This is a genomic window from Martinezella sp. CNPSo 3957, assembly GCF_057784395.1.
Genome location: NZ_JBXSOU010000001.1, coordinates 514,463 through 571,015, shown reverse-complemented (window position 1 = coordinate 571,015; position 56,553 = coordinate 514,463). Strand labels below are relative to the sequence as shown.

Annotated in this window: 57 protein-coding genes and 1 pseudogene (3 of these 58 cut by a window edge); 28 read left to right on the top strand and 30 right to left on the bottom strand. The window is 59.6% G+C overall.

All coding sequences use genetic code 11. The features are described 5' to 3' along the window. A protein-coding gene (locus tag AC13QE_RS02665; RefSeq protein WP_488482461.1) for a hypothetical protein crosses the window boundary here: on the top strand, positions 1–49 show its end. It extends 428 nt beyond the left edge of the window; the window shows 49 of its 477 coding nt (coding positions 429–477); its start codon lies off the left edge, out of view; it ends in the stop codon at positions 47–49. On the opposite strand, the gene AC13QE_RS02660 is transcribed toward AC13QE_RS02665, so the two are convergent. Beyond that, positions 1–399, bottom strand: the 5' portion of a protein-coding gene (locus AC13QE_RS02660) for a hypothetical protein (RefSeq protein ID WP_488482460.1). Its footprint begins 57 nt before the window's first position; only the first 399 of its 456 coding nucleotides appear in the window; it begins with the start codon at positions 397–399; its stop codon lies off the left edge, out of view. The two genes, AC13QE_RS02665 and AC13QE_RS02660, sit on opposite strands and share 106 nt — an antisense overlap. A 391-nt stretch (positions 400–790) precedes the next feature. On the opposite strand from AC13QE_RS02660, the gene AC13QE_RS02655 reads away from it, so the two are divergent. From AC13QE_RS02655 to AC13QE_RS02580, 16 genes are all read left to right on the top strand, one after another. Then, positions 791–1,009, top strand: a complete 219-nt coding sequence (locus AC13QE_RS02655; protein WP_165915233.1) for a hypothetical protein — start codon at positions 791–793, stop codon at positions 1,007–1,009. 8 nt (positions 1,010–1,017) lie between these two features. Next, positions 1,018–1,605, top strand: a complete 588-nt coding sequence (locus AC13QE_RS02650; protein WP_132717840.1) for an ANTAR domain-containing response regulator — start codon at positions 1,018–1,020, stop codon at positions 1,603–1,605. 32 nt (positions 1,606–1,637) lie between these two features. Next, complete coding sequence (locus AC13QE_RS02645) at positions 1,638–2,909, top strand: CmpA/NrtA family ABC transporter substrate-binding protein (RefSeq protein ID WP_488482459.1); 1,272 nt, start codon at positions 1,638–1,640, stop codon at positions 2,907–2,909. Between the two features lie 350 nt (positions 2,910–3,259). After that, the gene (locus AC13QE_RS02640) at positions 3,260–4,558 is read left to right on the top strand and encodes a CmpA/NrtA family ABC transporter substrate-binding protein (RefSeq protein WP_132717838.1); all 1,299 of its coding nucleotides are present in this window, start codon (positions 3,260–3,262) and stop codon (positions 4,556–4,558) included. Positions 4,559–4,625: 67 nt separating this feature from the next. Next, complete coding sequence (gene ntrB, locus AC13QE_RS02635; RefSeq protein ID WP_488482458.1) at positions 4,626–5,519, top strand: nitrate ABC transporter permease; 894 nt, start codon at positions 4,626–4,628, stop codon at positions 5,517–5,519. A gap of 10 nt (positions 5,520–5,529) precedes the next feature. After that, on the top strand, positions 5,530–6,327 hold the full coding sequence (locus AC13QE_RS02630) for an ABC transporter ATP-binding protein (protein WP_488482457.1): 798 nt from the start codon (positions 5,530–5,532) through the stop codon (positions 6,325–6,327). Positions 6,328–6,333: 6 nt separating this feature from the next. Then, a complete protein-coding gene (gene nirB / locus AC13QE_RS02625; protein ID WP_488482456.1) occupies positions 6,334–8,796 on the top strand; it encodes a nitrite reductase large subunit NirB in 2,463 nt (820 codons plus the stop codon). Positions 8,797–8,800: 4 nt separating this feature from the next. After that, the gene (gene nirD, locus AC13QE_RS02620) at positions 8,801–9,151 is read left to right on the top strand and encodes a nitrite reductase small subunit NirD (protein WP_488482455.1); all 351 of its coding nucleotides are present in this window, start codon (positions 8,801–8,803) and stop codon (positions 9,149–9,151) included. 219 nt (positions 9,152–9,370) lie between these two features. Further along, positions 9,371–12,025, top strand: a complete 2,655-nt coding sequence (locus AC13QE_RS02615) for a nitrate reductase (protein WP_488482454.1) — start codon at positions 9,371–9,373, stop codon at positions 12,023–12,025. A gap of 126 nt (positions 12,026–12,151) precedes the next feature. After that, a complete protein-coding gene (locus AC13QE_RS02610; protein ID WP_488482453.1) occupies positions 12,152–13,171 on the top strand; it encodes a helix-turn-helix domain-containing protein in 1,020 nt (339 codons plus the stop codon). Positions 13,172–13,268: 97 nt separating this feature from the next. Further along, positions 13,269–14,381 (top strand): efflux RND transporter periplasmic adaptor subunit, encoded by a 1,113-nt coding sequence (locus AC13QE_RS02605; protein WP_488482452.1) that lies wholly within the window; start codon positions 13,269–13,271, stop codon positions 14,379–14,381. Then, positions 14,378–15,073, top strand: a complete 696-nt coding sequence (locus AC13QE_RS02600; protein ID WP_488482451.1) for an ABC transporter ATP-binding protein — start codon at positions 14,378–14,380, stop codon at positions 15,071–15,073. Before AC13QE_RS02605 ends, AC13QE_RS02600 begins: the two co-directional genes overlap by 4 nt. Continuing rightward, positions 15,073–16,215, top strand: coding sequence for an ABC transporter permease (locus AC13QE_RS02595; protein ID WP_488482450.1), 1,143 nt, complete (start codon positions 15,073–15,075; stop codon positions 16,213–16,215). The genes AC13QE_RS02600 and AC13QE_RS02595 overlap by 1 nt, the downstream gene beginning before the upstream one ends. A 5-nt stretch (positions 16,216–16,220) precedes the next feature. Beyond that, a complete protein-coding gene (locus tag AC13QE_RS02590; RefSeq protein ID WP_488482449.1) occupies positions 16,221–17,423 on the top strand; it encodes an ABC transporter permease in 1,203 nt (400 codons plus the stop codon). A 153-nt stretch (positions 17,424–17,576) separates the two neighbouring features. Beyond that, entirely contained in the window at positions 17,577–18,398 is an 822-nt protein-coding gene (locus AC13QE_RS02585) for a sterol desaturase family protein (protein WP_488482448.1), read from the top strand. Positions 18,399–18,691: 293 nt separating this feature from the next. Next, the gene (locus tag AC13QE_RS02580; protein WP_488482447.1) at positions 18,692–19,009 is read left to right on the top strand and encodes a chemotaxis protein CheW; all 318 of its coding nucleotides are present in this window, start codon (positions 18,692–18,694) and stop codon (positions 19,007–19,009) included. A 68-nt stretch (positions 19,010–19,077) separates the two neighbouring features. Here the strand turns inward: AC13QE_RS02580 and AC13QE_RS02575 are convergent, their stop codons facing one another. The 5 genes and pseudogenes from AC13QE_RS02575 to AC13QE_RS02555 form a co-directional block, all read right to left on the bottom strand. Next, entirely contained in the window at positions 19,078–19,287 is a 210-nt protein-coding gene (locus AC13QE_RS02575; RefSeq protein ID WP_488482446.1) for a hypothetical protein, read from the bottom strand. A gap of 43 nt (positions 19,288–19,330) precedes the next feature. Further along, a pseudogene (rpsU, locus tag AC13QE_RS02570) lies at positions 19,331–19,435 on the bottom strand (30S ribosomal protein S21); the annotation flags it as partial. A gap of 14 nt (positions 19,436–19,449) precedes the next feature. Continuing rightward, entirely contained in the window at positions 19,450–19,737 is a 288-nt protein-coding gene (locus AC13QE_RS02565; RefSeq protein WP_488482445.1) for a cold-shock protein, read from the bottom strand. A gap of 107 nt (positions 19,738–19,844) precedes the next feature. Continuing rightward, complete coding sequence (locus AC13QE_RS02560; protein ID WP_488482444.1) at positions 19,845–20,054, bottom strand: cold-shock protein; 210 nt, start codon at positions 20,052–20,054, stop codon at positions 19,845–19,847. A gap of 281 nt (positions 20,055–20,335) precedes the next feature. Continuing rightward, the gene (locus AC13QE_RS02555; protein ID WP_488482443.1) at positions 20,336–20,794 is read right to left on the bottom strand and encodes a DUF3237 domain-containing protein; all 459 of its coding nucleotides are present in this window, start codon (positions 20,792–20,794) and stop codon (positions 20,336–20,338) included. A gap of 117 nt (positions 20,795–20,911) precedes the next feature. On the opposite strand from AC13QE_RS02555, the gene AC13QE_RS02550 reads away from it, so the two are divergent. Next, positions 20,912–21,796 carry a LysR substrate-binding domain-containing protein gene (locus AC13QE_RS02550; RefSeq protein ID WP_488482442.1) on the top strand — a complete coding sequence of 295 codons (885 nt, stop codon included), beginning with the start codon at positions 20,912–20,914 and terminating at the stop codon, positions 21,794–21,796. 822 nt (positions 21,797–22,618) lie between these two features. Beyond that, complete coding sequence (locus tag AC13QE_RS02545; protein ID WP_488482441.1) at positions 22,619–23,017, top strand: DUF1236 domain-containing protein; 399 nt, start codon at positions 22,619–22,621, stop codon at positions 23,015–23,017. 386 nt (positions 23,018–23,403) lie between these two features. Here the strand turns inward: AC13QE_RS02545 and AC13QE_RS02540 are convergent, their stop codons facing one another. Further along, a complete protein-coding gene (locus tag AC13QE_RS02540) occupies positions 23,404–24,072 on the bottom strand; it encodes a hypothetical protein (protein ID WP_488482440.1) in 669 nt (222 codons plus the stop codon). Between the two features lie 281 nt (positions 24,073–24,353). Between AC13QE_RS02540 and AC13QE_RS02535 the strand changes: the two genes are divergently transcribed. Continuing rightward, positions 24,354–25,787: a sensor histidine kinase gene (locus AC13QE_RS02535; protein ID WP_488482439.1), complete on the top strand. Its 1,434-nt coding sequence runs from the start codon at positions 24,354–24,356 to the stop codon at positions 25,785–25,787. Further along, positions 25,784–26,428, top strand: coding sequence for a response regulator transcription factor (locus AC13QE_RS02530; RefSeq protein WP_132717818.1), 645 nt, complete (start codon positions 25,784–25,786; stop codon positions 26,426–26,428). Before AC13QE_RS02535 ends, AC13QE_RS02530 begins: the two co-directional genes overlap by 4 nt. Here AC13QE_RS02530 and AC13QE_RS02525 read toward each other — a convergent pair. The 3 genes from AC13QE_RS02525 to AC13QE_RS02515 all read right to left on the bottom strand — a co-directional run bounded on the left by AC13QE_RS02525 (position 26,422) and on the right by AC13QE_RS02515 (position 28,701). Continuing rightward, the gene (locus AC13QE_RS02525; protein WP_488482868.1) at positions 26,422–26,886 is read right to left on the bottom strand and encodes a hypothetical protein; all 465 of its coding nucleotides are present in this window, start codon (positions 26,884–26,886) and stop codon (positions 26,422–26,424) included. The two genes, AC13QE_RS02530 and AC13QE_RS02525, sit on opposite strands and share 7 nt — an antisense overlap. A gap of 955 nt (positions 26,887–27,841) precedes the next feature. Beyond that, complete coding sequence (locus tag AC13QE_RS02520) at positions 27,842–27,988, bottom strand: DUF1127 domain-containing protein (protein ID WP_488482867.1); 147 nt, start codon at positions 27,986–27,988, stop codon at positions 27,842–27,844. Between the two features lie 242 nt (positions 27,989–28,230). Continuing rightward, positions 28,231–28,701, bottom strand: coding sequence for an MEKHLA domain-containing protein (locus AC13QE_RS02515; protein WP_488482438.1), 471 nt, complete (start codon positions 28,699–28,701; stop codon positions 28,231–28,233). 323 nt (positions 28,702–29,024) lie between these two features. On the opposite strand from AC13QE_RS02515, the gene paaG reads away from it, so the two are divergent. The 4 genes from paaG (at position 29,025) to AC13QE_RS02495 (ending at position 32,306) form a co-directional block, all read left to right on the top strand. Continuing rightward, positions 29,025–29,813, top strand: coding sequence for a 2-(1,2-epoxy-1,2-dihydrophenyl)acetyl-CoA isomerase PaaG (gene paaG, locus AC13QE_RS02510; RefSeq protein ID WP_488482437.1), 789 nt, complete (start codon positions 29,025–29,027; stop codon positions 29,811–29,813). After that, on the top strand, positions 29,810–30,253 hold the full coding sequence (gene paaI, locus AC13QE_RS02505) for a hydroxyphenylacetyl-CoA thioesterase PaaI (RefSeq protein WP_488482436.1): 444 nt from the start codon (positions 29,810–29,812) through the stop codon (positions 30,251–30,253). The genes paaG and paaI overlap by 4 nt, the downstream gene beginning before the upstream one ends. A 43-nt stretch (positions 30,254–30,296) precedes the next feature. Continuing rightward, complete coding sequence (gene paaK / locus AC13QE_RS02500) at positions 30,297–31,607, top strand: phenylacetate--CoA ligase PaaK (RefSeq protein ID WP_488482435.1); 1,311 nt, start codon at positions 30,297–30,299, stop codon at positions 31,605–31,607. Positions 31,608–31,709: 102 nt separating this feature from the next. Continuing rightward, positions 31,710–32,306 (top strand): TetR/AcrR family transcriptional regulator, encoded by a 597-nt coding sequence (locus tag AC13QE_RS02495; RefSeq protein ID WP_015342515.1) that lies wholly within the window; start codon positions 31,710–31,712, stop codon positions 32,304–32,306. Positions 32,307–32,326: 20 nt separating this feature from the next. Here the strand turns inward: AC13QE_RS02495 and AC13QE_RS02490 are convergent, their stop codons facing one another. The 11 genes from AC13QE_RS02490 to AC13QE_RS02440 all read right to left on the bottom strand — a co-directional run bounded on the left by AC13QE_RS02490 (position 32,327) and on the right by AC13QE_RS02440 (position 41,865). Beyond that, on the bottom strand, positions 32,327–32,941 hold the full coding sequence (locus AC13QE_RS02490) for an acyltransferase (protein WP_488482434.1): 615 nt from the start codon (positions 32,939–32,941) through the stop codon (positions 32,327–32,329). Further along, the gene (locus AC13QE_RS02485) at positions 32,942–33,460 is read right to left on the bottom strand and encodes an acyl-CoA thioesterase (protein WP_488482433.1); all 519 of its coding nucleotides are present in this window, start codon (positions 33,458–33,460) and stop codon (positions 32,942–32,944) included. Between the two features lie 4 nt (positions 33,461–33,464). Continuing rightward, positions 33,465–35,522: a phenylacetic acid degradation bifunctional protein PaaZ gene (paaZ, locus tag AC13QE_RS02480; RefSeq protein ID WP_488482432.1), complete on the bottom strand. Its 2,058-nt coding sequence runs from the start codon at positions 35,520–35,522 to the stop codon at positions 33,465–33,467. A 67-nt stretch (positions 35,523–35,589) separates the two neighbouring features. Beyond that, entirely contained in the window at positions 35,590–36,345 is a 756-nt protein-coding gene (locus AC13QE_RS02475; RefSeq protein ID WP_488482431.1) for a Phenylacetic acid catabolic protein, read from the bottom strand. A gap of 24 nt (positions 36,346–36,369) precedes the next feature. Continuing rightward, complete coding sequence (gene paaE / locus AC13QE_RS02470) at positions 36,370–37,446, bottom strand: 1,2-phenylacetyl-CoA epoxidase subunit PaaE (RefSeq protein WP_488482430.1); 1,077 nt, start codon at positions 37,444–37,446, stop codon at positions 36,370–36,372. Between the two features lie 19 nt (positions 37,447–37,465). Continuing rightward, positions 37,466–37,990 (bottom strand): 1,2-phenylacetyl-CoA epoxidase subunit PaaD, encoded by a 525-nt coding sequence (gene paaD, locus AC13QE_RS02465; RefSeq protein ID WP_488482429.1) that lies wholly within the window; start codon positions 37,988–37,990, stop codon positions 37,466–37,468. A 10-nt stretch (positions 37,991–38,000) separates the two neighbouring features. After that, a complete protein-coding gene (gene paaC, locus AC13QE_RS02460; RefSeq protein WP_488482428.1) occupies positions 38,001–38,783 on the bottom strand; it encodes a 1,2-phenylacetyl-CoA epoxidase subunit PaaC in 783 nt (260 codons plus the stop codon). Further along, the gene (gene paaB / locus AC13QE_RS02455) at positions 38,783–39,067 is read right to left on the bottom strand and encodes a 1,2-phenylacetyl-CoA epoxidase subunit PaaB (RefSeq protein WP_069061017.1); all 285 of its coding nucleotides are present in this window, start codon (positions 39,065–39,067) and stop codon (positions 38,783–38,785) included. Before paaB ends, paaC begins: the two co-directional genes overlap by 1 nt. A 30-nt stretch (positions 39,068–39,097) precedes the next feature. After that, positions 39,098–40,102, bottom strand: a complete 1,005-nt coding sequence (gene paaA, locus AC13QE_RS02450) for a 1,2-phenylacetyl-CoA epoxidase subunit PaaA (RefSeq protein ID WP_488482427.1) — start codon at positions 40,100–40,102, stop codon at positions 39,098–39,100. A 298-nt stretch (positions 40,103–40,400) separates the two neighbouring features. After that, positions 40,401–41,291: a phenylacetic acid degradation operon negative regulatory protein PaaX gene (gene paaX / locus AC13QE_RS02445; protein WP_488482426.1), complete on the bottom strand. Its 891-nt coding sequence runs from the start codon at positions 41,289–41,291 to the stop codon at positions 40,401–40,403. A 94-nt stretch (positions 41,292–41,385) separates the two neighbouring features. Then, positions 41,386–41,865 (bottom strand): Lrp/AsnC family transcriptional regulator, encoded by a 480-nt coding sequence (locus tag AC13QE_RS02440; protein WP_132717802.1) that lies wholly within the window; start codon positions 41,863–41,865, stop codon positions 41,386–41,388. 118 nt (positions 41,866–41,983) lie between these two features. Here AC13QE_RS02440 and AC13QE_RS02435 point away from each other — a divergent pair, with 118 nt between their 5' ends. The 3 genes from AC13QE_RS02435 to AC13QE_RS02425 are packed head-to-tail and all read left to right on the top strand — an operon-like array spanning position 41,984 to position 46,489. Continuing rightward, on the top strand, positions 41,984–44,062 hold the full coding sequence (locus AC13QE_RS02435) for an alpha-ketoacid dehydrogenase subunit alpha/beta (RefSeq protein WP_488482425.1): 2,079 nt from the start codon (positions 41,984–41,986) through the stop codon (positions 44,060–44,062). Positions 44,063–44,064: 2 nt separating this feature from the next. Further along, a complete protein-coding gene (locus AC13QE_RS02430; protein ID WP_488482424.1) occupies positions 44,065–45,282 on the top strand; it encodes a dihydrolipoamide acetyltransferase family protein in 1,218 nt (405 codons plus the stop codon). A 16-nt stretch (positions 45,283–45,298) separates the two neighbouring features. Continuing rightward, a complete protein-coding gene (locus AC13QE_RS02425) occupies positions 45,299–46,489 on the top strand; it encodes an aromatic amino acid transaminase (RefSeq protein WP_488482423.1) in 1,191 nt (396 codons plus the stop codon). Positions 46,490–46,645: 156 nt separating this feature from the next. On the opposite strand, the gene AC13QE_RS02420 is transcribed toward AC13QE_RS02425, so the two are convergent. The 9 genes from AC13QE_RS02420 to AC13QE_RS02380 form a co-directional block, all read right to left on the bottom strand. After that, a complete protein-coding gene (locus AC13QE_RS02420) occupies positions 46,646–48,382 on the bottom strand; it encodes a pilus assembly protein TadG-related protein (RefSeq protein WP_488482422.1) in 1,737 nt (578 codons plus the stop codon). Then, on the bottom strand, positions 48,382–48,804 hold the full coding sequence (locus AC13QE_RS02415; RefSeq protein ID WP_488482421.1) for a TadE/TadG family type IV pilus assembly protein: 423 nt from the start codon (positions 48,802–48,804) through the stop codon (positions 48,382–48,384). The genes AC13QE_RS02420 and AC13QE_RS02415 overlap by 1 nt, the downstream gene beginning before the upstream one ends. A gap of 321 nt (positions 48,805–49,125) precedes the next feature. Continuing rightward, positions 49,126–49,335 (bottom strand): hypothetical protein, encoded by a 210-nt coding sequence (locus tag AC13QE_RS02410; RefSeq protein WP_132717796.1) that lies wholly within the window; start codon positions 49,333–49,335, stop codon positions 49,126–49,128. Positions 49,336–49,408: 73 nt separating this feature from the next. Continuing rightward, on the bottom strand, positions 49,409–50,209 hold the full coding sequence (locus tag AC13QE_RS02405; protein WP_488482420.1) for an ABC transporter permease: 801 nt from the start codon (positions 50,207–50,209) through the stop codon (positions 49,409–49,411). Beyond that, positions 50,206–51,060 carry an ABC transporter permease gene (locus AC13QE_RS02400; protein ID WP_488482866.1) on the bottom strand — a complete coding sequence of 285 codons (855 nt, stop codon included), beginning with the start codon at positions 51,058–51,060 and terminating at the stop codon, positions 50,206–50,208. Before AC13QE_RS02400 ends, AC13QE_RS02405 begins: the two co-directional genes overlap by 4 nt. Before the next feature lie 93 nt (positions 51,061–51,153). Further along, positions 51,154–52,326, bottom strand: coding sequence for a substrate-binding domain-containing protein (locus AC13QE_RS02395; protein ID WP_132717793.1), 1,173 nt, complete (start codon positions 52,324–52,326; stop codon positions 51,154–51,156). Positions 52,327–52,374: 48 nt separating this feature from the next. Beyond that, positions 52,375–53,472, bottom strand: a complete 1,098-nt coding sequence (locus tag AC13QE_RS02390; protein WP_132717792.1) for an ABC transporter ATP-binding protein — start codon at positions 53,470–53,472, stop codon at positions 52,375–52,377. A gap of 1 nt (position 53,473) precedes the next feature. Further along, positions 53,474–55,537: a hydantoinase/oxoprolinase family protein gene (locus AC13QE_RS02385; RefSeq protein WP_488482419.1), complete on the bottom strand. Its 2,064-nt coding sequence runs from the start codon at positions 55,535–55,537 to the stop codon at positions 53,474–53,476. Continuing rightward, a protein-coding gene (locus AC13QE_RS02380; protein ID WP_488482418.1) for a hydantoinase B/oxoprolinase family protein crosses the window boundary here: on the bottom strand, positions 55,534–56,553 show its 3' portion. The gene runs 675 nt beyond the window's last position; 1,020 of the gene's 1,695 nt are visible here — the last part of the coding sequence; the start codon falls outside the window, past its right edge; the stop codon is at positions 55,534–55,536. Before AC13QE_RS02380 ends, AC13QE_RS02385 begins: the two co-directional genes overlap by 4 nt.

Sequence of the window (56,553 nt, the reverse complement as noted above, 5' to 3'; positions counted from 1 at the left end):
GCCCCGTTTTAAATCGGTTCGGCCGCGAGCAATCTCGATCACGGTGTAAAGCTTGTCATCGCGAAACGCGCTCGCGTTACTGGTGGTCACATCTTCGGCAGGCGCGGCATCGACCTCCATAAAGTCGAGCTCCCTGCCCGTCGCCACGATGCGCGCGTCACCCGAGCTTCTGGCCGCCACGATGATCGTGCCCTGATTGGGAGCATTGTCCCAGCGTGGATCGTCCGGGGCCGCAATGGGTTCCAAGCGATAGATATTCAGTGTCTCTGTGCCGTCGCCTGGTGAGGAGAGCGCCGCCGCATCCCGCAACTGAGCCTTGCTCTCGACGGATCGCCCGAAGGTGGTTCGGCTGGTTGCATTGTTGACATCGTCAGTTCCCGTTCGCGAAACATTCGACATGGTGCTCTCCTTTTTCTTTCCCGCTTCTGTTTTCTAACTGCCTCGCAATCGAATTGGTTCCTGAATCTCCAGGTTCATGGCCATGATGAAGGAGGCCGCGAGAGATCGATGAGGGAATAAAAGTCCGCCAAGCCACGACGCTTGCAGACCTCGCCGTGCGCCGGAGATAGCTGCCGGAGCGCAAATGAATTGGGCGAGTGCTCAAACTTTAGCTTCGTATTCGGCGGAAGGCCTGAAATTGCGGCAATTCGCGAAGTGGCATGATGATTGCTTCGGCTCTTTCATCAAAGAGAGGCACCGCATCATGATATCATTCCTTCTTGTCCTCCTCTGCATCGCAATGGGGTTCAGCTGGAACGGCTGCTTGTCTACATTGAGCTTGGAGCCGCAGATGTCGCGAACGCAGATCGCGCTCGCGACGGCTTCGACCAGTATTTGCGTGTCCGCAATCGGGCTGGCCTTTCTTGACCGACAGCTATTCGTCGGCCTTGCGGTCATTGGAGCCGGCGCCGTTCTCGCATGGGTCGTGGGAAAACGGTTTTCCGGCCAGTGGTCGTTGCTTATTTCGGCGATCGCCTTTGCGATTTACATGCACGGTATCTTCGGCTGAAGGTGACGATGAACTATTCAGACCTGACAATCCTGGTTATCGACGAAAATGCGATACGGGCTTCCATCATAGAGGAGGGGCTGATCGAGGCCGGTCATACCAATGTGACGGTCATTCATGAGGTTCAGGGCGTGGCGCGCACCATCGAAACGCTCAAGCCCGACGTGATCATCATCGATATCGAAAACCCCAATCGCGACATGATGGAACACCTGTTCCAGCTGACACGCAGCGTCAGCCGCCCGATCGCCATGTTCGTGGACCGTTCCGATACCGCACAGATCGAAGCGGCGATCGAGGCCGGCGTATCGGCCTATGTTGTCGACGGCTTGAAGAAGGAACGCGTCAAGTCGATCCTCGATATGACGGTCAGCCGCTTCAACGCTTTCAGCAGGCTGCAACGAGAGCTCGCAGAGGCAAAATCGGCGTTAGAGGAGCGCAAGGTGATCGAGCGGGCCAAGGGAATCCTGATGAAAATGCGCGGCCTGTCGGAGGAGCAGGCATTCACGCTGCTGCGCCAGACCGCCATGAACGAAAAGAAGAAGATGTCCGAAATTGCCCAGAGCGTCGTGACCGCGGCCGGGCTCTTGATGTGACGGGCAAGGGCAGGGAGAAAGCCGGAGTGAACATGATCGGTAAAATCAAGCAGTCGCAGAGCAAGCTCGCCGCGCCGGCTGGTATCGGCACTGCAGGTTCCAAGGTTGTGCGCGCCGGTTTCATTCCACTTCTCGATGCCTCGGTACTGATAGCCGCCGCCGAGTTCGGATTCGCGAAGAAGGAAGGCTTGACGCTTGATCTCGTGAAGGATGTCTCCTGGGCGAACGTCCGCGACCGGCTGGCCTTTCGCCAGTTCGACATTGCCCACATGCTTTCGCCGATGCCGGTCGCATCCATGCTCGGGCTCGGCTCGAATCCGTCCCCGACCATAACGCCCTTTTCGCTTGGACGCGGCGGAAACGCCATCACACTCTCGACGCGGCTCTTCGACCGCATGCGTGAAACCACCGGCATTTCCGAACAGGCCAGTGCCCTGGAGAACGCAAGGGCACTCTGCAAAGTGCTTGATGTCATGAAGGCGCATGGGCAAGCCATGCCGGTATTCGGCGTTACCTATCCCTTTTCGTCACATAATTACGAATTCCGCTACTGGCTGGCGGCGGGTGGAATAGACCCGGATCGCGACGTGAAACTTGTCGTCGTCCCCCCGCCCCTTACGTCGGATGCGCTGGCCGCCGGTGCCATCGATGGCTTCTGCGTCGGCGCTCCGTGGAACATGGTCGCCTGCGAACGCGGCGTTGGCCGCATCGTTGCCGCCAAGCAGGATATCTGGCCATCCGCTCCGGAAAAGGTCGTCGCCATGCGCCCGGAATGGGCCGAAAGCCAGCCCGAGACCGTCTCGCGCCTCATTGTAGCGCTGGACGCCGCCGCCCGCTGGTGCGACGATCCAGGCAATCATGATGCGCTGGCCGAAGCTCTCGCGGACCCGCGCCTCATCGCTGCACCGGTCGATATCATCCGGCATGTACTGGCCGGAGAGTTCAGTCTGGACGCCAGGGGCAATCGACGCGTCATCCCCGGCTATTTCAATTTTCATCACGACTTTGCAAACTACCCAAAGCCAGGCCATGCCTTATGGATCTACAGCCAGATGATCCGCTGGGGGCAGACGGCCCTCAGCGAGGAGGGCGTGCGTTTGGCGACCAGCGCCTATCGGCCGGATCTCTATCGGGCAGCGCTCGGCATCGGCCCCGAGGAGCCGGACATCGGTATCGAGGGCGACAGTCAGACGGATCGATTTATGGACGATCACATTTTCGATCCCGCGGACATCTCGGCCTATATCCGCAACTTCACCGTCCGCAGCGATCTTCGCCAAAATACCGATAGTGAGGAAATCTGAGCTAAGGGTGCGCGCTGCATAGAGTTTGCGCGCCAAAATTTCGCAGGCGCACAAAAATGTTGCAGGCGAGATGTAATGGCCAAGCCGCCAATGGCACACCGCAAGGAAAATTCATAAGTCATCTCAACGACTTATCTGTCTTTTTCAGACTTGGCATGCCGTTTGCTTCATAAATTTTGCATCGGTCAACGGCGACCGATGCAGCCGGGTGCACCATAGGCGCCCGCAAAAGACATCGACGTCGCAAGGTTTTTGCTGCCCGGGACATTTCCTCCGTCCTGCAGGCGCGATCACCGAGCGGCGTTTTTTTATGTCCAAAATCAAGAGAGATCAGCAGAGGGAACCTGCGAATGACAAAGTTTTTGACGACCGCCATCAGCCGTCGCAGCATGCTCAAGACCACCGCAACGGCCGCGCTCGTCAGCGCCGTCAGGTCGGCATTTCCTTCGGGTGCTTTTGCGGCGGCCGCTGGCCCGGAAGTCAAGGGCATCAAGCTTGGCTACATTGCGTTGACGGATGCCGCCCCCTTGATAGTCGCCAAGGAGAAAGGCCTCTTCGAGAAACACGGGCTGCCTGAAGTCGATGTCGCCAAGCAGGCATCCTGGGGCGCCACGCGTGACAACCTGGTCCTAGGGGGCGCCGCCAACGGCATCGACGGCGCGCATATTCTCTCGCCGCTCCCCTATCTCATGCACACGGGTAAGGTGACCCAAAACAGCAAACCTGTTCCGATGGCGATCCTTGCCCGTCTCAACCTCGACAGCCAGGGCATTTCAGTCGCCAAGGATTATGCCGCAACGGGCGTCCAGCTCGATGCTTCGAAGCTGAAGGAAGCTTTCGCGAAAAAGAAGGCCGCCGGCAACGAAGTCAAGGTCGCCATGACCTTTCCGGGCGGGACCCACGATCTCTGGATCCGCTACTGGCTTGCAGCAGGCGGCATCGACCCAAACAAGGACGTCTCCACCATCGTCGTTCCCCCGCCGCAGATGGTCGCCAACATGAAGGTCGGCAATATGGACGCCTTCTGCGTTGGCGAACCGTGGAACGAGCAACTCGTCAACCAGGGCATCGGCTTTACCGCGGCGACCACCGGCGAACTCTGGAAACACCACCCGGAAAAGGCGCTCGGCCTGCGTGCCGAATGGCTGGAAAAGAACCCGAATGCGGCAAAAGCTCTGCTGATGGCGATCATGGAAGCGCAGCAGTGGGCCGACAAGATGGAAAACAAGGATGAAATGGCCGAAATCCTCGGACGCCGCCAATGGTTTAATGTGCCGCCGAAGGATGTTGCCGGCCGCCTGAAAGGCGACATCAATTACGGCAACGGCCGCGACGTGAAGGCCACCGATCTCTTCATGAAATTCTGGCGCGACAACGCGTCCTATCCGTTCAAGAGCCATGACGCCTGGTTCGTTACGGAAAACGTCCGCTGGGGCACGTTTGCGCCGAATACCGACATCAAGACACTGGTCGATCAGGTTAACCGGGAAGATGTCTGGCGCGACGCCGCAAAGGAACTCGGCGTGGCTGCAGCCGACATCCCCGCTTCGCCGTCGCGCGGCAAGGAAGTGTTTTTCGACGGCAAGGTCTTCGATCCGGAGAACCCGTCGGCCTATCTCGACAGCCTGGCGATCAAGGCCGCCTCGTAAGAGGTCCGCTTTCGGTGCGTCTCGGCGCGCCGGCCTCATTTCTCGACACTTTCAAAGGAGCGCGCTGATGTCCGCCCTGGCAAAACAAGAAAAGCTTACCGCGGTCGCACCCGCAAAACCCGAGCCGAACGTCGTGCCGTTCTCCCGCAGGCATGTTGCAAGATTCGATGTGAGGACTATCGCCGCCATGCTGGCGCGCAGCGTGTTGCCGCCATCCATAGTGTTGGCAGTGATGCTGCTTGTCTGGCAGGTTCTCTGTTCGTCGCCGACCGCCTCGCTCCCCTCCCCCTATGTCGTGTGGACGGAAGCCTACGATCTGATCGTCTTTCCCTTCTTCAATAACGGTTCCCAGGATATCGGCCTTGGCTGGCGCGTGCTGGTTTCGCTGCAGCGCGTTGCCTATGGCTTCGGGATGGCGGCCGTGGTCGGCGTGATGATCGGCGCCATCATCGGCCAGTCCGTCTGGGCAATGCGCGGCCTTGATCCGATCTTTCAGGTGCTGCGCACCGTGCCGCCGCTTGCCTGGCTGCCCTTGTCGCTCGCCGCCTTTCAGAATGCCAATCCCTCGGCCATCTTCGTGATTTTCATCACCTCGATCTGGCCTGTTATCATCAACACCGCCGTCGGCGTGCGCAACATTCCCGAAGATTACCGCAACGTCGCCAAGGTGCTGCGACTGAACCCCCTCGAGTTCTTCTTCGAGATCATGTTGCCTTCGGCAGCACCTTACATCTTCACGGGCCTGAGGATCGGCGTCGGACTTTCCTGGCTTGCCATCGTCGCAGCCGAAATGCTGACCGGCGGCGTCGGGATCGGCTTCTTCATATGGGATGCGTGGAACTCGTCGCGCCTTCCCGACATCATCGTTGCCCTCGCCTATATCGGCGTTGTCGGCTTTGCCCTCGACAAGCTGGTGGCGGCGGCCGGCAAGATCGTCACCCGCGGCGCTTCGGCAAACTGAGGAGGATATGATGAACGCGTATCTCAAGCTCGATCATATCGACAAGCATTTCGACCGCGCCGGCGTGCGGACAGAAGTTTTGATGGACATCAACCTGACGATCGAAAAGGGTGAATTCGTTTCGATCATCGGCCATTCCGGCTGCGGCAAGTCCACCCTGCTCAATCTGATCGCCGGGCTGACGCCAGTCTCCAAGGGTGCCGTTCTCCTTGAAAACCGCGAAGTCAACGCGCCGGGGCCCGAACGTGCCGTCGTATTCCAGAACCATTCGCTGCTGCCCTGGTTGACGGTTTACGAAAACGTCAACCTCGCCGTCTCCAAAGTCTTCAAGGCCGCAAAATCAAAAGCCGAAAAGCACGATTGGGTCATGGCCAACCTCGACCTCGTCCAGATGGCGCACGCCAAGGACAGGCGCCCGTCGGAAATTTCCGGCGGCATGAAGCAGCGCGTCGGCATTGCCCGCGCGCTGGCGATGGAGCCGAAGATCCTGTTGCTCGACGAGCCCTTCGGCGCACTCGACGCGCTGACCCGCGCTCATCTGCAGGATGCGGTTATGGAGATCCATTCGAGGCTCGGCAATACCATGGTGATGATTACTCACGACGTGGACGAGGCAGTGCTCCTGTCCGACCGTATCGTGATGATGACCAACGGTCCGGCCGCCCGCATCGGTGACGTGCTCGAGGTCACGATCGAGCGCCCGCGCAACCGCATCGCGCTCGCCTCGGACCGGACCTACCTCAAGTGCCGCGAGGCGGTGCTGAAATTCCTCTACGAGCGCCATCGCTTCGTCGAAGCTGCGGAGTAAGAACCCATGCAAGAATCACGCGTTGAAAAACTCGTCATCATCGGCAACGGCATGGCGCCAGGGCGCATGCTGGAGCATCTGTTCGAACAGGCACCTGGTCGCTACAGCGTTACGATCTTCAATGCCGAACCGCGCGTCAATTACGATCGCATCATGCTATCGCCGGTCCTGTCCGGGGAGAAGGATTACGAGCAGATCATCATCCACGGCGATGGCTGGTACATCAAGCACGGCATCACCCTCTACAAAGGGCACAAGATCGTCGCCATCGACCGGGCGGCAAAGACCGTCACCTCCGATCACGGCGTCACCGAGAGCTACGACAAGCTGGTGATCGCCACCGGCTCCGTTCCCTTCATTATCCCCGTTCCCGGCAAAGATCTTCCCGGTGTCATCACCTATCGCGATCTGGACGACGTGCAGGCTATGCTGCTTGCCGCCCAATCGCGCGAGAAGGCTGTCGTCATCGGTGGCGGCCTGCTCGGCCTCGAGGCGGCTGCGGGCCTTGCCCAGCGCGGCATGGACGTCACCGTGCTGCATGTCATGCCGACGCTGATGGAGCGTCAGCTCGACCCCGCCGCCGGCTACCTCCTTCAGAAGGCGGTCGAGGAACGTGGTATAAAGGTCATCTGCAAGGCCAATACGAAGGCCATCATCGGCAATGAGAGGGTCGAAGGTGTCGAGCTCGACAATAGCACAATCGTGCCCGCGACCCTGGTCGTCATGGCAGTCGGCATTCGGCCGAATGTCAGCCTCGCAAAAGAAGCCGGCCTTGCGGTCAACCGCGGCATCGTCGTCGATGCCGGCATGCAGACCTCCGATGGCAATATCCTTTCCCTCGGCGAATGCGCGGAGGTCGGCGGCATGGTCTACGGCCTCGTCGCGCCTCTTTACGAGATGGCTCGCGTTGCCGCCGCGCGTCTGGCCGGCAACAACGAGCCGGAATTCGTGCATTCCGACACGCCGACCAAGCTCAAGGTTACCGGCATCGACCTTTATTCGCTTGGCGACTTCGCCGATGGCGATGACCGGCAGGAGATCGTGCTGCGCGACGCGACTGCCGGCGTCTATAAGCGTCTTGTGCTGAAGGACAACCGCATCATCGGAACGGTTCTTTACGGCGAAACAGCCGACGGGGCATGGTTCAACGACCTGAAGAAGAGGGCCGTCGATATTTCTCCGATGCGTGACACCCTGATTTTCGGCCAGGCCTATCAGGGAGGAACTCCGCTGGACCCTATGGCGGCCGTTGCAGCCTTGCCGGATGATGCGGAGATCTGCGGCTGCAACGGCGTCTGCAAGGGCAAGATTACCTCGACCATCACAACCAAGGGGCTTTCCTCTCTCGATGACGTGCGCGCCCACACCAAGGCTTCGGCCTCCTGCGGCTTCTGTACCGGCCTCGTCGAGAAGCTGATGGTGCTGACCTTGGGCGACAGCTACAATCCCGCTGCCGTCCAGCCGATGTGTTCATGCACCGAGCTTGGCCACGACGACGTGCGTCGACTCATCAAGGCCAAGGGTCTGAAGACCATTCCGGCCGTCATGCAGGAACTCGAATGGAAGACCTCCTGCGGCTGCGCAAAGTGCCGCCCGGCGCTCAATTACTATCTCGTCTGCGACTGGCCGGACGAATATGCCGATGACTACCAGTCGCGTTTCATCAATGAGCGCGTCCATGCCAATATCCAGAAGGACGGGACTTATTCGGTCGTTCCACGCATGTGGGGTGGCGTGACCAGCTCCAAGGAGCTGCGTGCCATTGCCGACGTCGTCGACAAGTTTGCGATCCCGATGGTGAAGGTCACCGGCGGGCAGCGCATCGACCTTCTCGGCGTCGAAAAGGAAGACTTGCCGGGTGTCTGGGCCGATCTCGGCAAGGCGGGCTTCGTTTCCGGCCAAGCCTATGCGAAGGGTTTGCGCACCGTGAAGACCTGCGTCGGCTCCGATTGGTGCCGTTTCGGCACGCAGGATTCCACCGGCCTTGGCATCCGCATCGAGAAATTCATGTGGGGCTCTTGGACGCCGGCAAAGCTCAAGATGGCGGTCTCGGGCTGTCCACGCAATTGCGCCGAGGCGACCTGCAAGGATATCGGCGTCATCTGCGTCGACAGTGGCTTCGAAATCCATTTCGCCGGTGCTGCCGGTCTCGACATCAAGGGCACAGAGGTTCTCGGCCTCGTCAAAAGCGAGGATGAAGCGCTCGAACATATCGTGGCGCTGACGCAGATGTACCGGGAGCAGGGTCGCTATCTCGAACGGATCTATAAATGGGCCAAGCGCATTGGCCTTGACGAGATCCGCCGCCAGATCATGCAGGATCACGAGAAGCGCAAGGCCTATTACGAGCGCTTCGTCTTCAGCCAGAAGTTCGCACAGGTCGACCCCTGGTCGGAACGCGTTTCCGGCAAGGACAAGCACGAGTTCCGGCCGATGGCGACTATCGGCTTCCCGCAAGCCGCGGAGTAAGGAGATGGACATGAACTGGCCAAAGGAAGGCTGGCACCCAATCGGCGATATCTCGGACATTCCGCTGCGGGGCGCCCGCTGCGTAAAGACGCCACAAGGCAAGATCGCCGTGTTTCGTACGGCGGAAAACGAGGTCTTCGCCATCGAGGATCATTGCCCACATAAGGGCGGGCCGCTCTCCCAGGGCATCGTTCACGGCACGGCCGTGACCTGCCCGCTGCACAACTGGGTGATCTCGCTCGAAACCGGCAAGGCGCTCGGGGCCGATCAAGGCGAGGTGCGGACCATTCCCGTCCGCAACGAAGATGGCGCGCTGTTTATCGCGCTCGAAAGCCTGATGATGGCGGCGGAGTGAGGATGACGGCGCGCGGGAAAAGTCACCCCCCTCTGTCAGCTTCGCTGACATCTCCCCCACAAGGGGGGAGATTGGCCGGAGCGAGAAGCCAGCGCTACCGAGCCGAAACGAAAAAGCCGACGAAAGTGGCACCATGTGATCTCCCCCCTTGTGGGGGAGATGTCCCGCAGGGACAGAGGGGGGTGTTCTCTCACCCTTTAACCTTCATGGACACGATCCATGTCCATTGAAACCAAAACCACCTGCCCCTATTGCGGCGTCGGCTGCGGTGTCATTATCAGGGTCGATGACGACCGCGAAGTCTCCCTGAAAGGCGACCCGGACCATCCCGCCAATTTCGGACGGCTCTGCTCGAAAGGCTCGGCGCTCGCGGAGACGATCGATCTCGACGGTCGGCTCCTATTTCCGGAAATCGCCGGAGAACGTGCAGAGTGGGACGACGCGCTCGATCTCGTGGCCAGGCGCTTCGGGGAGACAATCGTCGAACATGGCCCGGATTCGGTCGCCTTCTACGTCTCCGGCCAGTTGCTGACGGAGGATTATTATGTCGCCAACAAGCTGATGAAGGGATTCATCGGATCGGGCAATATCGACACCAATTCGCGGCTCTGCATGTCGTCCTCGGTTGCCGGCCATCGCCGCGCCTTCGGCTCGGACACGGTGCCCGGCACCTATGAAGATCTTGAACTTGCGGATCTCGTCATTCTCACGGGGTCGAACCTCGCCTGGTGTCATCCCGTCCTTTACCAGCGGCTCGCAGCCGCCAAGTCGGCTCGACCCTCGATGAAGATTGTCGTCATCGATCCGCGCCGGACGATGACCTGCGACATCGCCGATATATACCTTGCGATCCGCCCCGATGGCGATGTCGCCCTGTTCATGGGCCTGCTTGCTCACCTCGCCGAAAGCAATGCGCTCGACCGAACCTATATTGCTGCCCATACGACGGGTTTTGAGAATGCAGTCGCCGCGGCGGCAAGACTTTCCTTTGATGACGTGATGGAACGCAGCGGCTTGGCGGCGGAGCAATTGCGCGCCTTCTTCCGGCTGTTCGAGACGGTGGAAAAGACCGTCACCTGTTACAGCCAGGGCGTCAATCAATCGGCTTCCGGAACCGACAAGGTCAACGCCATCATCAATTGCCATCTCGCAACAGGCCGCATCGGTCGCCCAGGGATGGGACCTTTCTCGCTGACTGGGCAGCCGAACGCCATGGGTGGGCGCGAGGTGGGTGGCCTTGCAAACATGCTTGCGGCGCACATGGCCATCGAAGACCCGCAGGACCGGGATCGGGTACAGCGCTTCTGGGGATCGCCAGTCATCGCCGAAAGGCCGGGCCTGAAGGCTGTCGACATGTTTCGAGCCGTCGCTGATGGTCGGGTCAAGGCGCTCTGGATCATGGCGACCAATCCCGTCGTCTCGATGCCCGACGCCGATGCGGTTACCGCAGCCATCACGGCCTGTCCCTTCGTCGTCGTCTCCGACGTCCTGCGCGAGACGGATACGACGCGCCATGCCGATGTCCTGCTGCCCTCCCTTGGTTGGGGCGAAAAGGACGGCACGGTCACCAATTCGGAGCGGCGCATCTCCAGGCAACGCCGCTTTCTTCCTGCGCCCGGCGAGGCAAAAGCGGATTGGTGGCAGATCGCCGAAGTCGGTCGTCGGATGGGATTCCAAGGCTTCGACTATCGCTCGCCTGCGGACATCTTCGGCGAGCACGCCGCGCTCTCCGCCTTTGAAAACGAGGGGAGCAGGGATTTCGATATCGGCGTCTTCTCGAAGATAGATGGTGAATCCTACCAGAACCTGGCCCCCTTCCAATGGCCGATTTCAATTGAAGGAACGACTCGGGCACGCTTCTTCGCCGATGGCGATTTCTACCATCCGGACGGCAAGGCGCGGTTCATGACAATCCAGGCGCCGGAAACGTCCCGCACAAATGGACGCTTTGGATTGACCCTCAATACCGGTCGCATCCGCGACCAGTGGCACACGATGACACGCACCGGCAAAAGCGCGCGGCTTTCCGGTCACTTGGCCGAGCCGTTCGCGGAAATTCATCCACGCGACGCGATGGCGCTTGGCATTCGCAGTGCCGGCCTGGTGGAGGTCGAAAGCCCGCATGGCAGTGTGGTCGTCCGGGCCTTGATCACCGAACGGCAGGCGCGTGGCAGCATTTTCGTGCCGATGCACTGGAATGACCAGTTCGCCGCTAAAGCCCGCATCGACGCGCTGGTTCCGGCTGTGACCGATCCCGTCTCCGGTCAGCCGGCTTCTAAAAACGTTGCCGTCACCGCCCGGCCCTTCGACGCAGCGCTGTATGGCTTTGCCGTATGCGCCGCAAAGCCGGCTGCCGAGGCCGCCTATTGGGCGTTTGGCCGAACCGAAGGTGGCTGGCGGATAGAATTAGCGTTCAAGGCGACCGAGCTCATCGATGATTGGATCGCATGGTGTCGCCGCACATTTGCGCTTCCGATCGAAATCGAGCCGCTTGGATATGCCGATCATGAGACCGGCGATTTGCGGCTCGCTTTCTTCGACGGCGAGCGCCTGCTTGCTGCATTCTTCCTTGCCCGCGAGCCGGTCGCTGTATCCCGCAGTTGGGCAGCCGCTCAACTCACCGCCGTTCACTCCGATCTGCACAAGCGCTTCCTCATCGTTGCCGGACGTCCAGGCTCTGATCAGCCGGATCCGGGCGCCACGGTCTGTTCCTGCTTTTCGGTCGGCGTCAACAGCATCGTCGCCGCCATTCGCAATGGATGTCATAGCGTCGAAGCTGTCGGTGTGACAACGAATGCCGGAACCAATTGCGGCTCCTGCCGCGCGGAAATCAGAGGGATCATCGATGGATGTCTTGCCGCCGCAGCGGAGTGACATACCACGACAACCGGGCTCCCTCCCCAGAAATTTGACGACCTCAAACATGATTGAGGTCGCGGTGCGGCCCATCTTTCGGCATGATCGGCTGGAGATACAGACAGCTCCTGCTCCGAACGATCAATGATTTTCATTCCGCTTCCATTCGTCGTCGCCATTTTGCTGGTCATTCTCTTCGTCGTCGTCCGGAGCCGCGACGATAGCCCCTCACCCAATCTTCCATTCCAGGCGCTCATTCTTCTGAGCGCCTTTCAGTCCGTGCTGTCCGGACTGCGCTGGGGTTATGCCGTTTCGCCTGTCATGTACGCCATGCCGGTCGCAGCTGCCATGGTGCCGCCGCTTGCCTATCTCGGCATCGCCAAGCTCGCACGCAAAAGCCCTCTATCGCCAATTCAGCAGATCTGCCTGCATGGTCTTCCGGCGGGGCTTATTGTCGTGCTGGTCGCGATATGGCGCGACGCGATCGATATCGGGATCATCCTTATCGATATCGGCTATGCCGCGGCAATCCTACTTCTCATGCGTTCGGGCACGGACGCCCTTCGCCTTGCACCTTTCGAAAACGCGGGCCCGACCTACCGGGCCATCCTCTTCGCGGCCGGCGCGCTTCTGCTCTCGGCTGCGGTGGATACGTTCATCTGGCTGGATTTTGCCTGGGCCGAGGGCACATATGCGCTAAAGGTCATAAGCTTCGGAAATCTCATCGGACTGGCCATCCTGGCGATGGCCACTGCCGCTGCCAGCCGCAGCCATGCGCCCGCCGAAAAGACGGAAAACGTCCGTCCGCCCGAACTCGTTGAAGACGCACAGACGCTTGTGGCGGTGCAGGCCTTGATGAAAGACAGGCACGCCTATCGCGATGTCGATCTCAATCTCGATCGGTTGGCGCGCAAGCTTGCAATTCCCGCCCGGCAGATTTCCGCAGCCATCAACCGGGCGACCGGCAAGAATGTCTCGCAATATGTCAACGAGCACCGGATCGCCGAGGCCTGCTTGCTGCTGGCCGAAACCGAAAAGCCGGTAACGGAAATCATGTTCGATGTCGGTTTCCAGACCAAATCGAACTTCAATCGCGAGTTCCGGCGCGTTACCGATACGACGCCACTCGAATGGCGCGACCGGTCGCGCAAACCTTCCAGCTGATTTCGGCCGCCTCAAAGACTGACTAAATCGCGATTAAGCACGATCCGGATCATGTTCGAGGTCTCCGCCTCCCCGTCGGATGGCCATGCTCTTCCTCATGAGCACCGTCACCGATCACGACCAGAGACTTGCCGCCACGCTGACCTCCCTCTCCCTGGAGCGGCGGCACATAACACAGGATGCGCCCCGCACCCCAAGGCGGCGGACCATTCCTCTCCTGAGCCTGGCATTGCTTGCGGCCACTAGCCTGATCATCGTCGTCTATCGGCCCGCCGTATTCCATCCGTCGGGAACGCCTTTCTCTTCCATGCCGGCCTTGCGCAGCGAACCCCGCGCGACGGAAACTTCCCGAGTTGAGGACACAAATGAAAGGAAGAACAAGCCGGATGTCATAAACACACAGGTCGGCGAAATAACCGGTTCTGGGATTGTCGTTGCTCCGCGCAGCACGACTGTTTTCTCCAAATATGAGGCCAGAATTACCGATGTCGCCGTCGAGCTCGGCGACCGAGTCGAAGCCGGGCAGGTTCTTATCACACTCGATGATGCGGTCGCCCACATCGCGTTGGAAAAGGCTGAAGTCGCGCGCGCCGCTGCCGATCTGACGGTTAAGGCGCGTGACATCGATCTCCTTCAGGCGCGTGCATCGCTCGACCGCCTTGAGAGCCTTGCCAGCCGCGATGCGGCCTCGCGGCAGCAACTGGAAGAATCGAGAACGGCCTTTGCCCGTGCATCCAACGCCCTGGCGCAGGCCCGGCAGGATCTCGCCACGGCCGAACTCGGTATTCGCTCCGCCGAGGAGCCGCTGGCGGAACTGACGATCCGCGCGCCCTTTGCCGGCACGGTGACACGGCTCAACGCCCATGTCGGCGACACCGTGCTTGCCCGTGCCGACAGCGTGCGCGAAAACCAGAGCCTGCTTGCCGTCACCGATACGGCCAGCATGACGCTCGACGCCGACGTGGCGGAAACCAATATCGCATCTCTCAGACCGGGCTTGCGTGGCGAGGCCGTGCTCGACGGATTTCCCGATCGGGCCTTTGCGGTCGAGGTGGTGCGGCTCGCGCCGATTGCCTCGGTCGAAAAGGGCACGATCACGGTTCGCCTTTCCCTCATCGATCCGCCGGAAGGCATTCGGCCGAACATGGCCGCCCGCATCCGTATCCCCCTCGCAGACATGATCGCCAAGAATGGAGACAGCAAACCATGACCCAGGACGCCTATATCGAGCTTAAAGAGGTGCGAAAGGCCTATCGTATCGGCAAGGAGGATATCTCCATCTTCTCGGGCCTCGACCTTGCCATTCCGCAGGGCGATTTCATCGCGATCATGGGACCATCGGGATCAGGGAAATCGACGTTGCTCAACATGCTGGCCGGCATCGACCGGCCGGATGCCGGAAGTGTAAGCATCGGCGACCATCGGCTCGACTGGATGGGCGAACGGGCGCTCTCCTCCTGGCGAGCGCACAATATCGGCATCGTCTTCCAGTTCTACAATCTGCTGCCGATGCTGACCGCGGCAGAGAATGTCGAGCTGCCGCTCCTCCTGAAGCCCCTCAGCGCAAAAGAACGGCGTGACCGGGTCGGCAAGGTCCTCGATCTCGTCGGGCTTGCCGGCAGGGAAAAGCAATATCCCTCTTCCATGTCCGGCGGGCAGCAGCAGCGCGTCGGTATTGCGCGCGCCATCGTTTCCGATCCCGGCCTGCTGCTCTGCGACGAGCCGACCGGCGATCTCGATCGGGCCTCCGCCGATGATGTGCTGCAGATGCTCAACTTCCTCAATCGCGAACTGGGAAAGACCATCGTCATGGTGACCCACGACCCGCGGGCCGCAGGCTCGACCAGACGGACGCTGCATCTCGACAAGGGACAATTCATCGAAGAGAAAAAGGCGGCCTGATGACCTTCCTCGACCTCGTCCGAAAGAATGCCTGGCGAAAGCCGCTGCGCACCACTCTGCTCATTGTCTGCATCGCCGTCGCCTTTCTCATCCACGGGCTGACCGCCAGCTTCCTTGCCGGCTCGCAGGGCGTCTCGGCCGCGAGCGACAATATTCTCGGCGTCATGAGTGCCAGCGGGCGCGGGCAGCCATTGCCGATGGCCCACCGCGCCCGCATCACGGCCGATCCCGATGTCGCAGCGGTCGGTTACATGACACGCCTGCGCGGCTTCATCGATGTCGAAAAGAATGTCGTTCCCATCAGCGCCGTCGATCCGGCGCTGCTGATGAAAACCAACGGTCGGGAACTCGGCCTTACGCCCAATCTGCTCGAGGCGATCGCTCAAGGCCGCGACCGGGTCCTGGTCGGACGGGCGCTCGCCGAAGCCGAAGGCTGGTCTGTTGGTCAAAACATCACCGTCACCGCCTTTCAGGTGGCGAAGCAGGACGGCGGCCGCGACTGGCGCTTCGTGATCGCGGGGATCTTCGAGGGCGAAAGCGCCAGCACCGACACCTACTTCACCATCGCCCGTTACGATTACGTCAATGCCGCCCGCGCAAAAGACAAGGACACCGTGGATGCTTTCATCATCAAACCGCGCGACGGCATTTCGCCGGGAAACTTGGCCGCCCATATCGACGCGCTCTTCGCCAACTCCACCGCACCCACGCGCACCCAGTCCGAAAAGCAGTTTCTCGAAGCCTTCCTGCGCCAGTATGCCGATATCGGCCTCATCGTCGATCTGGTCACAGGGGCTGCCTTCGTCACGCTGCTGATGATCATCATCAACACCATGGTCTTCGCCGTGCGCGAGCGGACATTCGAAATCGCCATCCTGAAAACACTGGGCATCTCGCGCATGACGATCCTCGCCCTCGTCCTCGGCGAAACACTGTTCATGTTCATCATTGGCGGCGCCATCGGGCTGGCCTTGGCGAGAGCCGGAGCGATATTTGCCGGCCCATCGCTCGGTCTTATCTTCTCCCCGGTCGTGCTGCTGCATGCAACGGCGATCGTGCTTGTACTTGGACTTGCAACCGGTCTCGTGCCGGCCGTCAACGCCATGCGAACCCCCATCATGAAAGCCTTCCGAACGAAGTGACCGATATGTCCATCCAAATCAGACAGATCATCGTTGCGACAAGAACCGCGCTCGGCAGCATGAAGCGCCGCCTGGCGATTTCGCTCTCCATGGCATTGTCGGTATCGCTCGTCGTCATCGTGCTCATAGGCTTCCTGGCAATGGCGAGCGGCTTCGAGAAGGCCCTCACCGGCGCCGGCTCGCCGCTGGTCGCCGTCGTGCTCGGCGGCGGCACGAACCAGGAGACCGGCTCCGATATATCAGCCGATGCGATCCGCAACCTCAAGGCCAGCGCCGGTGATATCAGTGTCCTTCGCGATGGGGCCGGAAATCTTGTTGCATCTCGCGAACTGATAATCCGCGTCGATGGCCCGGCCGGAAGAGATGAACGCGTAAGGACCTTCGCCCTGCGTGGTATGGATGGCAGCGGTCTTTCGATCCGGAATGGTATCGCCCTTTCACAGGGGAGGTTGTTTGCGCTCGGCGCCAGAGAGATTGTCGTTGGTGCGGGCATAGCCCGTGATTATCCCGGCTTCGGCCTCGGCGCCAAGGTGCGGCTCGGCACCGTCGACTGGACCGTGGTCGGACACTTCACTGCCAATGGCAGCGCATTCGAATCGGAAATCTGGGGCGATATCGATGCGGTGCGTGCCGCCTTTGACCGGCAGGGCGAGGTGCAAAGCCTGCGATTACGGCTTGCCGATCCATCCTCCCTTGCCAAGTTGAACGCCAAGCTGACAACGATTACGGAGACGCCGCTGACGGCGGTTTCCGAGGCTGGACTTTATGCATCGCAGGCTGGGCGCATGGCCGATCTCATACGCCTGTTCGGCTGGCCGATCGCCTTGCTGATGGCGATCGGGGCAACCGCCGGGGCACTCAATACGATGATGAGCTCCATCTCCGACAGAACCGTCGAGATCGCGACCATGCGCGCACTCGGCTTCAGCCGCCTATCCACTTTTCTCGCAACCTGGTTCGAGGCCGCCCTCTTGGCTGCGGCCGGTGCAGGCGTCGGCGTATTGGCATCGCGGCTTGTCTTCGACGGATGGCGCGCCAGCACCATAGGGGCCAATGATGCCAGCATGGCTTTTCAGCTTGCCGTCACGCCGCAGGTCATGCTGACCGGCGGTATGCTTGGCCTTTCAATCGGACTCCTTGGTGGCGCGCTTCCGGCACTGGCCGCCAGTCGGCTGCCGCTGATCGCTGCCTTGAGAGCCCGCGGATAGGTTGATTGCCCTGGAGCGTGGCCGTTCTCAGACCATCAACCTAGCCGCGGCCATCATGCCTTTAACCAGTTTTTAATCATCAAGTTGAAGCGACGCCTATCCTCGGATAAGGAAGAGCATCGCCCTCATCGTTCCATGGATAGCAAATTGACAATGGAAAATTTGCTTCGTTTGCTTGAATTCATGGAGGAGTATGCCGATCGCGTTCTTCCGGTCGCGTTGCTGTTGCTCGCCGCTGAGGTCGTCTTTCCGAAGTCTCGCTATAGCTATGTATCGAAACTTCGCGGCATGATCTTCTGCGTGACAAATATCCTCATAACCAAGGCAAGCCTGACCCTCTTCTACTGGTTTTGGGCTGGCATCGGCATAAAGCCGTTGTTTGCGATCGACCTGACATTCCTCTCGAGGTTTTCGAACGCATGGCCGCTGCATCTGTTGGGCGCCATAGCTGCTTCCTTTCTCGTTCTGCAGGTCAGCGAGTTCTTCTACTATTGGTTCCACCGGCTGCAGCATAGCAACAGGTTCTTCTGGCGTTTCCACGCCGAGCATCATTCGCTGGAGGAAATGAGTGCCTTCAACAGCAACCATCATTTCAGCGAGGAGATCTTCAGGATTCCGTTCCTGATCATTCCCGTCTCGCTGCTTTTCGATTTTAAGCAGGACTATGTTCCCTGGATCTGGGTGTTCTTCGTTCGCTGGCAAGGTTATTTCGAGCATAGCTCGACGCGTCTGAACCTGGGCTGGGTCCGCTACATCTTTCCCGATAACCGGTTTCACCGCATTCATCATTCGATCGAACGACGGCATTTCAACCGGAATTTCGGCAGCGGCTCCGCGATCTGGGACATTCTGTTCGGGACGGCCTACTATCCGAAACCCCAAGAATGGCCTGATGTCGGCCTACCCAATATCCGGGAGCCGCAGAACTTGACCGAGTTTCTCATTCGGCCCTTTCGACGTGACAGACACAGCTAAAACGCGATCGTTTTGGCCTCAATCTCATTCGGATTTGAGCCTTATGGCCAGTCTGAAAGTGGGGCATCGTTAGAATTTTAGCCAAACCTAAAAGCAGCCATCAAGACAATCACTCTACCTTGGGTTTGTCCGGTCGAACCGCGTTCGGCGGCACTATGACAGTGCCAAGGCATTCTCCCCAGCCGGGTTTCGCCTCAGACGTTTGCACTTTTGAACGGGGAGTCCCTGAAGGGACAAAGTGCTCAATGCCTCTACCAGCATTTCTTCATCGCCGCGTAGCAATGGCGGTCCGCGTGCACGACACCTTGTGTACGTTCCTTGATGGAACAATCGTCGCGCGTGCAGATAACTGGCGTCCGCTTCGCGATAGCGACGATGCACGCCGCGCCCTCGGTCATACCTCATATCGCGGCGAATTGGTGCCGGTTTTCGATTTGGCCGCCCAAATGGGCAACAAGCCCTCACAGAGCTGCGAACTCGCCATCGTCAAGATGACTGGAGGCTACGTGGCCTTCCTGATCGACGAATTCATCGGCAACACCTCGGCAGCGAGCGAAGCCATTAACCTTTCGCAACTCGACATTTTCGGCCAAAACCGCGTAGCTGTATAGTATCGTTTTACCGGCGCCAAAGAATGCAGCTTCTCCCGCTGCGCTATGTTTTGGCGGTCGTGCTTCTGTTATTTCGTCTTATGCCCGCGTTTCGCCGATGGCTTGATCGGCTCTGCCTCGGGCCGCGCCAATCGAAGCGCGCGGAGCTTCTCGGTCTTTTTCTCGCGATCGGCAGTTTCGGCCGCAGTGATCTGCTTCGCAGCCGTATCGGTCGCCGATGCCTTGTCTTGAAGAGTTTGCTTACCCTGTTTGAAAAACTTCTCTTTGGTGGCGGCCATGATGTCTCCTGACGAATGATAAGGGGTACGATCAGCGCAACCGAGCAACCTTCTTTTTGGACGCTGGAAGAAGCCCTTCGCGCTGCATCTTCTTCTTCAAAACCCGGAGCGCCCGATCGACGTTGTCGTCCCTGACGTCTACTTGCAAAGTAGCTCCTTCAATTATCGCTTTCTCAGGGTGATCATCGTCGAATTGATCCAGCTGGAAGACTTTGATTCAACTGCGAAGCCAATATTCCGGGCTTTTGATGTCGACGCTTCAACGTCAATATCCGGCTGGACTACGCGGCGTTCAAAATTTTCGCCTTCGAACTGGACGCGATATTGCGTGGCGCCATCGGCTTCGGGCAGGCGCGAGACGATTCGACCTGTTCCGGAAGGGCCGAAACTTCCAAGAGTGCCACGCTTCAAAACGATCGTGTCACCAATCTGGTAGCGCGGGTCCTGCATATGGTTCTCCCATGGCCAAAATAAAAGGCCGGGCGTTACCCCGACCTCTCAGCATCATCCATTCGCACTGCCAGTACATCCGTGGTCAGCGCGTGTGAATGACAAATTCAAGCCGCCTGAAGATTATCGGCTGAACTCTTGCCGGACCTACGGTCCTGCACGATGTCATAACGAATTTTCTGTCCATCGTTCAGCGAACGCATTCCAGCGCGCTCGACAGCCGAGACATGGACGAAGACGTCCGTATCGCCGTTATCCGGCTGAATGAAGCCGAAGCCTTTGGTGGCGTTAAACCACTTAACTGTACCAGTGTTCATAACGATTTCCTTTCATAGCAATCGTTGTTGCTCCCGCGATACCTTGCGGGATTAGATCGATTATTTGAGAGGGAATCCGAGGAAGAGCATAGGCCCTTGAGCGACGTCACAAGCAATGGTCGATAAGTGCAAACTAGGCTCTATTTCAGATTTTGCAATGAAAACTTTAGAAATATTACCTCAGCGGCATTTCGGACTGCAAGCCAGCCGAACGACCGCAAGATTGCTCGGTGGACAGAGAACCGAATGGAATCAAGCCAATCCCGTCCATTTCTCTGTTATCAGAGCATTTCGAACAGGTCATATTTTACGCCGCCCGGAAAGCGGCTGCCCTTTCCAACGCAAACGATCGCATTGATCCAAGCATGTGCTGGCGAAGCTGTTTCGAAATAGGGAGTTGTTCGAAGATAATATTCCGAAGGGTCGACAGCTTCGCCGCGTCCCAAGCGCTCGGAAACTTCGACCGATGCGTGGCGAACGCCACGATAGGTCATCAGAATGTAGGCGCCATCCTCAACCTCGAGCAGAACCCGCACATCCTGCTGGAATGTTCCGTCCTGCCGAGTGACCAGCAGGTCCGATCCGATCAGTGGTGAGACCCTGCCCTTGAGACGCTCACCTTCGAAACGGCCGCCAGAGACCGGAAAGATACGGCGAACGCCCGCGGGACATGGTCCTATATCGATCGTTGGGTGAAGTTCGAGATACAGCGTAAATAGAGGACGCGATTGCAGCTCCATGAGAGGCTCTCCATTTATGGAGAGCGTGATCGCCTCCACTTCTGGGGCGCATTAAACTGCTATAATATCGGTACGCAAAACGGGCATTCCTTACTATTATCATAAGTGAAACTACATATGCGCCCTTCACTCGACGCCCTGAAAGTCCTTGAAATCTGCGTCGCTTCCGGCAGTTTCGCCCGTGCGGCCGAGCGTTTGTTTCTCACCCCTACGGCAGTGAGCCTGCGCATTCGCACCCTTGAGGAGGAACTGGGCGAGCCCCTTTTCATTCGGCGAGGACCGCGCGTAGCGCCTACCCCGAAAGCCATGCTGCTTGCGAAGGGTGTGCGGCGCGGCTTGGACGAAATCGACGCCGCATTGGCGGCTTTCGGAGCGGCATCTCCTCCCTTGCGGGTGACTGCGCCTCCCACCCTCGCAAGCCGCTGGCTTGCGCCGCGCCTTTCCGGCTATCAACGCTGCGAGATCGAACTCGATGTTTCGACCGAAATTCGTGATCCGTCAGATTTCGACGTTGCCATCCGCACTGGCGCCGGCGACTGGCCGGGTCTGCGGGCCTTTCGACTATTTCCCCTCCAACTAACGCCGCTTCTGGCTCCATCGCTTGCCGCAGCGCTGGAACCTCTCACACCGGAGATGCTTGCAACTCTGCCACTGTTGCCGCATCCAGACTGGGAAAGATGGTTTGTGAGCGCAATCGGTCGCGTCCCGCTGGGGTTAAGGTTTACTCGCGTGGAATATCCGAACCATGAGCTAAATGTGAATGCCGCCTGCGCGGGTGAAGGCGTTGCGCTCGTGCCGCCCGGCTTCTTCGAGCCCATTGTCAAATCAGGCGTGCTGATCGCGCCCTTCGACGAGACGCTTGACGGTCCCGACTGGCACTTCGCACTCATCCGTGATGATGACGGGAGATCAGGGCCTAAAGAATTCTGCGACTGGCTTTACGAGCAGAGTCGCATGATGTCGGCGGCACTTGATACACCCGGGGCCTGGGCGGATGCTTGAACGCAATCAAAAACTTCCGACCGGTCTGGTTCGGAGAGTGACTGAGTTCGGGCATACCTGTCGCTGTACCACTGCAACATCAGGTATTGTCGGAAATATTTTCTCCATAATTCGGTTAATTTGGCAGCCCCGACAATCGCCAGGGTCTCCGTTACCAGATATTGTCGATCAAGCTACTAGACAATCGGATTTCGACGGACATAGATTTACCGGATGAACACACAGCGGAAAATAACGGCGATCACAGGCTTGATCTCCACCGGAGCGTTGACGGCTTTCCCATGGGTGTGGAACTGATAAATGCGGTATGATCCGAACATATCCCGATCGCGCTGGCCGCTCCCATTTCGTCGGCAATCATGGGAGACTTTGATCGGTCTGGTTTCCCTCATCCTGCTAGTCGGTATCATATGTGCCAACCTACCTAGCACTTGGACCGCACAGCGAAACACATCGGTGGCCTCTTCGAACCAGGCTCGACATTGACCGATTGAGATCGCCCACTGCTCACGCGAAGCGATCGAAAACCTTTATCGGATCGACCTGCCGCATCGCATAGTGGCTTCTGGCAGTTGTTGTGAAGGTGAGAGCTGTATTGGCTCAATCCCTGCCTTGCATCACCGCACCCAGCCCTGAATGCGTTGAATCCTCCATATTCCCCGATCGAAGCCACGCGCGTAGGGCTTTGGTCTGATGTTCACTGCGACCCATGTCCCAAATCCACGTGACTGAAGCCCAAGGAAAGGAACAGACTGCGGCGAAGCTCTGTTTTACCGACAGCTCCGTCAACGACGGACGAATAGAAGGTGAAAGGAGATTCTGATGAAAACGAAGGTACTTAGTGTTGCGGCACTCGCGCTTGGCCTGACCGCCGGATGTGCTTTTGCCCAATCTTCGACCGTCACCGGCGCCGCAGGTGGCGCTGTTACCGGAGCCGTAGTTGGTGGCCCGGTTGGAGCAGCCGTGGGCGGTGTCGCTGGCGCCATTGTCGGCACGGCGATCGATCCGCCGCCGCAGAAGGTGGTCACCTACGTACGCGAACAGCCCATCCCTGAAGAAGAAACGGTTGTCCGTGAGCGTGTAGTCGTCGGCCGACCCTTGCCGGAAACGATCGTCGTGCGAACCGTTCCGGAAAATCCGAAATATGCCTATGCGATCGTCAACCACGAACGCGTGATTGTCGAGCCTTCCTCGCGCAAGGTTATCAAGATTCTGAACTAACGATCGTGGAGAGCGGGAAGCAGCTCTCCACCCCTCATTCTGCCTGGTTTGGCCATATCATACTGATCGCAATGCGAGAGTGGCCGGCCTCCGACCTTCCCGAAATCCCGAACTTTTTAGCACTGGCTTCCGCACGCGGTCATCCCGCGACCTACCCCTGTCGCGCACCATATTCTGTACCTGATCGTGCAGATCGTGCGGCAAATTGCCTATCGCCGGATCGGGCAGCGTCTGGGGCGGAAGGCCCGACCCGGCGATAGAGCCGGTGGGCGGACCGGCTAGCGAATGGCGCCCGCTGGCGCCAAACTCGTAAATCGAAGCATAAAGGTCGCCGCAACGCGCGCCTATCGATCCCCAAGTTCACAAAGCAATGCTAAAGGAGTGCCTCAATCGTCGGTTAGCTGCGTGCTCTCGGATGGCGTTGCGGTTTCGGATTTCTTTTCCAGCGCATCACGAACTTCCGCGATTTTTCCCGTATTTGTTCCAACGCCGAGGATGCTCTTTGCTTCCGCGAGCGTCTGGTTCGTCACCGGCTTGTTGGATAACTGCGCCAGCGCTGAACGCAAGGCGCTGTCGCTGAGGGCCGGGTCCGTCGGCACTGCCGTCGTTCCATACTGGATTTCGAATTCCGCATATGCCTTCACATAAGCGGAAAGCGCCGCCATCTTCGGATCTTTCGAGTTCAGGTAGGCGTGATAGTCCCGCTTGAGCGAGCTCAGGCTACCTGCACCGGACTTTGAGACATGGCTCTTCGAACTTGCGCTATGGGCTTTGGAGTGTTTATCCGCATGATGCCCGAGCACCGACGATGAGGCGCCCTGTGCCGCCGCCGCATTCGTCGAAGGGCTGCTTGTATCGTTTGTATCGTCGCCCCCGGACTTTTCATGGCCGGAGTTTCCTTGACCATGGCCGCCGCCGTTACCATTGCCATTACCGCCGCCGTTTCCGCCCTTGGCGAATGCCGTCTGTACGAAACCGACAGTAGCTCCTCCGATGGGCGCAAGGGCAAGCACCAAGCCGAGGCTTGTCGCACCAATGATGGAATGGATTTTCATGCGCACTTCCTTCGTAACATGCCCGTCGCCTGTGGCAGCGGCCATATCCAGCAAATCATGCGCACTAGAATATTGCCGAAATCCCAGCTTTCTATCCCGCTCCGACCTATGCCTTGAGGGTTAGGACCATAGTCTGATTGATCCAACCCTATGGTCGCTTAAATTGCAGGCGCCAGATGGCAGTACCCCGCTCGGGACAACGCGGCCGGTGTCGACAACCCAACAGTTGACACTCCATCCTGCTGGGATAGCTATAGAGGGTTGGGAGATCAGTGCCGATTATGCCAGTGCCGCGAGCAAATCATAAATACAAGCTCTCTCCAGCAAGTCTTATCGAACGCTGGAACTCCCAATCCTTGGCCAGACAGTTCCTGCTCGCCGGTGGCTTCGTCGCTCTTTGTGCGATGCTCGTCGTCGGCGCCTTCGTTGCCAATCTGATCGAGAATGCGGTGACGCGCAATTCCGCGGCGACGACGGCCCTTTATGTCGACAGCGTCATCGCCCCACTCCTGCCCGATATGCAAACCACTCAGGCTCTGGACGATACGGTGACACGCGCCCTTGACGAGACCCTGGGCCAAGGTGCGCTTGGCACACGGCTGTTTTCCTTCCGACTTTGGCGCGACGACGGAACAATCCTTTACTCCAATAACAAAGATCTTTCCGGCAAGCGATTTCCGCTCTCGGACAGTCTCAAAACGGCTTTTTCGGGCCAAATGGTCGCCAAATTCAACCGGATCGACGACATGGAAAGCGTGGCCGAACGCAATAGCGGCAAACCGCTTCTGGAAATCTACAATCCGGTGCTTCAACCCTGGTCGGGCAAGGTCGTGGCAGTCTCCGAATTCTACGAGGTCGCCAACGATTTCGAATGGAGCCTTACGCAGGCCCGCCTGCTGAGCTGGCTTGTCGTTGCCGTGTTCACGCTGACATTCTTCGCTCTTCTATCGATCATCGTCCTGCGCGGCAGCCGCACCATCGACAGTCAGCGCATGGCGCTCAATGGCCGCATCGGCGAATTGTCGGCGCTTCTGCGACAGAATGAGGCGTTGCGCGCGCGCGTTCAACGCGCGACCCAGCGCGCCGCCGCGCTGAACGAGAGCTATTTGCGCCGTATCGGCGCCGACCTGCATGACGGTCCCGCCCAATTGGTCGCTTATGCCTCCTTGCGGCTGGACAGCCAGACCCTCATCAGCCCCACCGTCTCGCCAGAGGAGCGCGAAGCATCGCTGGAGACAATCAAATCCAGCCTTGATGACGCCATGGCCGAAATCCGGAGCGTCTGCAGCGGCCTGATGCTTCCGCACATCGAGACGGACAATTTGACCGATCTCTTAAAACGGGCAATCCGTGCCCACGAACAGCGCACCGGCGTCACCGTAGCGCTTCTCGTTGGGGCAGCACCGACAGATCTTTCGACTTCCGCAAAAATATGCGTCTATCGCTTTGTGCAGGAAGCCTTGAACAATGGCTATCGTCACGCCGGCGGAATCGGGCAAAGGGTCGTGCAATCCTTCAAAGACGGCCAGGTCGTGATCGAGGTTGCCGATGAGGGACCGGGATTTGATCCGAAAGAGGTCGGCCCGCAGAAGCTTGGTCTTGCCGGGCTCAGAGATCGGGTCGAAAGCCTCGGCGGCATGTTCCAGCTTTTGTCGTCAGACCGGGGTACCATCGTCCGCATGTCCCTGAACATCGAGGAAATGGAGCAGACATGACAGCAGCAATCACTTTGGCAGTCGTAGACGACCACCCCCTCTTCAGGGAAGGCGTTATCCGCAGCCTGACGGAAATGGATGGGTTTAGCATCGTCGGCGAAGGCAGCAGCAAGGAGGACGCGCTGCGCATAGCGGTGCAGCAGCGCCCGGACATCCTGTTGCTCGACATTTCCATGCCGGGAGGAGGACTGGATGCCCTCTCTCTCATCCTCGGCCAGATACCCGATCAGAAGATCGTTATGCTGACAGTCTCCGAGGCAAGCGACGATGTGATGACGGCGCTCAAGAGCGGCGCAAAGGGCTATGTTCTGAAAGGCGTCGGATCACGGACGCTCGCCGATATCCTTCGCGGTATCGCTGCCGGCGACAGCTATGTCGCACCGACGCTATCGGCGCGTCTGATTTCCGAAAACGGAACCGGTTCCCGAGCCAATCCTTTCAGCGCATTGACGGATCGCGAGCGGGAAGTATTGGAACTGGCTTCTGCCGGATTGAGCAATAAACATATCGGGCTGAAGCTCGATCTGCATGAAAAGACCATCAAGCATCACATGACCCAAATCTTCGCCAAACTGGAGGTGAGCAATAGAACGGAAGCTGCGATGGCGTTCCGGGATGAACTCGAAAGGCGGCGTCAGTGAAGGAGTGATTTGAGCCGCTGCTCGTCGGCAGTTGTCGCATTGCGATTGACGATGGTGCGGCCCTTTGAATCCTTCATCACATAACGTCCGCTCTGTATATTTTCGCTCATGCCGTCCTTGTGTTGAACGCTAATCGATCCGTCGCCATCATCGGAGGACTGGTCGGGATCAACCTGGCTTTGGGTAGCGCTCTTGGTTGCGGACGATCGGCCATTGGCATTGCCGTTGTTGCCATTCCCGTTTCCATTGTTACCGCTGCCGTTTCCGCCTCCATTGCCGCTGTTGCCACCGCCGTTCCCATTGCCTCCCCCGTTGCCTCCTCCATTGCCATTTCCGCCGCCGTTGCCGCCACCATTACCGTTGCCACCTTTGGCCTCGGCCATTTGCTGAGCGAATATCGCGGAAGCACCGTGAATTTTGACAGTGTAGGGAAGTGCAGTGTTGACCAAGGTCAACATCAGGCATGGTAAAGCAGCAATAAGCTTTCGACGTAATAACACCTAAAGCCTCCTGAGGCTCCAACGACGAGCGCCCAACGTTCCATGGGTTCGAAGCGCCTCGGCTATCGCCGATATGGCAAGGGTCCGATCCATATCAAATCGCCGCTACACCGCGAAGGGTCAAGTCTTATCCCACGGATAAGTACAGCATTTGGACTTCAGCAATCCACATCATGACCTTTCGCCGTGGCAGCGTCAGACCAAGGTCGGAGAAAGCGCCGGACCGAAGCCCAATTGCATGATCGCGTTATTGAAACCGACTTCGGCTTGTCAATATGACTGCGGGCACGCCAAAGCCTCGCCGGCACAAGATAAGCCGGTCGAGAGCCAACGGCGTCTCTATAAGAGCGGCACGCCACACGACGTCGTCCGTGCAATCATCCGACAATAGGGGGTAATGCGATGACCCAACACTGGAGGATCTATCTGGCTCGGGCCACACCGCCGGGGGCAATATTGGATTTCTCGGCAGCCGAATTCACGCTCCAGGTTGCGATCAATTTGCGATATTGCCTGAATCTCGTCCGGCCGACGTCCGAATGCATCGAATTGGCCGAACTCGTGTTGCTGCGCGCCAGAAATTACGGTGAAGCCAGAATGGGCCACAGCCCACAATCGTTCGCAGAGGCAGAGGAAGCACTTGCCAATGCAACGAGGCTGCTCGAGATTGAACTTGAATATTGCGCGAAACGAGGCACGAGGGACAGCTGCGATCAAGCAGCCTAAATCTTCGTCATGTTATTCGGCAGAATAACAACAGGAAAATTGTGCCGCTCGTCAGGTTGGAGGCGACCAATGACGCTACGCGCGGCATCTATCGGCTATGACTTTGTCGCAGAAAGCTAGCGACGGCATTGGCCCAATAGCTCCTGCGGCGGCGCATACCTCGGGGGTATGCGCGCGAAAGGAAGGTTTAGTTGCCGCGAACTCCCTTGACGGCGAACGGAATATGCGAGCGGGAAATGCCGAGATCACGAAGAACATGATCGTCCAGGGCGGAAAGCTCGCGCATTGCTCTGCGCTGTTCGCTAAAGCGCTTAATCTTTTCTAACACTTTCATTTTTGCCATCTCCTTTGTTTTCGCGCAAGAGATAGGCATTTACCCGCCTAAATAAAATGCACATGCCTGCAGGATAGCCATGCTGCTTTTGCAAGGCTCATCACAACGGCAGCGGCCAATGCCCATACGCCACGAATTAAGGGAGCTGTCTCACATTCGGGAACAATTGATGGCGCGCTGCTACGACATCGCCGCCTGTCGCCGATATGCGGCCTTATGCCCTGACGCCAATAGTCGCGGGCCTATGCGTCTTTCCATTTGGAAAATGTCGCAGCCTGCCCGCGCAAATTGCCTTCGCGATCCACGAGCTGCCAGACGATACCCTCCTCAATCCAGAACCGCCGTCCGGATTTTGCAATCCTCAGGCCGCGATAGTCGGAGATGAAACCGTTGCGCGTCACCGCATCCAGCAGTTGCTGACGCTCCGTACGGTTGGGAAGCTCCGCTGAAAGTCGCGAGGGAAGCGTCACGAACTCATCCCAGGGATATTCGAAGCAATTCTGAGCAGCCTTGTTGGCGTAGACGAAACGCGGATCGGCATCCGTGTTGTGGGCAAGGACCACGAAAGGTGCCTCATTATAGAGCCAGGCAGGCCCTGCTTGCGCATTGACGAGTGGACGGCCGACAATGCGTTGAAAACTGCCGGTCAGAAGTTCGAAAAAGGCTTCGTCAACCGATAAATCGACGACATTGCTTTCAGGCCTGTCAGTCATCTGTTTTTTCCCGCAATCATGGCGTCGACCGAAGCGATACCTATCAAATCGCGATAAATATCAAAAGCAGGGCAAGCGGGAAGACACGAGCATCCGTTATCAACCTTTCCGCGAAACTATAGTTTCCGAGGAGGTAACTGATAGAAGTGGGTGCCACCGAGCACGTTGCGACCGCTCGCCGGCTGCATCGTCCGTTGCACGACGCAGAGCCACTTCGTCGCGATCTGCCGGCCATTATCTTATCATTGCTTTTATAATTGATTGACCGGTCGGTTTATGCAAGAATTGCACGGTCGCCGCGGGAACGGCGACGGGGAGGAAACATGTCTGAATCCGGCACCGTTCTGTCGGCGTTTGCCGACGGCGTCTTGACGCTTACGCTCAATCGACCCGACAAACTCAATTCCTTTAATGAAGACATGCATCTTGCCCTGCGTGCCGGCTTCGAACGCGCGCATCGGGATGCAGATGTCCGCGCAGTTCTATTGACGGGCGCCGGACGCGGCTTCTCGGCCGGCCAGGACCTCGGCGATCGCGACCCGCGCAAGGGCACTCCCGACCTTGGCCATACGATCGAGATCTTCTACAATCCGCTGCTCCGCCTCATCCGTAGCCTGGAAAAGCCGGTCATCTGCGCTGTCAACGGTGTGGCAGCCGGCGCCGGCGCCAACATCGCCTTTGCCTGCGACATCACGCTTGCAGCACGCTCCGCCCGCTTCATCCAGGCTTTCGCGAAAATCGGCCTGGTGCCGGATTCCGGTGGCACCTGGAACCTGCCTCGGCTTATCGGCGAGGCACGCGCCAAGGCATTAGCGCTGACGGCCGAACCGCTCGATGCGGAAACAGCCGCCAGCTGGGGCCTGATCTGGCGCGCGGTGGACGATGACAAGCTGATGGATGAGGCAACGGCGCTTGCCACCAGGCTCGCTGCCGGCCCGACGAAAGGCCTTGGCCTGACGAAGCGCGCCATTCAGGCGGCAGCGACGAATTCGCTCGACCAGCAGCTGGATCTCGAGCGCGACCTGCAGCGCGAAGCCGGCCGCAGCGCCGACTATGCCGAGGGCGTCACCGCCTTCCTGGAAAAACGCAAGCCGGAGTTCAAGGGCAGATGAGCGCCGCGGAGAGCCTTTCGCCGCAGGCGCTGGCGGAAGCCTGTGCGAGAGCCATGTGGGATGAAGACAACGCCACGCGCCATCTCGGCATGGAGCTTGTGTCCGTCGCGTCCGGCGAAGCGACCATCGCCATGACCGTTGCGGCGACCATGACCAACGGTCACGGCACCTGTCATGGCGGCTACATCTTCACGCTCGCTGACTCCGCCTTCGCGTTCGCCTGCAATAGCTACAACCAGCGCACCGTCGCCCAGCACTGTTCGGTGACCTTTATTGCGCCGGCTTTCAATGGTGACCGGCTGACGGCGACGGCGCGGGAGGTGTCGCGCCGAGGACGAGGCGGCATCTACGATATCGCGATTACCAATCAGCATGGCGAGCAGATTGCGGAATTCCGTGGCCACTCGCGAACCGTCAAGGGCGCACTTTTGCCGGCATAGAATTCGCGCGCCGGAAGTACGGGCTTTTCTGGAGGAGACATTGATGGAAAACCTTTCGCCGCGTGCGGGTGAGCTTGAAGCAATCGAAACTACCTCCCGCGACGAGATTTCCGCGCTGCAGCTCGAGCGCATGAAATGGACGCTCACCCATGCCTATGAGAACTCACCCTTCTATAAAAGGCGTTTCGACGAGCTGGGCGTGCATCCCTCCGATCTCAAGACCTTATCGGACATCACCAAATTTCCTTTCACGACCAAGAAAGATCTTCGCGACACCTATCCTTTCGGCATGTTCGCCGTGCCGCGCGAAAGGCTTGTCCGCATCCATGCCTCCTCCGGCACGACAGGCAAGCCGACCGTCGTCGGCTATACCGCCAGGGACGTTGATACCTGGGCGAGCCTCGTTGCCCGCTCGATCCGAGCCTCCGGCGGCCGGGCGGGTGATCTGGTGCATATCGCCTACGGCTATGGCCTGTTCACCGGCGGCCTCGGCGCGCATTACGGTGCGGAGAAGCTTGGCTGCACGGTGGTCCCTGTATCGGGTGGCATGACGGAACGGCAGGTGGCGCTGATACAGGATTTCAAGCCGCGCATCATCATGGTGACGCCTTCCTATATGCTCTCGATCCTCGACGAATTCCGCCGCCAGGGCCTCGACCCCAGAGAAAGTTCGCTCGCCGTCGGCATCTTCGGCGCCGAACCATGGACCAATGCCATGCGCGAGGAAATCGAGCACGCCTTCGATATGCACGCCGTCGACATTTACGGCCTCTCGGAGGTCATGGGTCCGGGCGTCGCCAGCGAATGCGTCGAGAGCAAGGATGGGCTGCACATCTGGGAAGACCACTTCTATCCGGAGATCATCGACCCGGTCACCGGCACGGTCTTGCCAGACGGCGAACTCGGCGAGCTGGTGTTCACGACGCTGACCAAGGAAGGCCTGCCGATCATCCGCTACCGGACGCGCGACCTGACGCGGTTGCTGCCAGGCACCGCCCGCTCCATGCGCCGCATGGAAAAGATAACCGGACGCTCCGACGACATGACGATCCTGCGCGGCGTCAACGTCTTTCCGACGCAGATCGAGGAGCAGATCCTCAAATGCCGCGGGCTTGCGCCGCACTTCCAGATCGAACTAACACGCTCCGGCCGCATGGACGACATGACCGTTCATGTGGAGTGCACGCTGGAGGCGGCCGACGAAACGGCGCGAAATGTTTCGGCAAGGGAACTTACCCACCACATCAAGAACATCGTCGGTGTCTCGACGAAGGTCATGGTGCACTCTCCAGGCGGCGTTGCACGCTCGGAAGGCAAGGCCAAACGCATCGTGGACAACCGTCCGAAAGAATGATCGGCATCTGGTGGGATAGCCTGGCAAGCATTTGATTGTATATGGGGAGGATCGGCCGCAAGGCACGGTCAAGTTAATCGGGAATGAGCAAAGCAGGATCATATGGCACGCACACGCGCAGTTGATTTCGAGGAAAAGCAGCGTGGCATCTTGGCGAGTGCCGCGGCTGTTTTCGCCGAGGTGGGCATGGAAAAAGCGTCCATGTCGATGATCGCTTCGCACGGTAACGTCTCGAAAGCCCTGCTCTATCACTACTATCCCGGCAAGGACGCGCTGATCTTCGACATCGTGCAAACGCATCTGATGGAGCTGGAGGGCGCGATCGAAGCAGCAGACCGCACAGACGTGACACCACAGGAGCGGCTGCGCCTGCTGGTGAAAGCCGTGCTTAGGAACTATGAGGGCGCCGACAACGAGCACAAGGTGCAGCTGAACGGCACGCATGCCCTGTCGCAGCAGCAGCTGGCGGAATTGCGGACGATCGAGCGGCGCATCGTCCGGCGCTTCTCCATCGTCATCGAGGATCTCAATCCGGACCTCAACAAGAACAAGCCATTGCTGATGCCGGTTACCATGTCGCTTTTCGGTATGATGAACTGGGTCTATATGTGGTTCCGGCCCAACGGGCCGATCACCCGCGACGAATATGCCGACATTGCCACCACCCTCATCCTCGAAGGGGTCAAGGCCGTCCGTTGAGACGCCGCTGACGCGGTCGCTCAATCGCCGAATTTCATCCTTTCAAGGACAAGCGGATCATATTCCGGCGCGCGGATGCGGCGGCGATCCGGCTCAGGTGCCGTCAGCGGCTCGACGGCCACCAGCTTCTCCTTCGCCTCCAGCGCCAACCGTTGATAGATGGCGGTGCCCTGGCTCTTCCAGGCGATCTCTTCCGGCGTCAACTCACGAACCACGCGAGCCGGCGCTCCCACGGCGAGACTGTTTGCCGGGATTTTGGCTCCGGCCTTGACGAAGGCCATGGCCGCAACGATGGCGTTTTCACCGATGACGGCTTCGTCCATGATGACGGCATTCATGCCGACCATGGCATTGGCGCCGATGCGGCAGCCGTGCAGCACCGCACCGTGGCCGACATGCCCCGCCTCGCCGATCGTCACTTCCAGATTCGGGAAGCTGTGCACGACGCAAGTCTCCTGCACATTCGAGCCACGCTCGAGCACGATACGCCCGAAATCGCCGCGCAACACCGCGCCCGGCCCGACATAGCAGGCGGGGCCAATGATAACGTCTCCGATGACGGTTGCGGCCGGATGCACGAAGGCTAAGGGATCGATGACCGGGATCACGCCGTCATAGGAATAGATCTGCGCCATTCAGTCGGCTCCCAAACCTTCCACATCGCGACCGGTTTCGGCCACAGCCTCCATCCGTTGCGCGAACTCGCGACGCAAGGTGCGGCGAAGCTGGGCGGCCTTGTGCCGGCGGATATCAACCGGCGTGACCGGCACCAGTTCCGGCACGCGGACCGGACGGCCGGCCTCGTCGACAGCAACCATGGTGAAATAACAGGAATTGGTGTGGCGGCGTTGGCCGGAACGAATATTCTCCGCTTCCACCCGTATGCCAACCTCCATGGAGGTGCGACCTGTATCATTGATCGAGGCGCGGAAGGTGACGAGTTCGCCGACATTGATCGGCTCCTTGAACAGCACCTGATCGACCGACAGCGTTACCGCATATTGCTTGGAATAGCGCGACGCACAGGAGAAGGCGACGCGATCGAGCAGGTTCAGAAGGGCGCCGCCATGCACCTTGCCGCTGAAATTCGCCATGTCAGGCGTCATCAACACGGTCATTTCCAGGCGATGCGGATCTTGCTCGGTCGTCGTCATGCGCTCACTCTCTCGTTTTCGCCACCATCGTCAGAACGTCATATTGCGCGACGACGGCATCCAGCTGGTTCGTTACCTTGCAATCCCAGCGCACCTCGCCATGCTCGGCATTGATGCGGGGATTGATCTCCTTGCAGGTCAATTGCACCTGGAGCGTATCACCCGGATTGACCGGTGTCAGGAAGCGCAGATTGTCGACCCCATAATTTGCAAGAACCGGGCCCGGGGTCGGATCGACGAAGAGGCCGGCGGCGAAAGAGACAATGAGATAGCCGTGCGCCACGCGTCCCTCGAAGAACGGATTGGCCTTGGCCGCCTCCTCGTCCATATGGGCGTAGAAGGTGTCGCCGGTGAAATTCGCGAAATGCTCGATATCGTCGAGTGTCACCGTGCGCTTCGCGGTTATGAGTTGGTCGCCGATTTTGAGCTCGGCGAGCGACTTGCGGAAGGGGTGCTCGCCGCCGGTGCTGGCGTCCGCGCCATCCATCCACCGCCCCGTCACGGCCGAAAGCAGGCGCGGAGTGGCCTGAACAGCGGTCCGCTGCATATAGTGCTTCACGCCGCGGATACCGCCGAGTTCCTCGCCGCCGCCGGCACGACCGGGGCCGCCGTGAACGAGGCCCGGCAGCGGTGAACCATGACCGGTGGAGCTCTTGGCGCTCGAGCGGTTGCCGATCATCACACGACCGTGGAATGGTGCGAGACCAAGAACGACCTCCTCGGCGAAATGAGGATCGTTCGTGAAGACGGAAGCAACGAGGCTGCCCTTGCCGCGCCGCGCCAGATCGACAGCCTCTTCCGCCGTATCATAGGGCATGACGGTGCTGACCGGGCCGAAGGCCTCGACATCGTGAATGGCACGCGCCGAGCCCGGCTTGTCGCAATAGAGCAGAACCGGATTGAGGAAGGCGCCGGCGCTCGCATCACCGGACATGACATGCGGATTATCGGGATCGCCGCCGACGATCTCGGCATCGGCAGCAAGATCCCGAATGCGCGCCCGCACCTCCTCGCGCTGGCCGAGGCTCGCAAGCGGTCCCATGCGAACCGTCTCATCGGCCGGATTGCCGATCGCCGTCTTGCCGAGGCGATCGGTCAAGGCCGCAATGAGCGCTTCGCTATAGGAGCGGGGTGCAATGACGCGGCGGATGGCCGTGCACTTCTGCCCGGCCTTGACTGTCATCTCGCGCGCGACCTCCTTGACGAAGAGGTCGAACTCTTCCGTGCCGGGGGCCGCGTCGAGCCCGAGGACCGCAGCATTGAGGCTATCGGCCTCCATCGTGAAACGTACGGAATTTTCGATAATCGCCTTGCGCGTCTTGAGACGCTGGCCGGTCGCCGCCGAGCCGGTGAAGGTCACCACATCCTGGCCTTCGACATGATCGAGGAGGTCACCGACCGAACCGCAGACGAGCTGCAGCGCACCTTCCGGCAGCAGGCCGATTTCGATGATGCGGCGAACCATGAGTTCGGTGAGGTAGGCCGTCTGGCTTGCCGGCTTGACGATGGCGGGAACGCCGGCAAGCAAGGTCGGCGCGATTTTTTCCAGCATGCCCCAGCAGGGGAAGTTGAAAGCATTGATGTGAACAGCGACGCCCTGCAGCGGGCTTAGGATATGTTGTGCGGAAAAACTCTGATCCTTGGAGAGCTGCTCCGCATCGCCATCGAGTAGCACACGCGCATTCGGCAGCTCGCGACGGCCCTTGGAGGCGTAGGACAACAAGGTTCCGATACCACCTTCGATGTCGATCCAGCTGTCCGCACGCGTGGCGCCGGTCGCAGTCGAAAGCGCGTAGAATTCTTCCTTCCTCTCAAGCAGCGCCTGCCCAAGCGCCTTTAGCATCGCCGCGCGCTCGTGGAAGGACATCCGCCGCAGCGCCGGGCCGCCCTTGTCGCGGCCATAAGCCAAGGTCTGCTTGAAATCGATACCGGAGGAATCGATGGACGCGACGGGCACGCCGGTCGATGCATCGAGCAGCGGCACGCCTTCTCTGGCGCCGGCGACCCAGGTGCCCCCGACATAACTTTCAAGCCGGCGCGGCTGCTTTGCCATGATGTTCATCCGTGTTTCCTTCCTTCATCTTTCCGGCGATCCGAGCGGAAACCGCGAAGCACTTTCCCGGACGTACTCAAGTCAATCCAAGCGCAGACAGCTGCGCATCGACATCACCCCGCCATCCGGCAAGCAGGGTCTCGTTGGGCTGGTGGCGCAGGCCGAAGCGCGACAATGTTTCGAAGCGTGCCGAGCCGGCGTGACCGAAGCTCGCGGCAACGCGGGGATACCAGTAGGCAACCGAAGCCCGTGCCTTCGCCCGTCCCTCATCATCGGCCACGATGCGGGCAAGACCGGCAGCGCCGAGTTCGGCATGTCGTTTTTCGCGCGGCAGAATGGCGCGGAAGACCTCGGCCAGCGGCTGGTAGGAAACGCGCGCCAGCTCCCTCAGCTGTACGACACTGGCAGCACCCATGAGTACGTTCATGACGACCGCATCCGTCCAGCCTTCGAGCGGATAGTGAAAGACGGAGAGCCGCATGTCGCCGCCCTGCCTGACCGCGCCGATATCGGCATCGCGGGAAAGCCGCGCCGCCCAGGGATGGTGGACGGCATAGCGGCCGCCATCGACACCGAATGTCTCCATGATCTTCAGGACCTGGCCGGCATGATCGGTCTTTTCCAGCACGATGCGCGCGGCGGAAATGCGTTCCTGAATCCCTGGCGCATCGTTGATGATATCGGCGAAGCCAGCGGAACCCGCCAGTTCGCTATCGACAAAGCTCGCCATCAGACGCAAGAGCTCGCCGCGATAGCGCGGAGGCGCGTTGTCGGGCGAGGACAGCATGCCACCCTCCTGCAGATATTGCTCGATCGGCATCGTCTCGGACATCTTGTTCCTCCCTTCGATGCGATCCTATTGATCGTAACTGACAACGATACGGTCGGTGAGCGGGTAACACTGACAGGTCAGCACATAGCCCTGGCGCACCTCGTAATCCTCGAGCGCGTGATTGGCCTCCATCTCGACCTCGCCTTCGAGAACCTTGGCCCGGCAGGTGGAACAAACGCCGGCCTTGCAGGCGTAGGGAACATCCATTGCATTTTCGAGCGCGGCATCGAGCAGGCACAGGCCGTGCTTCGGGAACTTGAAGATGCGCGTCGCGCCATCGAGCGTGACCGTCGCCTCGCAGCTGGTTTCATGATCGGCAGCGGCTGCGCTCTCCACCTTGCGCCGCGCGCGGCCCGGCTGCGCGGAGGCGAAAAGCTCGAACTTGATCTGGTCGTCGCGCATGCCGTGATTGCGCAGCGCCGCGGCGATCGCCAGCATCATCGGCTCGGGACCGCAGATGAAGGCTGTCGCAACCGACTTGATGTCGATCCAGCTCTTGAAGAGCGCCTTGCACTTCTCCGCATCGATCCGTCCCGTAAAAAGGTCGATCTCCTGCGCTTCGCTCTCAAGAATGTGCAGCACCGACAGACGGCCGAGATAGAGATTCTTTAAGTCGTCCAGCTCTTCGCGGAACATGATCGAGCTGATCTGCCTGTTGGCATAGACCAGCGTGAAGACCGAGCGCGGCTCGCGCGCCAGCACGGTCTTGATGATGGAGAGGATCGGTGTGATGCCGCTGCCGCCGGCAAAGCCGAGATAGTGTCTTGCCACCTCCGGCTCGATCGCGGTGAAGAAGGCTCCCATCGGCGGCATGGCTTCCAACGTGTCGCCGGCTTTCAGGTTTTCATTGATCCAGGTCGAGAAACAGCCGCCATCCACGCGCTTGACGCCGACCTTCAGCACGTCCTCGTCCTTCCCCGCGCAGATCGAATAGGAGCGGCGCAATTCCTCGTCGTCGAACTTGCGGCGGAATGTGAGATATTGGCCCTGTGTGAAATCAAAGACGGCCCGATCCTCCTCGGCTGGCGCAAGCGTGACGACAACCGCATCGCGCGTCTCGCGGCGCACATCGGTGACGGTCAGGGGATGGAAACGTGCCATGGATGCGGGCCTCGTTGGGTCAAATGCACTTGAAATAATCGAACGGCTCGAGACACTCGGTGCAGCGATAGCTCGCCTTGCACGGCGTCGAGCCGAACTGGCTGATCTTTTCCGTGTTCGTCGATCCGCAGCGCGGACAGGCAATCACAAGGTTCGAGCGGCTGGAAAGCCGATCGATGCGCTTCATCAAGATGCCGTCGGCTGCCGTGCCATCGATCGGTGGGGCGATGCCGTAAGCGCGCAGCTTCTCGCGTCCCTCTATACTGATCCAATCCGTCGTCCAGGCGGGCGACAGCTGCCGCTCGAGGCGTACCCGGTCGATGCCCTTTTCGGCCAGTGCCCGTTCGATATCGAGATTGATTACCGTCGTGGCGGGACAGCCCGAATAGGTCGGCGTCACCGTGACGACAAGCGTATCACCCTGCCAGCCGACGTCGCGGATGATGCCGAGATCGGTCAACGAAATCACCGGCATCTCGGGGTCCGGCACCTCCGACAGCCAGTGCCAGATTTCATCGACTGAAGGATGCAGCGCGGTCGCCATTTGCGCCCCCCTACCAGGTCGCGCCCGGATAGGCGCGCTGCAGGAACTGCATCTCGGCCAGGAGATAGCCGAAATGCTCGGTGTGAACACCTCGCCGGCCGCCCTTGTGCATATAGCCATCCATCGGGCGGTCGAGCGTCGCTTCGGCGAGCGCATCGGAAACGATCTCGTCCCAGCCCGCCTTGAGGCTTTGCGGTTCCGGGATCACGCCGGCCTGTGCCAGGGCCGCATCGGCGGCATCGCCGACGAACATTTCGCCCGTGAAGGCCCAGAGATCGTCGAGAGCCTCCTGCATACGGCGATGGCTTTCCGCCGTGCCGTCGCCAAGGCGGGTGACGAGGTCACGGCTGCGGTCGAGATGATAGGAGACTTCCTTGAAAGCCTTTTCCGCGATTTCGGCGATGCGCCGGTCGGCCGAACCTTTCAAAGCTTTCAGCAACAGATAGTGCCAGGCGTCAAAGAGGAATTGCCGCATCAGCGTCTTGCCGAAATCGCCGTTGGGGCGTTCGACGAGCAGGATATTGCGGAACTCGAAACCATCGCGCAGATAGGCAAGATCGTCAGCCGAGCGGCCCTCGCCCTCCACCTCGCCCGCAAGACCAAGCCAAAGTTGCGTCTGGCCGATGAGATCAAGGGCGGTGTTGGCGAGCGCGATATCCTCTTCCAGCGCCGGCCCGCGGCCGCACCATTCGGAAACGCGGTGGCCGAGGATCAGCGAGTTATCGCCGATGCGCAGGAGAAATTCGACAAGAGCGGCCTGATCGACCGCCTGCTCAAGGGTAGCGGTCGCCATCACATGTGCCCCACTTCATCGGGAATATCGAAGAAGGTCGGGTGACGATAGACCTTCGAATTAGAGGGATCGAACAGCGGTCCCTTCTCCGAAGGTGCGCTTGCAGTGATTTCGGACGAGCGCACCACCCAGATGCTGACGCCTTCGTTGCGACGGGTATAGACATCGCGTGCATTGTTGATCGCCATCTCCGCATCGGGCGCATGCAGGCTGCCGACATGGCGATGGTTGAGGCCGTGCTGACCACGAATGAAGACTTCCCAAAGCGGCCATTCGCTCGACATGTTTCTCACTCCCTGACTATTCCGCCCGCCTTATTCGGCGGCGACCTTTGCGGCGGCGCGACGCTCGGCAGCCTTCTCGGCATGCGCCGTCAAGCCGTCGCGAAACCACGCGCCATCATCCCAGGCCTGTTTGCGGGCATTCAGCCGCTCCGCATTGCAGGGACCGTTGCCGGCGATGACGTTGAAGAATTCCTCCCAGTCCGGCTCGCCGAAATCATAGCCGCCCTTTGCCTCGTTCCACTTCAGATCGGGATCGGGGACGGTCAGGCCGAGATATTCGGCCTGCGGCACGGTCTGGTCGACGAATTTCTGCCGCAGTTCGTCATTGGAATTCTGCTTGATCTTCCAGGCCATCGATTGGGCCGAATGCACGGAGGCGTCGTCCGAAGGGCCAAACATCATCAGCGACGGCGACCACCAGCGGTTCAGCGCATCCTGCACCATGGCCTTCTGCGCCGGCGTGCCCTTCACCATTTTCATCAGGATGTCGAAACCCTGGCGCTGATGGAAGCTCTCTTCCTTGCAGATGCGCACCATCGCCCGCGCGTAGGGGCCGTAGGAACAGCGCTGCAACGGAACCTGGTTCATAATGGCCGCGCCATCGACCAGCCAGCCGATCGCGCCGATATCGGCCCAGGTCAGCGTCGGATAGTTAAAGATGGAGGAATATTTGGCCTTGCCGGAATGCAGCTGCTCATACATTTCGTCGCGGCTGATGCCGAGCGTCTCGGCGGCACAATAGAGATAGAGGCCATGGCCGGCTTCGTCCTGCACCTTGGCAAGCAGGATCGCCTTGCGTTCCAGCGTCGGCGCGCGGGTGATCCAGTTGCCCTCCGGCAGCTGGCCGACGATTTCCGAATGGGCGTGCTGGCTGATCTGGCGGATCAGTGTCTTGCGATACCCCTCCGGCATCCATTCCTTCGGCTCGATCTTCTGGCCGGCATCGACGCGCTCCTGAAAGGCGCGCTCCTGCGGGTCCATCTCGTCGAGGGAACGAACGCGGGCGCCATCGGTTTTCACCATCTGTGCATACATTGATCTTTCCTCCGTCTTCGCGCCTCCCGCGCGATCGAGAATGATCGCAAGCCTGCAGTCGTCTTGAAGACTTCAGTCAAGCTGACGCTTCACGGCACCGCCACTATAAGCCTGCTTCTTGTTCTCCTCCACGAAACAGCGATCCGGGGCAAACGCATTAACCGACCGATCGGTCATTGTATTAGCATACGATATGTCACAATACAAATGAATTTTTAGAGTTTTCTGTGACATTCAATGCCGTGAATGCGCGTGGCGAGCCGAGCTCCCTTATTATGTACCTGAGCGGATTGATCCTTCAGCGGGCCTCGAGGTGATCGAGCCGAGCCTGGCTTGCCGGCGTCGTCTCTGGAAGCTTGCCCGACTCGTTCACGAAACGGCGAGCGACATGGCCGTCAGCCTTTTTTGACAGGCGCAAATAAAGTTCGGCAAACAGCCGCCGCGCCTCCTCGCCGGGCCAATCGGCGGGCAGGGCGGACTTGGGAAGATGCGGCTCGCGCAACATGATCAGGCGATACTGATGCACGAGCAGCAGCCGGGCAATCAAGCAATCGAACGGCGATAGCGCGGCACAATTTCCGACGCGTTCGAAAAATGAACCGAACCGGGCAATGAATTCGCTATAGGCTTCCGCGAAGCGTGGCAGGTTCCATGCCTCTTCGGCAAATTCCCGCAACGCGCCGTTTTCGGTCGCCAACTGCGCGTCGAAGACGACGACGCGGCCCGGCAGGGGCGGTGCAGGATGCGTTCCCACTGCGAGACGCGGGTTCAGCCTGGCAAAACCCTCCCGCTCAAGGCCCTGCATGATCTCTTCCGGCGCAGGTCCGTTGATGAGGACAAATTGCCAGCGGACCGCGGGTTGCGGTCCGTAGAACAGGCTCGCAGCCTCGACGAACTCGGCTTGAGCGACATCGGTCAGCCGATAGAAGCTGCGACGCCCTTCGCGCTCGCCAGCAAGCCGACCAGCTGCCACCAATCGCGACACCGCGGTCCGCACCAGCGTTTCGGTGATCCCGACGCTTTTGCACGTCTCGATGAGGTTGCCGATCCAGACAACGCCGCCCCGCGGCTCGATGACATCGCCGTAGATCGTCACGATAAAACTCGCGGCTTTTATCGGCAGGTCGATAAGGAGCGCCGCGACCGCTTCGCTCAAATCATGGCCGAGTTTGACGTTATCAGCCGACACTCCAACCCTGCTCCGCATCTGCAATCGTTAGGATCTATTAGCGTGAGATACTATCGGTATTCAAGCAAACGCAGTCAAAGCACGCGCTGCTCAGCTATCGCGACACATTCGTCGGCAACGCCGTGGTGTATTTGACGCATTTCAGCGAGAAATGCGACGATGAGCTCAGCACCGCTTCATGGGTCAGGATACCTCGCATCAAAAGGCCTTCATATTCCCTGACATCGGCGACGACGGCACGGATCAGGTAATCCCACTCCCCCGACATGGAGTAGCATTCCAGCACCTCGCGATAGCTGGCGATGAACTGCTCGAAATCGCGGCGGGTCGGAGGATCGTGGGTCTTCATCTTGACCTGGCAGAAGACGTTCAGCCCCTTACCAATCTTGTCGGGATCGACAAGGCGAACCGTCCGGCCCAACACGCCGGCGCTTTCCAGCGCCTTGATCCTTCGCCAGCAGGACGCGGGCGATGCCCCGACCTTTTCTGACAGCGCCGCCTGACTGATATCGCCCTCCTCCTGCAGCACGCGCAGAATCGCTCTGTCGACGTGATCAAGATCGAAATTCTCCATTCATAAACCCGCCAGTCATGAAATACTTATTTCAAACCCTACGTCAAAATCTGCAAAATTGAAAGGAATCGAGCTGACGCCTGAATTAAAATGGTTTGGCCATCTGCAGGAGGATCATATGGCCCAGCTAGCCTTCAAAAGCCACGAGCGGAACTCGCCCGACGATCGCATCGACTGGCGCCGGGTTGCCTATCTCGTTCACCTCTCCCGGGCTCTCGACGAGATGGAGGAAAAGCGTCTCGTTCCGGAAAAGAAGGTTCTCTATCAGTTTTCCGCACGTGGCCACGACATGGCGCAGATCCTCCTTGGAATGCAGCTGACCGGCCTCCACGATGCGACGTGTGGCTATTATCGCTCGCGGCCACTTCTGCTTTCGCTTGGCGTCGATCCGGCCGATGCGCTCGGCTCAGCCATGGGCCGCGCCGGCGGTTATTCCGACGGCCGCGACATCGGTGTCGTCTTCAACTATCCGAACCGTTCCGGCGCCTCCGCTCTGCCCATGTGCGGCGGCGTCGGTGCGCAATATACGCCGACGGCCGGCTGGGCGCAGGCGATGAAATACTACGCGACCACTTTGGGTCGGAAAGAGTATGCGCGGGACATCGGCGTCGCCCTCGGCGGCGACGGCTCGGTCGCCTCGAACGGCTTCTGGGCGGCATTGACAGCCGCAACGACGCAACAATTGCCTATGCTGTTCTACATTGAAGACAATGGCTTTGGCATTTCGGTGCCTTCGACGGCGCAGACGCCGGGAGGGAATATCGCAGCCAATCTCGCAAGCTGGAAAAATCTCGCAATCTTCGACGGCGACGGATGTAACCCGGCTGAAGCCGCGCATCTGGTGCAGGATGCCGTCTCGTTTATTCGTGACGAACGCAAGCCGGCGCTTCTCAGGCTCACGGTTCCGCGGCTGGAGGGTCACAGTTTTCAGGATACGCAGACCTACAAAAGCGAGGAAACCGTAAAGCGCGAATGGGAGCGCGATCCCCTGCCGCGCCTGAAGGATTTCCTCGTTCCCGCCGTGATGACGATGCGGGAGTGGGATGCCTGCGAAAGCGAAGCGCGCGATATAGCCGAAAACGCCCGTGCGCAAGCTGAAAACAGGCCGGTCGCCACCCCCTCCTCCGTGACCCGCCATATGTTCTTCGACGGCGATATGCAGACGATGGGCGGGCAGCACCCATCCGGATATGAGCCTCCAGCGACAACGGATGTACCGGAAACCTCCGGCCCACGCATCAACATGGTCACGGCCATCCGCAGAACGCTCGAACACGAGATGTCGATCAACGAGCGCGTTGTCATGTTCGGCGAGGATATCGGCCCCAAGGGCGGGGTCCATGCCGTCACCCTCGGCATGCAGGAAAAATTCGGCAGCGAGCGCGTTTTCGATACTTCGCTATCCGAAGAGGGGATTATCGGCCGTGCTGTCGGTATGGCGCTCGCCGGGCTCGTCCCCATTCCCGAAATCCAGTTCCGGAAATATGCCGAGCCGGCCACCGAACAGCTCAACGACTGCGGCACCATCCGCTGGCGTACCAACAATCGCTTCGCAGCTCCCATCGTGGTCCGCATGCCCGGCGGTTTCTTCAAATGCGGCGACCCCTGGCACAGCCAAACCAACGAAGTGGCCTTCGTCCATCAGCCAGGCTGGAAAGTTGCCGTTCCATCGAATGCAGAGGATGCCGTCGGCCTGCTGCGAACCTCGATCCGCGGCAACGACCCGGTCATCTTCTTCGAGCATAGAGCCATGCTCGATGATGCCTGGGCGCGTCGCCCCTACCCCGGTGATGATTTCGCGCTGCCCTTCGGCAAGGCGAAGCTGACGCGGACCGGCAGCGACATCACCATCGTCACCTGGGGCGCCATGGTGCAGCGCTGCGAGGAAGCAGCCGAAGGTATCTCCGCCGATATCCTCGATCTTCGTACACTGATGCCTTGGGATCGGGAGGCCGTACTCACATCGGTCGCCAAGACGCACCGTTGCCTCATCGTCCACGAGGATCTCGAAGCTGCAGGCTTCGGCGCGGAAATTGCCGCCGTCATTGCGGACAAGGCCTTCACGGATCTCGATGCGCCGGTCTCTCGGCTCGCCATGCCGAATATTCCGAGCCCGCATAATCCCGCTCTTCTCGATTGGGCCGTGCCCTCGACGAAGCGGATTGCCAAGCGCATTGCCGAAATCCTGGAGTTTTAGGGATGACTGGTATCATCGAGATCACGGCTCCGATCGAACAGGAAGGCACGAAGGCGGTCGTCCGGAACTGGCTGAAACGGATCGGCGATCATGTGCGGGAAGGCGACGCGCTTGTCGAACTGGAAACCGACAAGGTCACTCAGGAAATACCGGCTCCTTGCGACGGTATTCTGAGCGAAATCGCCATGAAGGATGGCGATGACGCCACGCCGGGAGCGATCCTCGGACGCATGAGCATCGAAAACGCGAACAGCGTTGCAGCGCAAGCGGCCGAGGCTCCGTCGCAGATACAGCCGGCCTCACCTGCCACGGCCTCCGCTACCGCTTATTATTCACCTGCCGTTCGCAAGGCAGCCGAGGAATACGGGATCGACCCGGCCGGTCTGAAAGGCAGCGGCAGGGAGGGACGGGTCACGCGCGCCGATATGGATCATGCGCTGGAAACCGCCAAGCCGCACCCATCCGCGCCGGTGTCACAACGGGCCGAGGCTGGGCAGACTCCGCCGGCAGTCGCGGCTGACGGCAAATCTCGGATCGTTCCCCATTCGGCCATGCGGCTTTCGATCGCAAGGCACATGGCTCAATCATTAGCGACGGCACCGCAGGTCACCGCTATCTTCGAGGCGGATTTCACGGCAATCATGCGCCATCGCGAAAACAACAAGGCCCGACTGAAGGCCGAAGGCGTGAACCTATCCTATACTGCCTATTTCGTGGCGGCATCGGTTGCGGCCATGAAACTCGTGCCTGAAGTCAACAGCCAATGGCATGATGACAGTCTCGAGATCTTCGAGGATATCAATATCGGGATCGGCATCGCATTGGGCGACAAGGGCCTGGTCGCGCCGATCATTCGGCAGGCGCAGAATCTCCAACTTGAGGCGATTGCCGCAAGGCTCCAGGATCTAACGGACCGGGCGCGATCCAATGCGCTCAAGGCCGACGATATGAAAGGCGGAACCTTCACGATCTCCAATCATGGCGTTTCCGGCTCGCTGGTTGCCTCCCCCATCATCATCAACCAGCCGCAATCCGCCATCCTCGGCATCGGCAAGCTGGAGAAGCGTGTCATCGTTCGGGAGGTCGATGGGGCCGATACGATCCAGATCCGCCCGATGGCCTATGTGTCCCTGACGATTGACCATCGCTCCCTGGACGGCCACCAGACGAACGCGTGGTTGTCGGAATTCGTGCGGGTTCTGCAGGATTGGCCGCAATAGGGAAAGGGATGGGTCAATGAATAAGACAGCATTTTTCGACAGCCTTGCGGAACAGAAGCCCGATCCCCTGCTTGAACTGATTGCCAAGTTCGCGGCCGACCCGAGGCCCGGAAAGATTGACCTCGGCGTCGGTGTCTATCGCGATGAAACGGGCCAAACGCCGGTCATGAAAGCTGTCAAGGCAGCTGAGCATCAGCTCTGGGAAACGCAGCAATCCAAATCCTATATCGGTCCGGAAGGCGATCCTGTTTTCCTTAGAGCGTTGGCGTCCGAAGTCTTCGGCGAGCGCCATGGTGGCAAGCCGGTCGCGGGAATTCAGACACCGGGCGGCACCGGCGCTCTGCGTCTGGCTGCGGAACTGCTTGCTCTCGACAAGCGACGAAAAATCTGGGTCGGCACGCCCACTTGGGTCAATCACCAGGCAATCTTTGCCAGCGTCGGCCTTCAGATCGCAACCTATCGCTTCTTTGACATTGAAAAGCAGGCCGTTCTTGTTGACGAGATGCTGACAACCTTGAATAGAGCCGCTCCCGGCGATGCGGTGCTGTTGCAGGCGAGCTGTCATAATCCGACAGGTGCGGCTTTATCGCAGCAAAACTGGCGAGATATTGCCGACATCATCGCTGCCAGGGGATTGATCCCGCTCTTCGACAACGCTTATCAGGGCCTTGGGCGTGGACGCGTTGAAGATGCAGCCGGCATGATTAATGTCATCGAAGCGGTCGGCGAGGCCATGGTTGCCGTCTCCTGTTCCAAGTCCTTTTCGCTCTATCGAGAGCGCACCGGCGCGGCCTATCTCTTCGGCAATCAGCAAGCTCCGTTGAACAAGGGCATCGGCAATCTGGCAAGCTATGCCCGCACCAGCTATTCCATGCCGCCCGCGCACGGAGCAGCCATTGTCGCCGCTATTCTCGATGACCCTTCGCAGCACCAGGTCTGGGTCGATGAACTCAGCGAAATGCGCAACCGCATAACCGAAATCCGCCAGGCCGCCGCCGAAGCCTTTGCACAATTCCATCCTGATCTCGCCAATATCGCTTCGCAGGAAGGTATGTTCTCCCTTCTGCCGATCTCCTCGGAAAATGTTCGGCGGCTTCGCTCCGAGCATGGCATCTACATGCCGGATTCGGGTCGGATTAACATGGCCGGGATGCGGGTTAGGGATATTGCATCCGTAGCGGAGCGCATCGGTCCCTATCTAACTTGACGTACTCAACAGGCGACGATCTCTTCCAGCGCCAACGCGGCACCCAGCAACCGCTCATCATGGTTCTTGGGAGCCGACAGCAGGAAGGCGGCCGGCATGCCGGCTTCATCCGCCCCACAATAAGGGCATCGCTCACATAAGCGCTCTGAGATGCCATTATTGTACGAGCACGGGCTGCGTACATCTCGCGTCGGTGACGCTCACATCAGCCTGGCCGATACCGATGCCGAGGAGACCGAGTGTGCCGTATAGAACCTGATCAAGCGGCGCGGTCACGACCGACAGCGTGTCAGCAATGGCCGAGAGCACGTCCTTTGGCGTCCCGAGCGTCAGGAAGAGCAATTGAATGGTGATGGTGGCGTTTTTCAGAAGCGACGAGACCGTGGATGTCAAGACGCTGTTGGTAGAAACCGTCTTGATCGTGCCGGCCGAAATCTCCGGAGGCTGAAAGGTCAGTCGCGTCGGGCTCATGTTGGCGATATCGACCTGCGCGCTCGCGATCACTTTCAGAAGAAGGGAATCGATGATCGCAGCCGGCGTGACCCGCGGTTCGGAGCCGAAATTCGCGAAAGCCGACGTATTGACGTCGCCCAGATCCACCTCGGCAACACCAGGCACGGCATCTATGCCGACGACGGCATTTGGCATAGAGCCGCCGACACAGGTGATCGAAGCAAGCTTCGCTTCGGCAGGGGCCAGCTCGATATAAAGGGGAACCCTGAGCTTCAGCCCGGCAATCACCGAAAGACCGGTGACGGCGACTTCAAGCGCCGCACGGACCTGCGGCGTTCGAACGATCGTGCCCGGTGCACCTACGGCCAGGGCCGGCGTCTGCTGGGACATTTCCCCGATCGCCAACGTCAATTTTGCCGTGGCGACTCCGGGCAATGCCGCTCCGAGATCAAGCGCAATCTGCCTTTGCTGGTTGGCAGCCATTGCCGTGGTGGAAATGAGATCCAGCACGTTGATATTGGCAGTCATATTGGGGGATGTGCCGACAATATTGCGCCCCAGCGGACCAAGATTGACGATATCCTGCAGCTTTACGGTCAGTTTCGTGGTACCGAGCGTTTTGCCCAGATTGTTGATGAGGGTGACGACTCCGGCCGAAAGATTCGTCGATTTGCCGAGGGCGCCGAGAATCTTGTCGTAGGTGACGTCGGTTGCCAGAAGCTCGTTATAGCTTACGCCGGTAAGTTTGAGATCCGTAGCCAGCAGATTGAGAAAGCTCAGAAGATTGACATTCGCACTGATGAGCGACTGATAGTCGACAACCTTCAGGGAAACCTGCGTTCCGAGCAAGGTACCGAGCAGCTGGTTGAGAATGCCGCCATTGAGGCTCGCAAGCCGCGATCCTATCGAAAAGGCGGCCAGACGCTCGCTGGACGCGGTGCCCGTCGCGCTCAAGGTCGGCGGCGTAGCAAAGGCGGAAGCGAAAGGCATCACCGCCTTCTGGGTCAGTGTCACCTTTACGGAATCATATGGCGCGGCTCCCGTCGACGAGAAGCGGTTTGCCAGCGGCACCGATGTGTCCGCCGTATAGGTGCCGAGCACGAAATTGGCCACGGTCTCATATTGGCCGGAGTTGGCCGTGGCCGCACTGACCAGCCCGTTGCTCGTCATATAGTTGCTGCCAGAGGCGACGGCCGCCGTGGTGCCGTTGCTTTGCAGATTGTTCAAAAGTGCAGTTTGCGCATTTGTAATATTGGAAGCAGCCGATATCGCACCAATGTCGCTCAACTGCTGCAGGTGTCGCTGCTGCAGCGTCATCATGCCATAGTCGACGCCGAGACCAAGGCAATAAAGGATCAAAGGCGAGACGAGCGCGGTCGTGATCGCGACGTTTCCTCGCTTGTCTTTAAGCGACGCGAGCCCGCCGAGAAGCTGTTTCATTACAGACCTCCCAGGCGAATGGTCGAATAGCGGCGGATGGTGGGATCCGGCATCGCGAAGGTATAAAGGTTCCAGATCGGAAGATCCGACGCGTCATAGCTGGCACTGACCGTAAGCTGGTTGGCATTGGTCGGATCTGTGGCGACGGTCACCGTCAACTTGGTCTTGTCGATGAAAGCATCGTTGATGGTCGAATTGGTGACGAAGCTCTGAACCAGCTGGCTTCGCTCGTTTGCCGATAGCCCGGCGATTGCCGTGCGGGCGGCGTCGGCAGTCAATTGCTGCAGCGAATGAGCAGCAGTGAGATAGATGGCAAAGGCAATCAGCGTCAGAAGCAGAAGGAAAAAAAGCGGTGCGATGAGTGCGAATTCGACCGCTGCGGCTCCCTCTTTGTCCCTGTTGAAATGAGAAACACGATACATGGTCCTGTCTCCTTTGATGACCATCGTCTTACGATGACGGTCGAGGAGAGCTTAGGCTTCGGACGTTAATTTTATATTTCTAAATAAGATATCTTCTAATATGATTACATCTTAAAGGATATTGAATATTCGACCTAATTACCGTGCACGGGCAAATGTTCGCGACGACAAACGTCAAGTATTGCCCATCGGCCAAATCGAATTTCCGCGGCGCCCCACGAGGGGGGTGACGCGAAATGCTCCCCTCCCAACGTTGCTTCTTGCCCGCACCGCACGTTCGACGGCGCCAGCCTCTTCGATGCCCGGATCAACAGCGGACATCTACTTTTTCTTCGGCACCAGATCCCAGCCGCCCTGGATGTTTCTCACGAAACGGCAGTTTCCCTTGTAATAAGTGACGGCGCCCGTCCGATCCACCTTGATGGAAGTCGGCAGCAACTGTGCCCCCGCCTTGAGCCGCTCGACCATATCGAGCGCCTCCTGCCTCTTTCCCGCGCGGATCAGTGCCATCAGCTTTGACTCGTGTTTCATCCTCTGTACTCCCATTGGTGGAGGTCTAAGGGCGGGCGGAATTTGCGATTGGTCAGTCCTATTTGCATATTGATCACCCCATTCGGCGTTGCATAAGCAGCGAACGCAGGGCCACAGCCACCACGCAAACGCTGGAAACAAGAAAGATTGCGCCCGACATCGCATAGATCGTCGGAGAAGCGCCGGAATTCATCTTGCCGAACAGCACGACCGGCAACGTGTTCTGACGGCCGGCCAGATAGAAGGCGCGCGTGAACTCGTTGAGCGACAGCAGGAACGAAAAGATGAAGGCACTGACGAGGCCGGGCCGGATCAACGGCAGAATAATATCCCAGAACTGCCGGAAGCGACCGGCGCCGAGATCATCAGCCGCCATCAAATAGGACCTCCTGACCGCGGCAAAGCTCGTCAGGATGACGATGAAGGCGAAAGGCATCGCCCATAGCAGATGGCCGGCAATGACAGTCAAAGCCGATGCCTTCACGCCGGCGCGGCTGATCACGGTCGAAAGCGCCAGCCCCTGGATGACGCCCGGGACGAACATCGGCAGCAGCACAGTCAAAAACCACAGACTACGTCCACGATGAAGCTCGCGATGCGCCAGCACCGCGCCGAGCGACAGCAGCGTCGCAATGACGGCCGTCGCAAACGCAATGACGATCGACTGGCCGAGCGCAGCGATGAGCGCGCTTTCCGAGCCGAGTGCGAGGTACCATTTCAGGGTGATGTCGGAGAAATGCGGCAGCCCCGGCTGCAGCGCCGGGCTGAACGAGACACCGAGCAAATAAAGCGGCGGCGCATAGATCACGATGAGGCCGAAGATGGTCAGCGTCCAGATGACAATGCGCGGGGCCATTCCTTCCCTGACGATCATTGGCCACGCTCCTCAAATAGCGAGGAGAGGCCGAATAGGGCATCCCCGATCAGCACCAGCCCAAAGACGATAACGAGCATCAGCGTCGAAATCGCAAAGGCGAGCGGAAAATTGGCGACGCGCATGACATCGTTGATCATCACCGAGACGATCGATGCGCCGGCACCGCCGAGCATCTGCACCTCCGTCGAGGAGCCGGCAACCATGACGAAGACGAACAGGAAACCGGCAAAGACGCCGGAATAGGTCAGCGGCAGCAGCACGGTGCGGACCATCGTCCAGAACCCGGCACCGAGATCGCGCGATGCCGCCAGCGCGATCGGATCGACACGGCGCATCGAGAGCAGGATGGGAAAGGTCGCGAACGGCAGATAGGAGGCGACCAGTCCGACAATGACCGCAAAATCGCTGAACAGCAGCCAGTCGAGCGGCACGTCGGTGATGCCGACCTGCTGCAGAAGCGTGTTGATGACACCGGTGCGACCGAGCAGCAGCCGCCAGGAGAAGGAACGAATGAGATAGGACGTGAAAAACGGGATCGTAAGCAGGGCCGCAAGCACGATAGACAGGGTGCGCCCGGCCAGAAAATACATCGCGTAGGCGGTGGGATAGGCAATGACGAGGCAAATAGCTGACGTCAGGAACGCCTTGCCGAGCGTAGACAGGAATACGCTCCAGCGCCCGGCTTCCAGAATGGCACCATAGGCGGCCAGACTGAATTCCGGCTTGATCCAATAGGTCGCGGAATCCCAGGCACAGAAGCTCCACACGATGACGAGAATGAGCGGCGCAAGGCCGAGCACGAGGATCGCCGCAAGCGGAGCAGCCAGCAATAGAACTGGTGTCTTCATCATCTAACCCTCCTTCTCTCGTCGTTGATCCCATCGGCTTGGGGGCCGGCCTGTCCTTCGACAGATGCGCCAGCCCCTGTCCATCTTGTTAAATCAGGCGTTGCGCAGCTTCTGCCACCACTCTTCGTAAAGTTGGAAATTGTCCGGCCGGCAATTCTGCCAGTAGACCTTTCCGGAGAACTTGGCCTTCACATGGTCGGCAAGCTTGGCGACGTCATCGGCCTTGTATTCATCCGGATGGGCCTTGGCATAGGCGAGGTTGTTGTCGGTCGGCACGAGGTAGCCACGCGCCTTGCCGAGCTCGCAACCATAGAGGCCGGCAAGCAAGCCATCGACGAACTTGTGGGCAACGTCGGCCTTGCCGCGTTCGGTGGCACCCTTGAGCAGCACCGTATTATTGCCCCAGCCTTCATAGCCTTCGACGGGAGCGGCATACTCCACCTGAAGCCCGCGCTTGCGGCCTTCATAGACGATCGGCTCCCAGCCGGTCATGGCGTCGACTTCCTCGTTCGCCACCAGTTGCACGCCCTGTTCCCAGCCGTTCCAGAAGGTACGGAACTGACCATCCTTCTTGTGCTTGATCAGGAACTCCATGACGAGGCCAAGCTCGGATTCCGTCAGGTTGCCCGGCTCCTTGATCGGCTTGTTTTCGGCTTCCTTGAGGTAGATGGCCGTAAAGATGGCACTGTTGATCCAGGCATCTTCCATCGCGACCCGGCCCTTGAGCTTCGGATCGAAGATGACGCCGTAGCTATCGACCTTGCCGAGTTTGTCGGGGCGATAGATGATGGAGTCGGCATTGACGACCGTCGGGATGCCGTACTGTTTGCCCTCATAGGTCAGGGTCGGGATATCCTTGGCCCATTGCCAGATGCCCGCGAAATTCGGGATCTTGGAGACGTCCCAAGGGGCAATCAGGCCCTGCTTGGCAAGTTCCCGTTCGGCCCCGCCCTGAAAACCGCCGACATCGAAGAGATCATTGGCATTTCCGGCGGCAAGACGTGCGACCACCGGACCGACATCATTGCCGTTGTCGGTAAACTCCGGCGAAACGCCGCTCTGGCGGGTAAATTCCTGCCACTTGTCGCCGATATCGAGCGTGGCGGTAGCCCAGAATGCTACCGTTGCATCATCGGCCATGGCCTGTGTGGCAGCCAATCCACCAAAAGAGAGCGCAGCCGCACCTGCACCCATTAGTTTGAGCATGTCACGGCGCTGCATGTTGCTCCTCAAAGCGGAGGAGGCGAAATCATTGCTTTTATTCATCGTGTCATTCCCTTCCCTCATTTTTTGCTTAGTTCAGCTATTCGGGTTCTACTCATCGCCTCCAGCCAAGGCCGTTCTTCCGGAATGATCGATCAGGAGCGCAGCACCCGGCTTCAAACAAACGCGCACGCTTTCCCCCGGAGAGGGCGGAATTGCGTCCGCGCTGGTCGTTAAAACCACACGCTGGCCGTCGGCGAAAGCGAGCGTAACGTCATGGCTGAGTCCACGATAGATGCTTTCGACAACCTTAAGTTCAATTATTTCGGCCACTTCCTCGCCAGCTGAAATAAGTTCAACCCGGTCCGGGCGGATTGCGACGAGCGCATCGGCTGGGGGAACCGCTCCGGAAAAGCTGGCACTGATGCGCTGTCCGGCAATCGTAACGAGAGCCGTGCCGCCCGAAATCGAGATGTTTTCGGGCTTGAGGAGCGTATCGATACCGACGAAACGGGCAACGAAGGCATTGGCTGGCGCCTCGAAGAAGCGCGACGGCACGTCGGTCTGCTCGATCCGCCCCTTGTGCATGACCGCCATGCGATCCGAAAGACTGAGCGCCTCGTCCTGATTGTGGGTGACGAGAATGAAGGTCGCGCCGGTCCGTTTATGAAGCCGCCCGAACTCGTCGCGCATTTGCTGGCGCAGCCGTTCGTCCAGCCCGGTCAGAGGTTCGTCAAGCAGCAGAATACCCGGTTCCATGACGAGAGCGCGCGCCAGCGCGACGCGCTGGCGCTGGCCACCTGAGAGAAGATTGACGTCGCGATCTGCAAACCCCGAAAGTTCGATCAGGTCCAACGCGCCGTCGACCTTCGTTTTCAAGGCAGCACCGGACAACCCGCGCAACTTCAGGCCGTAGCCGACGTTCTGAGCGACATTCATATGCGGGAAGAGCCCGAGCGACTGGAAAACGGTATTGACCGGCCGGCGATTGGCAGGAACATCAGCCATGTCCTTTCCGTCGAAAAGCACACGTCCCGATGTCGGCCTGTCGAAGCCGCCGATCAGCTTCAGCAAAGAGCTTTTGCCGCAACCGGACGAGCCGAGCAGCGTAAAGAACTCCCCGGCTCGGATGTCGAGCGTCACGTCGTCGACGGCACGCGTCGGCCCGTAATTTCTGACGATATGGTCGAGACCGATCGCTATCGCCATATCAGACGCTTCCCCCATCGCGTTCGCGGATGAGCAGCAAGCCCTCCTCGCTCACTTCCAGTTCCTGCCCGGCCACCACCAGCGACGTAGCGGTCGCTTCCTCGATGATGAGTGGGCCGGCAACTCTTTCGGAAGACGGCAGTCGTGTGCGCTCGTAGACGGGGCAGGACACCCAACCGGTCGCGCCACCGAAATAGACTTCGCGGTGCCCCTTGAAGGCCGCATCCAGCGATCGGCCGACACGATCGAGTTTCGGGATGGCGATGACCGGGCCGTGGAGCACCGCTTCCAGATGGATCATCGTGATCTCGACCGGCGAACCGGGCAGACAGAAGGTATAGGCGCGCTCATGGGCTGCGTGGAAGCGTTCCGCAAAGCTTTCGGCATCGTCTTGCATTTCGAAAAGAGCGAAGACGCCGTGCTCCTGCCCGCGATAGCGGGCTTCGATGCGGCAGACATAACGTACCTCCGCCGCATCGCCTTTGGAGAAATATTTGACCGCCTCACGCTTCAATTCGTCGAACCGGCGCTTGAGATTGCTGACGGCTTCCGGACCCAGGGGAGCGAACCACGTGCTGCGGAAATCGGCGCGCGGTTCGGCTGCCAGCATTCCCCAGGCCGAAAAGATGCCGGGATGCGGCGGCACGACGGTCATCTTCACGCCAAGATCCCGCCCGAGGCGCGCAGCAAGTGCAGGTCCCGCGCCCCCGGAAATGACGAAAGCGGCATCCCGCGGATCATGCCCACGCTGGACCGTCACCAGCTTCAGCGCATTGATCATCGACGCATGCGCGATCTCGACGATTGCGAGCGCTGCATCTTCGACCGATAGCCCCATCGGCTTGGCAACCATCGCAATCGCGGCTGCAGCCTTGGACTTGTCGAGCTGCATCTGGCCGCCAGCGAAGCTTGCCGGATCGAAAATGCCGAGCGTCAACAGGGCATCGGAAAGCGTAGGCTTCTCGCCGCCCCGGCCATAGCAGGCCGGCCCCGGTGTCGATCCAGCACTTTGCGGGCCGACACAGAGCGCGCCACGCTCGTCGATGCGGGCGATCGAGCCGCCGCCGGCGCCGATTTCGACGATATCGACTACTGGCACCTGAACCGGATAACCGGGCGCGATACGGGTATGTTCGAGCTTGTATTCGCTGTCGAGCGTCGGGCGGCTGTCATGGATCAGCGAGCATTTTGCCGTCGTGCCACCGACATCGAGCGACAGGACTTCGGATTCGCCAAGCACCGTGCCGATGCGCGCGGCACCCGCCACACCGCCGGCCGGGCCGGATTCAACCAGCGTCAGCGGACTCGTCTGCGCCTGATCGAAGGTGGAGATGCCGCCGTTTGACTGCATGGCATAGTAGGGGCAGGTGAGATCGCGCTCGGTCAGCGCACTTTCAAGCCGCGCGAAATAACGCTTGATGATCGGCTGCACATAGGCGTTGAGCACGGCCGTATTGGAACGCTCATATTCCCGCCATTGGCGGGAAACCTCGTGGCTGGCGCAAACCGTGACATCCGGCAGCGCCTCGGCGATAGCTTTGGCGCAGGCGATCTCATGTTCGGGATTGGCATAGCTATGGAGGAAAACGACGGCAACTGCCTCCACATTGCGAGCGCGGCATTCGCGAACGATGGGTTCGATATCCCCAAGCTCGATGGGCGTCAGCACCCGCCCCTTCGCATCCATACGCTCGCGCACCTCGAAGCGCAGGCTGCGCGGCACGAAGGCTTCCGGGCTCTTGAACTGCAGATTGTAGAGATCGGGGCGATTGCCGCGGCCGATTTCCAGCACGTCACGAAATCCCGCAGTCGTCACCAGCGCCGTCTTGACGCCCTTGCGTTCCGTGATCGCATTGATGACGGTCGTTCCGCCATGGGCGAAAAAGATCACATCGCGCGCCGAAAGCCCATCCTTTTTCTCGGCAAGTGCAATCGCCTCAAGGACGCCTTCGGACTGATCGTGAACGGTCGTCAGGCTCTTGGCGGTGAAGATTTCGCCCGTGCGTTCATCATAACCGACGAGGTCGGTAAAGGTACCGCCTACATCCGTCGCCAGCCTGATCATGACGCCATGCCCTCTTCATATCCATACAGCTTGCGCGCTACCTCCCGAGTGATGTAGCCATCTTCGACATCGCGGCGGACCTGTTCCGGCTCGCGAGCGCGCGGATCGCCCCAACCGCCGCCGCCGCCGGTAATGATCCGCACGAGATCGCCGCGCTTCAGCTCGATATGCGGCTCGCGGCCGAAATTGTGGACTTTCCCGCCGTTCTCCTCCACCTGCAGAAGATTGATGCTGCCGGACTTACCGCCTTCTATTCCCCAGGGAGGCGTGTCGGTTCGCCCAAAACTGCAATAGGCGGAAGCGCCGTCTCCGAGGATTTCATAATCGCGAATGACGCCGAAACCGCCGCGACGGCGCCCAGCCCCTGATCCACCTTCGACGTTGAGCTCATAGCGACGTACGAGCAACGGAAAGCGTGCTTCGATGACCTCGACGGAGTAATTGTAGGTATCACCGTCGGTGAGCGCGATCAGCGCATTGGCGCCGTCACCATCCCTGCTCGCTCCCCAGCCGCCATGCTGCGGCTCGATATGGATGAACGGCTGCCCCGCCTCGTCCTTGCCGGAAACATAGACGACGCAGAGGCTCGTATAGGAACCGGCGGAGAAACGCTCGGGCATCAGCTTGGCAAGAGCCTTCCAGACGAGTTCTGAGGCATGCACAGAGCCCTCGTAATACCAGCCTGTCGGAGAAGGCTTCTCGGCGGTGAAAACCGAACCTGTCGGTGCGATGACGGAGAGCGGCCGGAACCAGCCCTCATTGGACGGCGCCTGCGGCGCGACCAGCGCCTTGAAAATGGTACGCACCGCCGATTGCAGCGCACCGGCCGCGCAATTGATCGGGCCCGCGACCGCGGGCGGGCAACCGGTGAAATCCGCTGTAAGGCGATCGCCGGAAATCGTGACGGCAACCTTGACCGAAATAGGATCGGTGGTGACGCCGTCGCCGTCGATGATATCTTCCGCCTCATAGGTTCCGTCCGGCAATGCCGCAATGGCGGCGCGCGCCTGCTTCTC

Bases quoted from the DNA above. Each gene is read 5' to 3' on its own strand.
- AC13QE_RS02615 (WP_488482454.1), top strand. From the start codon at position 9,371: ATGTCCATTGAAACCAAAACCACCTGCCCCTATTGCGGCGTCGGCTGC.
- AC13QE_RS02495 (WP_015342515.1), top strand. From the start codon at position 31,710: ATGGCACGCACACGCGCAGTTGATTTCGAGGAAAAGCAGCGTGGCATC.
- paaG (WP_488482437.1), top strand. From the start codon at position 29,025: ATGTCTGAATCCGGCACCGTTCTGTCGGCGTTTGCCGACGGCGTCTTG.
- AC13QE_RS02425 (WP_488482423.1), top strand. From the start codon at position 45,299: ATGAATAAGACAGCATTTTTCGACAGCCTTGCGGAACAGAAGCCCGAT.
- AC13QE_RS02430 (WP_488482424.1), top strand. From the start codon at position 44,065: ATGACTGGTATCATCGAGATCACGGCTCCGATCGAACAGGAAGGCACG.
- AC13QE_RS02605 (WP_488482452.1), top strand. From the start codon at position 13,269: ATGAGCACCGTCACCGATCACGACCAGAGACTTGCCGCCACGCTGACC.
- paaD (WP_488482429.1), bottom strand. From the start codon at position 37,990: ATGGCGACCGCGCTGCATCCTTCAGTCGATGAAATCTGGCACTGGCTG.
- paaA (WP_488482427.1), bottom strand. From the start codon at position 40,102: ATGTATGCACAGATGGTGAAAACCGATGGCGCCCGCGTTCGTTCCCTC.
- AC13QE_RS02610 (WP_488482453.1), top strand. From the start codon at position 12,152: ATGATTTTCATTCCGCTTCCATTCGTCGTCGCCATTTTGCTGGTCATT.
- paaK (WP_488482435.1), top strand. From the start codon at position 30,297: ATGGAAAACCTTTCGCCGCGTGCGGGTGAGCTTGAAGCAATCGAAACT.
- AC13QE_RS02435 (WP_488482425.1), top strand. From the start codon at position 41,984: ATGGCCCAGCTAGCCTTCAAAAGCCACGAGCGGAACTCGCCCGACGAT.
- nirD (WP_488482455.1), top strand. From the start codon at position 8,801: ATGGACATGAACTGGCCAAAGGAAGGCTGGCACCCAATCGGCGATATC.
- AC13QE_RS02475 (WP_488482431.1), bottom strand. From the start codon at position 36,345: ATGTCCGAGACGATGCCGATCGAGCAATATCTGCAGGAGGGTGGCATG.
- AC13QE_RS02390 (WP_132717792.1), bottom strand. From the start codon at position 53,472: ATGGCGATAGCGATCGGTCTCGACCATATCGTCAGAAATTACGGGCCG.
- paaE (WP_488482430.1), bottom strand. From the start codon at position 37,446: ATGGCACGTTTCCATCCCCTGACCGTCACCGATGTGCGCCGCGAGACG.
- AC13QE_RS02585 (WP_488482448.1), top strand. From the start codon at position 17,577: ATGGAAAATTTGCTTCGTTTGCTTGAATTCATGGAGGAGTATGCCGAT.
- AC13QE_RS02385 (WP_488482419.1), bottom strand. From the start codon at position 55,537: ATGATCAGGCTGGCGACGGATGTAGGCGGTACCTTTACCGACCTCGTC.
- AC13QE_RS02630 (WP_488482457.1), top strand. From the start codon at position 5,530: ATGAACGCGTATCTCAAGCTCGATCATATCGACAAGCATTTCGACCGC.
- AC13QE_RS02490 (WP_488482434.1), bottom strand. From the start codon at position 32,941: ATGGCGCAGATCTATTCCTATGACGGCGTGATCCCGGTCATCGATCCC.
- AC13QE_RS02545 (WP_488482441.1), top strand. From the start codon at position 22,619: ATGAAAACGAAGGTACTTAGTGTTGCGGCACTCGCGCTTGGCCTGACC.
- AC13QE_RS02525 (WP_488482868.1), bottom strand. From the start codon at position 26,886: ATGTTGACCTTGGTCAACACTGCACTTCCCTACACTGTCAAAATTCAC.
- AC13QE_RS02590 (WP_488482449.1), top strand. From the start codon at position 16,221: ATGTCCATCCAAATCAGACAGATCATCGTTGCGACAAGAACCGCGCTC.
- paaB (WP_069061017.1), bottom strand. From the start codon at position 39,067: ATGTCGAGCGAATGGCCGCTTTGGGAAGTCTTCATTCGTGGTCAGCAC.
- AC13QE_RS02560 (WP_488482444.1), bottom strand. From the start codon at position 20,054: ATGAACACTGGTACAGTTAAGTGGTTTAACGCCACCAAAGGCTTCGGC.
- AC13QE_RS02530 (WP_132717818.1), top strand. From the start codon at position 25,784: ATGACAGCAGCAATCACTTTGGCAGTCGTAGACGACCACCCCCTCTTC.
- AC13QE_RS02415 (WP_488482421.1), bottom strand. From the start codon at position 48,804: ATGTATCGTGTTTCTCATTTCAACAGGGACAAAGAGGGAGCCGCAGCG.
- AC13QE_RS02650 (WP_132717840.1), top strand. From the start codon at position 1,018: ATGAACTATTCAGACCTGACAATCCTGGTTATCGACGAAAATGCGATA.
- AC13QE_RS02640 (WP_132717838.1), top strand. From the start codon at position 3,260: ATGACAAAGTTTTTGACGACCGCCATCAGCCGTCGCAGCATGCTCAAG.
- ntrB (WP_488482458.1), top strand. From the start codon at position 4,626: ATGTCCGCCCTGGCAAAACAAGAAAAGCTTACCGCGGTCGCACCCGCA.
- AC13QE_RS02400 (WP_488482866.1), bottom strand. From the start codon at position 51,060: ATGAAGACACCAGTTCTATTGCTGGCTGCTCCGCTTGCGGCGATCCTC.
- AC13QE_RS02555 (WP_488482443.1), bottom strand. From the start codon at position 20,794: ATGGAGCTGCAATCGCGTCCTCTATTTACGCTGTATCTCGAACTTCAC.
- AC13QE_RS02520 (WP_488482867.1), bottom strand. From the start codon at position 27,988: ATGAAAGTGTTAGAAAAGATTAAGCGCTTTAGCGAACAGCGCAGAGCA.
- AC13QE_RS02440 (WP_132717802.1), bottom strand. From the start codon at position 41,865: ATGGAGAATTTCGATCTTGATCACGTCGACAGAGCGATTCTGCGCGTG.
- AC13QE_RS02550 (WP_488482442.1), top strand. From the start codon at position 20,912: ATGCGCCCTTCACTCGACGCCCTGAAAGTCCTTGAAATCTGCGTCGCT.
- paaZ (WP_488482432.1), bottom strand. From the start codon at position 35,522: ATGAACATCATGGCAAAGCAGCCGCGCCGGCTTGAAAGTTATGTCGGG.
- AC13QE_RS02485 (WP_488482433.1), bottom strand. From the start codon at position 33,460: ATGACGACGACCGAGCAAGATCCGCATCGCCTGGAAATGACCGTGTTG.
- AC13QE_RS02535 (WP_488482439.1), top strand. From the start codon at position 24,354: ATGCCAGTGCCGCGAGCAAATCATAAATACAAGCTCTCTCCAGCAAGT.
- AC13QE_RS02655 (WP_165915233.1), top strand. From the start codon at position 791: ATGTCGCGAACGCAGATCGCGCTCGCGACGGCTTCGACCAGTATTTGC.
- AC13QE_RS02405 (WP_488482420.1), bottom strand. From the start codon at position 50,209: ATGATCGTCAGGGAAGGAATGGCCCCGCGCATTGTCATCTGGACGCTG.
- paaC (WP_488482428.1), bottom strand. From the start codon at position 38,783: ATGGCGACCGCTACCCTTGAGCAGGCGGTCGATCAGGCCGCTCTTGTC.
- nirB (WP_488482456.1), top strand. From the start codon at position 6,334: ATGCAAGAATCACGCGTTGAAAAACTCGTCATCATCGGCAACGGCATG.
- AC13QE_RS02565 (WP_488482445.1), bottom strand. From the start codon at position 19,737: ATGCAGGACCCGCGCTACCAGATTGGTGACACGATCGTTTTGAAGCGT.
- AC13QE_RS02645 (WP_488482459.1), top strand. From the start codon at position 1,638: ATGATCGGTAAAATCAAGCAGTCGCAGAGCAAGCTCGCCGCGCCGGCT.
- AC13QE_RS02540 (WP_488482440.1), bottom strand. From the start codon at position 24,072: ATGAAAATCCATTCCATCATTGGTGCGACAAGCCTCGGCTTGGTGCTT.
- AC13QE_RS02595 (WP_488482450.1), top strand. From the start codon at position 15,073: ATGACCTTCCTCGACCTCGTCCGAAAGAATGCCTGGCGAAAGCCGCTG.
- AC13QE_RS02420 (WP_488482422.1), bottom strand. From the start codon at position 48,382: ATGAAACAGCTTCTCGGCGGGCTCGCGTCGCTTAAAGACAAGCGAGGA.
- AC13QE_RS02395 (WP_132717793.1), bottom strand. From the start codon at position 52,326: ATGAATAAAAGCAATGATTTCGCCTCCTCCGCTTTGAGGAGCAACATG.
- AC13QE_RS02515 (WP_488482438.1), bottom strand. From the start codon at position 28,701: ATGACTGACAGGCCTGAAAGCAATGTCGTCGATTTATCGGTTGACGAA.
- AC13QE_RS02600 (WP_488482451.1), top strand. From the start codon at position 14,378: ATGACCCAGGACGCCTATATCGAGCTTAAAGAGGTGCGAAAGGCCTAT.
- AC13QE_RS02575 (WP_488482446.1), bottom strand. From the start codon at position 19,287: ATGGCCGCCACCAAAGAGAAGTTTTTCAAACAGGGTAAGCAAACTCTT.
- AC13QE_RS02410 (WP_132717796.1), bottom strand. From the start codon at position 49,335: ATGAAACACGAGTCAAAGCTGATGGCACTGATCCGCGCGGGAAAGAGG.
- paaI (WP_488482436.1), top strand. From the start codon at position 29,810: ATGAGCGCCGCGGAGAGCCTTTCGCCGCAGGCGCTGGCGGAAGCCTGT.